This window comes from Levilactobacillus humaensis (genome assembly GCF_024345185.1).
Classification (GTDB): Bacteria; Bacillota; Bacilli; order Lactobacillales; family Lactobacillaceae; genus Levilactobacillus; species Levilactobacillus humaensis.
This window is the reverse complement of the sequence record NZ_BROB01000009.1, coordinates 1-57,671: the sequence shown is the minus strand read 5'-3', so window position 1 is coordinate 57,671 and position 57,671 is coordinate 1. Positions and strand designations below refer to the sequence as shown.

Here is a 57,671-nt window from a genome sequence, read left to right as displayed (position 1 = left end):
ACTTCACGACGGCTTCCCGTTTGCATTGGTTCGTGAAGAAGCCCCAGATGAAGCGCCCGACCTTTACCATTATTGGCACGGCGACTTCCGTCAATGGCAATCCACGCTATCAGGTTCGCGATACCAATCGTGGGTCCAGCACCTATGGCAAGACCGGTTATATCACCGCCAAACCGACATTTGTTACGCCTAAATTTATTCAGAAGGCACCCGATCACATTACCGTGATCTCTATCAATGGCTATAACAATGCCAAGCTTGCTAAGAAACAGATTCACTATACCCAAGGGACAGTTCTCACGGTTAAACAGGTTGTCACCACGGGGCACGTGACCCGCTTCCGTTTGGCAAATGGTCACTACATTACCGCTAACCGCCGGCTGGTCACGACTAGCAAAGTCAAGCTGCCAACGAAGGTTAGGAACAAGGCCACTATCAATCGCTACACCAATGCCAATCTAACCACGCGTAACCACCACTACTCGTGCAAAAATCCCCACGTATTCAAGATTCTTGGTTGGGACTACTCCCATGGTTCAAACACCAAGGTTGGCGGCACGTTACGTTACCGTGTTGCCGGCGGGTACATTACCAGCAATCCTAAACTCGTCACGACACTTAAATAGCAAAAATCAGTCTAGCCGCTAAGTTTCACCGGTTAGACTGATTTTTAATTTTCCTGGCCCCACTGTGTGAGCTGAGTCACCATATTCTTTAAAATTTTAATGCCGAGTTGGTAATCTGGCTCGGAACCGACCATTCGAAAAGCTAACGTCCAGGCGTTGTGATAGGCACTGACAGTTAGCTGGAAGTGCGGCATCGTCTTGTAGGCGCCAGCAAAGTAGATCTGCGTGACCGCAATGTCGCCAAAGCTGAGCCGCGTCTGATCCACGTGACCGAAATTAGCGAACGAGACCGCCCCGGGTTGACGGCGTTTAGCGGCCAGTCGCCGAATCATTTCCGGTGAGAAGGCGCGATTCAACCGTCTGATTTCCATCAAAGGCGATAGGTAGGCCCGCGACTGGCGCAGGTCGCTGATCGTCTGCTGGGTGCGTTGCGCTAACGTCGCCAGGGTGTCACCATCGCTCACCGTCAGTGGAATTGGCATTTCGCCGGTCAGATTGGCCACCTGAACCACGTTAGCGGCCGCTACCGGCCCCTGGAGGCGCAGATCCACCTGGTAGGGGATGACTAGCTCGCGTTCACCTGTGAGGGCAAACAGAGCCAAGGCATACGCCGATAACAAGACGGCGTTCATCGTGACGCCTTGTTGGCGGGCTCGTTGTCGCAGACGCTTACTAGTGGTCCGTGGAATCAGAGCCTCTCCTCGGTGATGATGCACATCCCCAGCGAGCTCCGGAATCGCCTTCTGACTTGCCAGGGCAAGATCAGCGAGACGCCCGCGATCTGGTCGCCGTAAGTGCGTCAAGATGCGACGACTACTGCGTTCATTCACAAAGTTGGATAAATCCGCCCCATCATAGGCGGCGGCTAGCAGATACAGGTAGTGTTTAAACCCCTCGCCATCCGTCAGCAAGCGACTCATGATCAATCGCAACTGATCGTAGTCCCCGTGATGGATGACCTGAATTTTCAGTTGGGGACCGTGCAACACATCCAGTCGGCCACGACCGGGGTCGTGACTCGCCGTAAATTCTTCGATCACCTGGTCACTAGCCAAGCCATCAACTTCAAACCGATTCTTTCGTAAATTATACCGTCCCAGGACTTGGGGAACGACCGTCTGGGTTGCCACAACCGCGGCCTTTAACCGATCCACATCAACTGGCTGCATCAGACTCAGCGTACATTCCAGCAAGGGATAAGTCTGGGCCACGTCAAAAGTGGGCAGTAAGTCCATTGGTTCACCACGATAATTCAAACGATCACCCCTCCATCCTTAATTACGCTAAGTATAGCAAACTGGCCCCCGCCACCCCTACAAGTTCGTCTAGATATTGCGAAAAATTAATAATCCTGTAACGTGACGGTCTGTTACACTGAAGGCATAACTTTAATTCAGATGAGGTGACTGCTTCTATGGCTGATTCAAAACCATCCGTATCCTGTAACGCAACACTTATTATGACAACCCACCGGGTCTTTCAACCCGATTTAAACGAGCACCAGTCCGTTTTTGGTGGCAAGATTTTATCATTGGTTGATGATAGTGCCTCAGTGGCTGCCGTTCGTCTAACGCATAAGACCGTTGTGACGGCCTCGTTTGACCATGTCAGCTTTCTCCAGCCCTTTCATCTCGACGACTCCATGATTCTGACCGCTTACGTCACCGGTACCGGGACCCGCTCTCTCGAGGTCTTCGTCAAAATTGTCGGAGAAAACCTGACCACCGGCGAGCGCTTCGTTGGCTTCACCTGCTTCATTACCTATGTCATTGACGACCGGAGTGTCACCACGCCATTGCCTGGGATAACGCCAGTTACCGCAGAGCAGCGCTACATCTGTTCCGGCTACGGCCATCGCCACGATCAACGCGCCATCCGCCGCCAGGAACAGCGTGACCTCAATAGCCATGTGACGACCGACTCCCCGTGGACCGAATAATGTTTCATGTGAAACAACTGGTATTAAAAAATCGGCTGGCTTAATTGCCAACCGATTTTTTAATTCAATATAACTATTTGTAGAATAACACCTGACCGATTAGCTACGGCAACTCTCCTTACTCATCTTCATGCCGATCATCAGTCTTAACCGCATGGCCATACTTCACCAGCTCATAGTTTTGTGACGTATCATCATCGCCGGCTGGCTGAATCGTTGCGGTATATTGGAAGTCCTGAACATGATCGTAGTCATAGTCGGTCAACCCAAAGGTATATTCAACCGTAAAGACCACTTCACTTGTCCCATTCGGCCCTGGTTTGACTGATGACACACTCGTATCCATGTCAATCGTATCGAGATCATCATTATCATAGTAACCCTGGGCCATCTTTTTCAAGTCCGTGTAGTGAGCATTATTCTCTCCATTCACAAAGAAGTCAGACATTGCATCCCCATCATCATCGGTAGCGTCGCTCATATCGCCACTTCGGGAAAGGTTTCCAGCCGCTTCAAATAAGTTGGAAATGAAATCATCCGCATCATCCTCGCTCATCATGTCCTTGTAATCCAAATCGACTGAACTCTGATCGTCGTCCTTGCGTAACTTGGTTGTCGCAGTGGTGGCCTTCCCAGCACTAGAGGTGTAGGCTGCATAGACACTCATATCAGACGTCCACGGTTCATCCTTAATCTGATAACTTCCCGAACTGTTCGCTGTCCCAATCTTCTTGCCATTCAGGTAAATCGAAGAGCCCGGAACCGTATCCAATTCCACCGTGATCGTCGTCAATTGCAAATCATACGTTTGATTGCTAGTGATGTGATAATCACTACTGTTGGTCAGATTATGACCACCGATCTTCCCCTTGGACTGCAAGTGGTATTCACCCGGAACCATCGCGGAAAGTTTCTTCGTAAATTCATCACTTGTGGCCGTAGCAATTTTCTTATTATCTAATGTGATGACGTTCCCCGTATGGTTCGTGGTAACGGTTGGATAAACGGGACTTACACTAATCTGATACTTCGGGAAGAACAAGAGGTGATGTCCCTTTTGTTCGTACACAAAGTTGCCGTCCGTGCTACGACCACTAGACGTTAAATCTGCCTTCAACTTACTTAAGGCGCGCGCATGATTACTATAATACCGGTTAATTGGCAATAATTTTGCTTTGCTCAAGGTTAGATCTGAACTGGCACTACTGAAGTCATCTGTCAGGTGTTTGCCACTCTTGATATCACTAATCGTTCGGTCCAAAGTTGCGGCACGTGAATAATGTTGGCTCCCCCAAGCGACGAAACCTACCAATGCAACGGCCACAACACCCGCACCCCACCAAATTCCTTTTTTCTTCTTAGACCAAGGCTGTCGTGGGACACGACTGGTCCGCTGTTGTTGTGGTGCTGCCTGCTTATATTGTGCTGGCTGTGGTTGTGTGCTCTGCTGGGTCTGACTTGATTGTGTTGGGTCGCCCTGAGCCAATTGAAGATTGTACCCACAGTTTTCACAGAACGTGTCAGTCGCCGAGACTGGTTGCCCACAGTTGGGGCAGAAATTTGTTGTCGCACCACCAGGCTGATTATCAGCTGGTGCGGCGTAATTAGTCAAATGCATCATGAAATCCTCCAATATTAATGCTGAGTATCAACAATTAAAGCTTCGCCGTATAGGCAAAGTTGACTAGGTTGCATTGGTTCTGGCTGAATGGAAACCCGCGTCACCCCCGCATACCCCTTCGCCAGCAGTAAGCCGTAAACGTGTTTCATGAGGTCCTCCCAAGCGGCTTTAGCCCCCGCGCGAGGCGTAACAGCACTTTCCGCGAAGATTAATCCTGCCGACCGATAGCCAGCCGGAATGTCACGATCCGCCGTAATTTTGAAGTTTTTAGTTTGCGCTACCTCATCAGGGGTTAACTCCAAATCAAACAACGGAACTGCCTGGTCAGCTGCATGGGGGATCAGGGCATATTCATCAGCCGAAGATAGGCTCGTGCCACACTTTAAACAGAAGTTCGCATCCGCTGCGTTGGGATTCCCGCATTTGGAACAGATACGATAATATGTTTGCTTCATCAGAAAACCTTCCTTCACTTAGTCGTCGAAGTCGACTTCTTCAAACTTTCCCTTAGATGAGTCATATTCGGCCAAAATGTCATGAATATCATCGTAACGATAAGTACTGTCATGATCCCCTGAATCGACGTCGTACAGCTTAATTTCAGTCACATGTGGCTGAGGTGTCGATTCTTTATAGGTATAATCATCCGTATCCAGATCATCGTTGTCACTCAGTTCATCTAGCGCCATTTGGGCTTCAGCGGATAAATCATCGTAACTGTCAGTGGCATTCGAATCGTCATCACTCGTCGTATTATCTTCAACTTTACCGCCAGTCGCATCAGTTACGGTTGACTCATCTTCATTCTCATTTACCACGTCATGACCACCCTTAGTTGCTTGAACAATTAAATCAATATGTTTATTGATCGTATTACCCGCTACTAAATTGACTGTTGTACTTTTGTGAACACGTCCGCCTGATAACTTAAAAATATATTGCCCAGGGAACAGTGGACCAGCTTTATAGGAATAATGATCATTCTTGGTGGTAACCAACGCCTTCCCATTAGCTAACAACGTTGCATTAGCCACGTTACTCGTCAAAACAGGATGCATGGTCGTCACTTTTAATTTATAAACCGGAAAAACTAAGAAGTTATGGCCAGCCGTTTCCAATTTAAAGGTGTGGTCTCGAGTCTCTCCTGACTTTTGCAAGTCCGCCTTCATCACCTTCACGTAGTTAGGATGCTTCCGCGCATAATCAAAGAACGGTTGCACCGTGTCGCCATCAATCTTTAAATTTGGATTATCACTAACCATCTTTTTGGCGAAATCGTTGCTCTGGTTATCCGTAATATCATCCGTAATTGTGGCAATCTGCTTTTGCTTACCGGCCTGCTTGCTATAGAAGGAACCAGCCAACACAATGACCACAATCACGGCAACCGCCAGGACACCCCAGATCCCACGACTGAGCCATTTTGCTTTCTTTTTCCCCGGCTTTGCCGACTTACCATTCCTATGCCGTCCTCCTCGACGCGTCTCGGTGGGCGGCGTTACCGGAGTCGTCCGCAAGTCAAAGCCACAATGCTCACAGAAAATACTATCGGACGCCACTGATTGCTGACAGTTCGGACAAGTCTTCAATAGAGTTCACTCCTCATGGCGGGGTATTAGGGATTAAAAAAAGTCGTAGCTCGCATACCGTAATCTTTCTGCATCGGCTCGACCGACAAGACTAATCGCCGTTAGATGATACCATGCTATTAAAAGACAGATATTTAAACATTTGCCACCCAACACCCTACTAATTTATTAAGTTTTTGCTACGTTTATTATTATACGCTAATACCCATTTAGTAAAAGGACTGTTTAGTAAATTAGATTATAAGTACATGATCACTTCTCAGCTACATTTATCCCCCGCCAAAGGAGCCCCTAATTAAAAGCCCTCGCAGACTTCGTTCTGCGAGGGCTTCCTTATTGTTGCCGTTGCCGCCACTCATCAACCAAAATGCCATACTGATAAAGATCCACCCACTGACCGTCTTGGAAAACGGCCTCACGATTGATGCCTTCCCGGACGAAGCCTACCGCGGCGTACGCGTGAATTGCGGGGAAGTTATTGGCATTCACGTTTAAGGTCACCTTGTGAAGACCCAACTCGTTGAAAGCAAATGACAGAATGGTATCGAGCGTATCCGTCCCGAAGCCTTGGCCGCGATCGCTGGCCACCGGCAGGGCAATCCCGAGATCGGCTCGCCGATTCTTGAATTGGACGTCGTCGAGAATGACCCAGCCTAACAATCCATCGTCGGCATTTGCCCGTACCATGAAGAAGAATTTATCATCACGGTCGGGTTCCGCCGCCAGCTCGGCGTATTCCGCAGCCGTCCATGGATGAAAGGCGTCTGCGGATAGATTTCGCAGTAAGCCGGGCTCCCATTGGGTATCTTGCAGCCACTCCGCATCCCCATCACGCATTTCCGTTAAATGGACCAATTGCCCTTGAACCACATCTTTCATCCGACAGACCTCCCATTTCTTTGCTCTAACTCTACCATAGACTATCATTGCGAACCATATTAATTGGCGAATCACTTGGAAACCGCTATACTAATCGCATCGTAACAAATAAGGGAGGAAACTATCTATGAAAATCACAATTATCGGTGCCACTGGAATGGCCGGCAGCGCCTTGGTCAACGAAGCTTTGCGCCGCGGCCATCAGGTCACAGCGTTAGCCCGTTCTGAGGAAAAATTAGCCAAGTTGCCAACTGACAACCCGGCCTTAACCACCCACGTTCAGGATGCCTTTACGCTAAGCACCGCTGATCTTCAGGCAACGGATGTCGTGATTGATGCCTTTGCCACCGCACCTAGTCTGGCCTTCCAACACGTCGATTTGGCTGCTCACCTGGTGGCCCAACTTCGGGAGACGACCAGTCCTCGCTTAGTCTTCATCCTAGGCGCTGGTAGCCTCCAAACTGGGGATGACCACCATTTGTTCGTTGACGATATCGCCAAGGACCCGAACGCTGCCAGCTTCATCAGCGTGCCCCAAAATCAATTGAAGGAACTTAATTTCTTACGCGATGTCGACAATGTTAATTGGGTCGGTGTTTCTCCCGCAGCTAACTTCCATCCTGGGGATGCCGTCCCTGCCTTACTGGGTACGGATGAGTTACTGGTCAATGCTAACCAAGAATCTGGAACTTCAGCAGGAACCATGGCTGTGGCGATCCTCGATGAAATCGAGCAACCACAACATCATCAGGTGCGCTTCACCGTCGCCGATAAATAATCAAACGATCTAGAGTTTCGGGCTTTTGTCCGGAACTCTTTTTTGGTATGCTTACCGGGTGCTAAAATCTGAATCTAACTTTAAGAAAGTTGCGATGCCATCTTGAAAACACAATTAAACCGACGAGAGCTGCTCTTCATTGGCATGATGCTCTTCGGCCTATTCTTTGGCGCCGGCAATCTGATCTTTCCCATCTTCTTGGGACAACAGGCTGGATCCAATGTCGGCTGGGCGGCCATTGGCTTGTTACTCGCTGGAATCGGGATTCCCCTTCTAGGGGTCACCGGGATTGGGATCACCCATAGTGAGGGCGTCTTTGACCTCGCAACCAAAGTCAATCGTCCCTTCGCCTACCTCTTTACCATTCTGCTATACCTAACCGTGGGCCCGTTCTTTGCCCTCCCCCGTCTGGCAACAACGTCCTTTCAAATCGGTCTCGTGCCCTTTATCGCCCCGCACCACCAGTCGCTCGCCCTGGGACTCTTCTCAGTCGCCTTCTTTGGCCTCGCTTGGTGGTTAGCCCGCCGACCAGGTAAACTCATGACTTACGTGGGAAAATGGCTCACACCGCTATTTCTCATTCTCTTAGGCGCACTGATGTTAGCGGCCTTTTTGAAACCCCTGGGTGGCTTGTCGAGCGTTCCAGTCCGTGGCAGCTACGTTCACGCACCTATTTTAAGTGGATTTATGGAGGGGTATAACACCATGGATGCCTTGGCCTCACTGGCCTTTGGGATCGTCGTCATCGATAGTATTCGCGACCTGGGGGTTACCGAACCCGGCCAGATCGCCAAAGACGTGATTAAGGCCGGAACCATCAGCATTGCCCTGATGGGAGTCATCTACACACTGTTAGCCCTCATGGGAACCATGAGTTTGGGTCACTTCTCACTTGCAGCCAACGGGGGCATTACCCTGGCTCAGATTGCCAATTACTATTTTGGTACCTGGGGAACTGGCCTATTGGCACTGATTGTAATTATCGCCTGCCTAAAGACCGCCATTGGCCTCATCTCAGCCTTTGGCGATGCAGGTCATGCCTTATTTCCGCGTATCCCTTATGCCGTTTTAATTGGCATTGCCAGTGTATTGCCTTGCCTATTTGCCAACATCGGCCTGACTAAGCTGATTGCGGCCTCCACACCGGTACTGCTCTTTCTATATCCCCTAGCCATCGTGCTAATCCTGTTGGCCGTCTTGTCCCCTCTGATGGGGACCTCTCGTTGGCTCTTCGGAACTGCGATGCTCTTTACCCTTATTCCAGCCATTTTCGCTGGGCTCACCGCGCTGCCAACAGCCATTCAAAATATGGCCTGGTGTCGCCCGTTATTAATACTTAACACATACTTACCCTTAGCCAGTCAGGGCTTCGGGTGGGTAGTTCCCGCGTTGACCGGGACGCTGATTGGCTGGATTGCTAGTCGATTGACCACAAATTAATGACGAGGTAGGGCCTGAGCCTTTTTGTCTCAGGCCTTTCTTGCGCTCCGAACATCTACAGTCGAAACGTGTGACAGAAGGCAGTCAATGAGCATCAACCGCCTTTTATCACACTCTCTACCTCATCTTGTTCGAAAAGTCATCTTGCAATTTGAGTGTTTCGACCTCCCCTTGGCACAAAATTTCTGGTATTATATATTTAAGCTGTAATCGAATTCTCATATTCTCATTTAATTTAAACGAGGTGAAAATGATGACGACTACCCGTTACCCTTTAAATATCGCTAAAATTTTCGTGCCGATTATCACCGTTGTGCTCTTGTTACTGATGTTGTCTGTCGGTGATCCCGTAATTGTTGCTTTTCTATGCTTTAGTTCCTTGATTACAACGATGCTTCACTTCAACGTCTTCGAGGATACCAGCGACACCCACCCGTTAAACCGGATTGACCTGGTTCTTCAAGTTGTTTTTCTACTCGCATCATTCTTCCGTGCCTTCATTTTAGGTGCGACTGATTATCACTAGCTGAATCTAAGCCCGGTTGTCCAAGCAGACAACCGGGCTTTTTAAAATCCATGACAATCCTTTACGGTTTCGTTTGATCATCTGTCAGGGCCAGCACCAACGTCACGACACCCAGGCTCAATGAAATACCACCCATAGCCAGATCGCGATTAGGGCGTAAGAATAGGATCATCCCCGCCACAAAGAATAAACCGGCATTTAACAAATAGATCTGCTTGCGGTTCATCCCCACACCTCCCCAAGAGTTGGCCACATTTTAGTCGTCAACTCGTCGGCAACCTCACATTCGTGGTAAACTTTATAGAAACCACGAGGGGGTCCCCTATCCATGAAAAAATATGTCATTCTCGATCTTGACGATACGCTCCTCGACTTCACCCGCGGCGAAATCGAAGGTGTCACGACACTGCTCGCCGAACATGGCGTCACCGATACCGCCCGCGGCCTGCAGGTCTACCAAACGATCAACACAGCGATCTGGCAACAGATCGAGCAGGGGGCGCCACGCGAGCCACTATTGAATACACGCTTTGCCAAAGCCTTTGGTGCCCTGGGAATTTCGGTCGACGGTGCGGCGCTCGAACGCCGTTACCATGCCATGCTAGATCACAATTTCTATGTACTCCCGGGCGCTCAGGACTTCCTGGACACCCTTCAAAAAGGGCAACTTACTCTGGTCGGCGGCACCAACGGAACCAAGACCATCCAGCTCAACCGACTAGAGGGCTCCGGCATCGCCGGCTATTTCGATCGGCTCTTCATCTCGCAAGACCTCGGGGTCGACAAACCCGATCCAGCCTTCTTTAACGCCATCTTTGCAGCCTATTCAGATATGACGGCCGCTAGTACCATCATGGTCGGCGACCATCTCGCCTCAGATATTCAGGGGGCACTGAATGGTCACCTCGACAGTATCTGGTACAATCCGCACCACGACATCAATTTCGAGGGCATTCAGCCAACCTATGAGGTCGATTCCTATGCGGCCGCCGAGCACGTCTTGCTCGACGACTAGCCTAATTCCACCTCACCTAAATAGGTTTCAGGATCATGAGCCTTGGCCGCTTGTAAAACGTCCCAATCCTGTTTGGTAATAAGGACAATTGAGTCTGTCTCATGACCATCCGTGGGTGTCACAACGACCGTTTCTTGTCCATCGCGGACCTCGGCTAATATCTCCATCAAAGCCTGTTGTGCCGCTGTTGGTGAATAACGCTTCATGTTTGTTCCCCCTCTATTTATCCGGCTAACCGTGCCAAAATCCCGGCTAAAACGGCCGCCAACAACACCTGGCTAAGTAACAGGTACTGGGTCTGACGGCGCCACCATAGTTGTTGGTCTTCTGAAACCCGACGACGTCGTTGAATCCGTAGCGCCACCACTCCGGAAGACAGATCGACCAACAGTAACAACCACACCACGCGCTGGTTTGTCCAAGCCGGTTGGATGACTGCAATCGTCGCATAAGCCAACCCCAAGTAGAGAAAACTATGACACATGATCTGATGCCGACTCAACCGCCAGCCATTGGCCGCTTGGATCCGCTTTAATAGTTGGCGATGCCACCACAGACTCACTAAGGCCAACCCAATACCCAGACCTAACAGAATCGTTTGCACGTTCAAGACTCCCTTATCCCGAGGTCGCCCTTTTAGCGACCATATTCGGCGTTCCGCTTGTCTTATCTCTTCTTCAAGATTAACAAGACCACGTATTGTTGCTGCAAAGAACGTGTAAAGATTGCGTGTTTTAATTATTAGGTATCGAATAACTACGCTACCATTACCATACAGCCAGTCTTACGGCCGTCACTAATTATTTATCTTTTGAAAATTAATTATTAATAATTAAAAAGAGGTGTCCTCCCGGTTATCACAACCGTAAGGACACCTCTTTAAGTTTTAACTACTTCACTTTCGCAATCTTACCCTGTTCAACGTAAACGCTCAGGATGGCGATATCGGCGGGATTAACCCCACTGATTCGGCTAGCCTGGGCCAGCGTCTCGGGTTGAATCTTCTTGAGTTTCTGATGTGCTTCAGTTGCCAAGCCATCGATCGCATCGTAATCGATGTTTGCAGGAATGGCCTTGGCTTCCATCCGCTTCAATTTCGCCACGTTATCCTCGGCCTTCTTGATATAGCCGGCATACTTCAACGAAATCTCAATTTCCTCGACAATGTGACGATCCAGAGGCTGTTCTGGTGCTGGAATGAACTCAAGTAACGTCTGGTAGTCCACGTAGGGCCGGCGCAAGAACGCTGCGGCCAACACACCATCTTGGAGTGGCTTGTCGCCGTGGGACTCAACAAAGGCGTTGATCGCATCGCTCGGCTTGATCCGGATGCTGTTTAACCGGTCCAATTCAACCTGAATAGCAGCCTTCTTGGCCAAGAATTCCTCATAACGGTCATCACTGATCAGGCCCAACTCGTGGCCCTTGGCGGTCAGCCGCAGGTCCGCGTTATCATGCCGCAAAATCAAGCGGTATTCGGCCCGGCTGGTCAACAACCGGTAAGGCTCCTTGGTTCCCTTGGTAACCAGATCGTCCACCATAACTCCAATGTAGGCATCCGAACGCTTCAACGTGAAACCTGGCTTGCCTAAGGCCCGTAAGCCGGCGTTGATTCCGGCCAGCAGACCTTGACCCGCTGCTTCTTCGTAGCCGGACGTTCCGTTGGTTTGGCCTGCCGTGAAGAGGTTCTTCAATGGCTTGGTCTCTAACGTTGGCCGTAATTGATAAGGGGAAACGACATCGTATTCGATGGCATAGCCGGGACGCATCATTTGGGCATCTTCGAGGCCTTGGATGGAGTGCAAAATCTTCTGTTGCACTTCTTCAGGCATCGACGTGGACAGCCCTTGGACGTACCATTCGTCGGTCTTGCGACCTTCTGGTTCCAAGAAAAGTTGGTGCCGTGACTTGTCGGCGAAACGAACGATCTTGTCTTCGATTGATGGGCAGTAACGTGGGCCCACCCCTTCAATGACCCCGGTAAACATCGGCGCGCGGTCGAGGTTTTCGCGGATGATCTTGTGGGTCGTTTCATTCGTGTAAGTTAACCAGCAAGACAGCTGGTTCTTTAAGGCCAAGTAGTCACTGTCGGGCGTGGTAAAGCTAAAGTGGTTGGGCTCGGCATCCCCAGGTTGTTCCTCAGTCTCGTCATAGTGAATGGTATTCCCATCCACTCGTGGTGGGGTCCCCGTCTTGAAGCGTTCGAGGTCGAACCCGTACTTTGGCAGGTTGGCCGTTAGCTTGTTGGCTGGTTGGGAGTTGTTAGGGCCTGATGAGTACATCAATTCCCCAATAATAATCTTCCCACGCGCGGCGGTTCCGGCAGCAATCACCACGGCCTTAGCGGCGTAACGCGCCCCAGTATTCGTGATGACCCCTTTGCAGACACCGTCTTCCACGATCAGGTCGTCGACGATCCCCTGACGTAACGTCAGATTGGGTTCGCGTTCGATGGTATGCTTCATTTCTGCGTGGTAGGCGTGCTTGTCGGCCTGCGCACGGAGCGCACGGACGGCCGGGCCCTTACCGGTATTTAACATCCGCATCTGCACGTAGGTCTTGTCGATGTTGCGGCCCATTTCGCCACCCAAGGCGTCGATTTCACGGACGACGATCCCCTTTGCGGGACCCCCAACCGATGGGTTACATGGCATAAATGCCACCATGTCCAGGTTGATGGTCATGAGGAGTGTCTTGTTCCCCATCCGGGCGGCGGCTAAAGCTGCTTCGCTACCGGCATGACCGGCGCCCACGACGATGACGTCGTAGTCCTGGCCGGGATATTCTTTTACTTCAGTCATGGTTTCTTTCCCTCCATGTCGGGTCACGGAACTGCCCGCGGCCAAACGGTTTATGCGTTATTTTCCTAAACAGAATTGACTAAATAATTGGTCGAGTAACTCGTCTTGGTAGCTATCGCCAGTAATTTCACCCAGCAGATCCCAAGCCCGCGTCATGTCGATTTGGACCAGGTCTACGGGCATCCCCGCAGCAATTCCACTCTGGACGTCATCCAAGGCGTCACTGGTCTGGTGCAACAGCCCAATGTGGCGGGCGTTGGTCACCATCACCGAGTGTGAACTTGACTCGATACCCTCATCGAAGAAGAGATGAGCAATCGTCGTTTCCAGCTTGTCTAAGCCGGCTCGCTGCAGAATGGACGTCTCAATGATGGGACTCCCATTGGCAGCCTGTTTGACGGCATCCAGATCGAGTTTCTGGGGTAAATCAGTCTTGTTTAAAATCAGGATTCGTTGCGTGTCGGCCGTAGCCTTCAGTAGCGATTCATCCTCGGTGGTCAGTGGCTCGCTGGCATTGAGCACCAACATGACCAAATCAGCGGTGTTGATGGCCTTGCGTGAGCGTTCCACCCCGATCTTTTCAACCTTATCGGTGGTATCGCGAATCCCCGCGGTGTCAATCAGCTTCAACGGCACGCCCTTAACGTTAACGTACTCTTCGATCACGTCACGCGTGGTTCCGGCAACATCAGTCACGATCGCCTTGTCTTCATGTAACAAGTGGTTCAACAGGCTACTCTTCCCAACGTTTGGCCGACCCACAATTGCGGTCGCCAAGCCTTCTCGGAGCACCTTCCCTTGTTTAGCGGTGGCCAAGAGGGTCTTGACCTGCTGCTGAACCTCTTTGGACTTCTCCAATAACATCTTGGTCGTTACGGCCTCAACATCATCGTATTCCGGATAGTCGATATTCACTTCGACTTGGGCCAGGGCATCCAAAATATCCTGCCGCAGGTTGCGAATCAAGTGGGAAAGATCCCCGTCCAATTGGTTTAAGGCCACCTTCATGGACTTGTCGGTCTTGGCTCTGATCAGATCCATCACGGATTCCGCTTGGGTCAAATCGATTCGGCCGTTTAAGAAGGCGCGTTTCGTGTACTCACCGGGTTCGGCCAGGCGCGCCCCATAACTCAGGCACAATTGAAGGATCCGGTTAGTCGCCACGATCCCTCCGTGACAATTAATTTCAATAATATCTTCCTTGGTGTAGGTCTTCGGGGCCCGCATCACGGTAGCCATGACCTCATCAACCTCTTCGCCATCCTCAGGGTCGACAATGTGGCCGTAATGAATCGTATGGCTGGCGACCTTGCGCAGGTTGGCTCCCTTGAAGAGCTTGCCAGCGACATCAAAGACCTCTTCACCGCTCAGCCGAATGATGGCAATCCCACCTTCACCAGGTGGGGTCGAAATTGCTGCAATCGTATCAAATTCTGTGGTTGTGACTGCCATGAGCCATCCTCCTTTTAAGTCTGTCAGTTGGTTCTTACCCTTGTTTACGCGGTCTAACGCCCCGGGCGTATCATTTTACGCCATAAAAAAAAGCACCCACTCCACGCCACCTAACTGTGCGTGGATAAAGTACTTTCACTACTTTATCGTAAACTTGATAAGAATGATTGTCTTCACTATAAGGGGTAAAGACGCTTTTGTCAAACGAAACTTAGGCCGGTTCGATCACCACGGCCCGGTGGGGTTCTCTCCCCGCCGAATAGGTTGTGACGTAGTGATTCTTCGCCAAAACCGCGTGGATCTGCTTGCGTTCAAACGCCGGCATTGGGTCCAAATAGATCGGCTTCCCGGTTGCCACGACCTCCCGCGCCGTACTCTCGGCCAATCGGTTCAAAGTGGCTGCTCGCCGTTCACGATAACCGGCAACGTCCAATTCAACCATGACGTGCGCAGCGCCATGATGATTCAAGAACAACTGTGCCAGGCTCTGCAAGGCGTTGATGGTCCGACCGTGCTTGCCGATCAGCAGGCCCTCCTTCTCTGTCGTAAAGACCAGCTTAACCTGCCGCCGTGCCGTTGATTCGACATCCAACGTGGCGTCAATTCCGAGCTGATCGACGATCGTGGCCAGATAGTCCTGAACGGCCTCAATGGCCGCCTCGCGACGTTTCCGCCGTTCCTCTGGCGTTGTCTCCGATTGCACCGGTTGAGCGGTCTCCGCCGCCTCAGGGGTGTCAGTTACGGCCGCTGCCGGCTTGTTTGCGGGCATCATCGGCTGCACTGGCACAACCGCTTGTTTCTTAGGTGTTGGTTTCGACGTCGCGACGGGTTCAACGGGCTTCAAAGCCACATCCACCATCGCGTCTCTCTGGCCAATTCCCAGCCAACCCTTACGTGGCGTGGTGACCACTCGGGTTGTCACTTGGTCCAACCGACAATTCAGGGCGGTCAATCCTGCCTGAATCGCCGCTTCTTCCGTTTTCCCCGTAAAGATTGTCATGTCGTCCATTCCTCCAATATGCTTTCAGTCATTTTTCAGTATACCATAGAACTTTCCGAGTCAGCTCATCTGCCATCACGCGTTCCGCGGATAGAAAAAGCCGTCCCACCATTGCGGAACGGCCTAAAATGCATTTATTTAGCTTGGTTTACTTGCGGCGACTCTGCTTAGCGCGACGCACGGCCTTCTTCATAACCCGTTCGCGAGCGGCCTTTTCTTTGGCCTTTTCATCGCGTTCGGCTTGAATCTTCCATGGGTTTTGCAGTAACAGCGTTTGACCGACTTGGAAAATGTAAGACACGGTCCAGTACAATGACAGTGACGAGGCCACGTTTAAGGCGGTAAAGAAGACCACCACGGGCATCCCGATAATCATCATCGTATTCATGGAACTCGTCTCCGGTGCCGACTTGGTGGTTAACCACGAACTCAAGAACGTGGCAAAGGCCGCCAGGAATGGCAAGATGAAGTACGGGTCCTTGTGGCCCAATTGCAACCACAAGAAGGTGCCGGACCGCAGAACGGCTGTCCGCCAGATAGCTTGGTACAAGGCCCAAATGATTGGGAGTTGTACCACGGCTGGTAGACATCCCATTAAGGGATTAATGCCGGCTTCCGAATACAGCTTTTGCTGTTCGGTCTGCAACTGCTGCATCGTGTCACGGTCCCGTGACGAGTATTTCTTCTGTAAAGCCTTTAATTGGGGCTGAATTTCCTGGGTCTTCCGCATGCTGCGCGTTTGGAAAACCATCAGTGGCAGTAAAATGATCCGGATGATAATGGTAAAGATGATAATACCAACACCATAATTCCCACCGAAGAAATGAGCCAACCAGATGATAGCACGCGAGAAGTTCAGAACGATTAAACCGTCCCAAATCCCGGTACTCTGGTTCGTGATTGGCTTATTGCTACAAGCGGAAAGGATCAAAGTCAAGCCCACAATACCAAGCATCAGTAGGGTACGTTTGTACTTTTTCACGTTTTTCACGTTTATTCCTCACTATAGTTGGAATCCAGCAGTTTTGCCAGCTTCAAGACATGGATCAGGCTGCTCTTCGCATCGGGCATCGAGATGCCATCGGCACGCGGACGTGCGATAACTAGGAAATCCACATCCTGCTTGAGGTGCGGCTTCAGCTCGAGTAAACTCTGCCGAATCCGTCGTTTCACCCAATTCCGGTGAACGGCGTTTCCAATCTTCTTCCCGACCGAAATCCCAACCCGAAAATGCGGTTGATCCGGCTTCTCCATTGAATACACCACAAATTGCCGGTTAGCGACTGAATTTCTGGTTTCAAAGACCTGCTGAAATTCCGCTTCTTTCTTAATGCGGTAAGATTTTCGCATGGTGCATCTCCAAAATTCTCATATATGAACAGGCCGCGAGGGATTGGGGTCCCAGTCTCCTCGCAGATAAAATAAAAAGACCACTGACAGTCAGCGGCCTATGCAGACAATACTTTACGTCCTTTTTGACGACGACGTGCTAATACTTGACGGCCATTGCTAGTGCTCATGCGCTTGCGGAAGCCGTGTACACGTGAACGGTGACGTTTCTTTGGTTGGTAAGTGCGCTTCATCGTGACACCTCCTTGAAATTTTTGAATTTTTTTCATCTGGATAATTCCAGACAAATACTAAATGCATTTCCTGAACATATTAGCATAAATTTCGACCGAATGAAACCGTTAGTTGAAAATATCCATAAAAAGTTGTCCCCGGATAAATTTGTTTCATGCACTTTGGCTGTGGATAACTTGTGGATTCAGAAAAAGTTATGCCGGGCTTTCCCACCTGGTTATCCACCAATCCACAGCCTGTTTATTTTTAAAAAAGCATTCCTGTTAATTCTGTGGATAACTTGTGAAACACTTGTCCTTGAGCTATTCCTACTCCACAGTTTCCTGTGGACAAGTTAAAATCACATTTATTATCCACAAGTTTCACCCTGCCTGTGGATAACTTTATTAACTCCCTGTGAAACAATTATGCACAGCGTCCATTACCCTGTGGAAAACTTTTTTTCTTCATGCTACACTGGACTTACGTTTTCGTTTGGGCGGCGTCCGTCCAAACTTACGATTACCATAATCTTAAATTTAGGGGGGCTACATCAGTGCCAGATATGTTAACTTTGTGGGCTGATATTACAAAATTACTCAAGCAAAACCTTGATCCGGCAACGTACGCAACCTGGATCGAAGCAGCTAAGCCAATTTCCCTCGTCGGTAACAAACTAACGTTGGAACTTCTCTCACCCCTACACCGTGACTACTGGACTCGGCGCCACCTCGATCAACAAGTCATCGAATACGCCTACCAGGTCACACATGAAGATATTCAACCTATTCTTGTCACGAAGAGTGAATTACAACCAGAGGTTTCCCGTAGTAAAACGGGAACCGGCGTGGTTACAGAGGAGCCTGGGGTTACCGATGCTCCCGATGCCACACCCACTTTTATGAAGGAAAATGCGTTGAACCCACGCTACACATTCGATACCTTCGTGATCGGGAAAGGGAACCAAATGGCCCATGCGGCGGCCTTGGTGGTTTCTGAAGAACCTGGTGTGATGTATAATCCACTCTTCTTCTATGGAGGTGTTGGGTTGGGTAAGACCCACTTGATGCACGCCATCGGCAATAAGATGTTGGAAGATCATCCTGACACCAAGGTGAAGTACGTGACCAGTGAAGCCTTCACCAATGACTTCATTAACTCGATTCGAACGCGGACTCAGGAACAATTTCGTCAAGAGTACCGCGACGTTGACCTCTTAATGGTTGATGATATCCAGTTCTTCGCCAATAAGGATTCGACCCAGGAAGAATTCTTCCATACTTTCAACTCCTTGTATGACGACGGCCATCAGATCGTCTTGACTTCTGATCGCTTACCAAATGAGATCCCAAAGCTCCAAGACCGGCTGGTATCCCGCTTCGCCTGGGGGTTGTCCGTGGACATCACACCACCAGATCTGGAAACGCGGATCGCCATTCTCCGCAATAAAGTCGACGCCGACCAGATCGATGCGCCGGACGACACGCTCAGCTATATCGCTGGCCAGATCGACTCCAACGTGCGGGAACTAGAAGGCGCTTTGTCTCGCGTTCAGGCCTACCACAACCTGACACATAAGCCAATCACCACTGATTTGGCGGCCGAGGCGTTGAAGAGTCTCAACCTGGCAAACGCCAACGATGCCATTACCATTCCAGTCATCCAAGACCGAGTGGCCAGTTACTTCCACATTTCAATGAAGGATTTAAAGGGGAAGAAACGTAAGAAGTCCATCGTAACGCCGCGCCAGATTGCCATGTACCTCTCGCGTGAGCTAACGGATGCCTCGCTGCCGCGCATTGGGAATGAGTTTGGCGGTAAGGACCATACCACGGTCATTCATGCCTACGACAAGATCGACGACGCGCTAAAAACGGATCCCGAACTTCAAAAGGATATTGATGACTTAAAGGAAGAATTACGGCGCTAGTCATTGGCCGTCTCCGAGGACCTCTGAGTGGGGGTGTTCGAGGCGTTTTTTTGGCCCCAACTGCGGTATCATAGAAATGAACGCCACAGCGTGTGTGGATAAGAAAAGATAAGTCTACGAGTTTTCCACAAGTTATCCACAGGTGGAAAAGCGTAGCCGCAACATAGTTTCTCAAAGTTATCCACATTACCCACCGCGCTACTACTTCTTCTATCTTTTTTCTTTTAATTAAGTAAATTACGCACCAAGTAAAGGAGTGTCATCACTAATGAAATTTACGATTAACCGGGCAGCCTTCATTAAGGAACTGAACAACGTCTCCCGAGCCATTTCTTCTAAAACCACGATTCCCATTTTGACCGGACTCAAAATCGTCGCCAGTGACGCTGGGTTACTTTTAACCGGGTCTAATGCCGATATTTCTATTGAAACGTTGATTAGAGCCGACGATCCTGATATTGGCTTAACGATTGACGAACCAGGGGCCATTGTTTTAACGGCGCGGTTCTTCAGTGAAATCGTCAAGCGATTACCAGAACAAACGCTGACGCTGACCGTTAAGGATGGTTTCCAAACTGAAATTACCTCTGGTTCTGCGGCGTTCAATATTAACGGACAAGATGCCAATAACTATCCACATTTGCCAGAAATTGATGCGGCCGACTCCGTGGTACTCTCAGGTGCCGTCTTTAAGGAGCTCATTGGCCAAACGGTTATCGCCGTTTCTAATCAAGAAAGTCGGCCAATCCTGACCGGGGTGCATTTCGTCCTGGCTAACAACCAATTCCTGGCCGTGGCCACGGATAGTCACCGCCTCTCACAACGGCAGATCGAATTACCAGATCCCACCGAAGCCGCCTTTGATGTCATCATCCCCGGAAAGAGTTTGACCGAATTATCCCGGATGATCGGTGACGATGACAGCACCGTTAAGATGCAGTTCTCCGAGAATCAAGTTCTCTTCTTATTAGGGGATACGTCGTTTTACTCCCGGTTACTGGAAGGCAATTACCCCGATACGTCGCGGTTGATCCCAAAGGAAGCCTCCACGACAGTCGAGTTCGAAGCACCAGAATTATTGGCCGCCGTCGAACGGGCCTCGCTGTTGTCCCATGAATCACGGAACAACGTGGTTAAACTGACTTTGACGCCAGCCGAAAATCATGTGACGATCTTCAGTAATTCACCCGATGTCGGGAATGTTGAAGAAGCGTTGGATCCTAAGGAATTGACGGGTGAAGACCTCGAAATTTCCTTTAACCCCGATTACATGAAGGATGCCTTGCGATCATTTGGTCAAACGACGATCAGAGTGGCCTTTACTTCCGCGTTGCGGCCATTCACCTTGGTCCCAACCGAAGATACCAGCAACTTCATTCAGTTGATCACGCCGGTACGGACGTTCTAAAGTTAATCACCACAAAGTGTTGTCCCTTGGGGCAACACTTTTTTTATAGGTGGTCGTCGATTTCGGCAGTGGGCCAGTTATGAAAACGGGGGAAAATAGGCGTCAATTTGAGCCATTTAACGGAAAATGCGTGCGCAAATAACGGTGTCCAGAACGGGGATCGCGATTTAGGGTCGTCAAAACCGCCAAAAAACAAATAATTCGCTAAAAGACCGCTATTTTCGAATCTGAGCAAATTTACCGCCTTTTTACCAAAAATATCAAAAACACCCCAAATAGCCTCAGAACGCAAAAATCAAGGGGATCGCCTGTACTTTTCCCTAAAAAGCGGTATAATATAAGAGAAGAATATTAAGGGGTGAAATTGTGAAAAAAGACGTTTTCATTGACACGCCCTACATTACTTTAGGCCAGTTACTCAAAGAAGAATCCGTCATCAGCACTGGTGGCCAAGCCAAGTGGTATTTACGTGAAAACACGGTAAATATCAACGACGAACCGGACAACCGGCGGGGCCGTAAGCTGTATCCTGGCGATACAGTGGCAGTACCTGAGGCAGGATTATTTTTTATACGCTCAAAGCAGGGTGAATAATGTATTTGCAAGAGTTGCAGCTGCAGCATTTTCGGAATTATCCCGAGGCCGATATTCGGCTGGGTCGGGGGATTAACGTCCTCCTCGGCGAAAATGCCCAGGGCAAGACCAATCTATTAGAGGCCATCTACGTGCTCGCGTTAACGCGCAGTCACCGGACAGCCAACGATCATGATTTGGTGAACTGGCAGGCCAAAACGGCCAAGGTCAGTGGCCGAGTCGTGAAGTCGGCAGGGACGGTGCCACTGGAGTTAACGTTCTCACGTCAGGGCAAACGTGCTAAAGTCAATCACCTTGAGCAGGCTCGGTTATCACAATATGTGGGCCAGCTCAATGTGATTTTGTTTGCCCCGGAAGATCTCGCGATTGTCAAAGGCGCCCCGAGTATTCGGCGGCGCTTTATGGACATGGAGTTTGGCCAGATGAATCCGCGTTATTTGTATAATTTAAGTCAATATCGGACGCTGTTGAAGCAGCGGAATCGCTATCTGAAGGATTTGCAACACAAACAGAAGCGCGATCTGCTGTTCCTATCGGTACTGTCTGATCAATTGGCATTATATGGTGCGGAAATTATCGCCCAGCGGCTGCGGATGTTACATAAGCTGGAGCACTGGGCGCAGGTCATTCACGCCGAGATCTCCCAGCAACGCGAGACACTGACGTTTCACTATGCCACCCAGGTGCCCGATGAGGCGTTAGCCGACGCCAAGAGCATCCAGGCGGCCTTGAGTGCGTTATATGAGAAACAACGGGACAAGGAGCTTTACCAGGGGACGACCCTGGTGGGCCCCCATCGTGATGACCTGCATTTTCAGGTCAACGATAAGAATGTCCAGACGTTCGGGTCTCAGGGGCAACAACGGACAACGGCACTGAGTGTGAAGTTGGCCGAGATTGACCTCATGAAGGAGGAGACCGGGGAGTATCCGGTCTTGCTTCTAGATGATGTCCTTTCAGAATTGGATGACGCGCGGCAGACTCATCTGCTGACAGCCATTCAGGATAAGGTACAGACGTTTATCACCACCACCAGCCTGAGCGGGATTACCCGCCAGCTGATTAAGAACCCGACCATTTTTCACGTGGCCGATGGGACCGTGGTGGCGGATGGATCGCCCACTAGTGACGATTCGGCAACAAAGGAGGATTAAGCAGTGGCTGAAAAAGAACACGAAACCAAGGCGGAACGGGCAAGAGAATATGATGCCAGCCAAATCCAAGTTCTTGAGGGCTTGGAAGCGGTACGTAAACGTCCCGGAATGTATATTGGATCAACGAGTGCCCAAGGTCTCCATCACCTCGTGTGGGAAATCGTGGACAACGGGATTGACGAAGCCTTAGCTGGCTTTGCCGACGAAATTCACGTCACGGTGAACAAGGACAACAGTGTGACCGTGACCGATAATGGTCGGGGAATTCCTGTCGACATCCAAAAGAAGACGGGAAAGCCCGCCTTAGAAACGGTCTTTACGATCCTGCATGCCGGGGGTAAATTCGGCGGTGGCGGGTACAAGGTTTCCGGTGGTCTCCACGGGGTGGGGGCTTCCGTTGTCAACGCGCTGTCCACCGAGTTGGATGCCCAGGTTATCCGTGACGGCAAACGCTACTCGATCACCTTTGATCGGGGTCACGTGGTGAAGCCAATGACCGTCGTTGAAGAAGGACTTCCTAAGGAAAAACACGGCACCATTGTGCACTTCCTGCCGGATCCAGATATCTTCAGAGAAACGACCACCTTTGACATCAAGACGTTGACCACGCGGATTCGCGAGCTGGCCTTCTTGAACAAGGGTCTCCGGATTACGATCCGTGACGACCGGCCAGAGAAACCAACCGAAGACGATTTCCACTATGAAGGTGGGATCCGTCACTACGTTGACTATTTAAACGAAAATAAAACGACGCTCTTTGAACCGCCAATCTATGTTGAAGGGGCCGAAAACGGGATTACAGTGGAAGTCGCCCTGCAATACACGGATGACTACCACAATAACCTGTTGACGTTTACCAACAACATCCACACCTACGAAGGTGGGACTCATGAAGAAGGATTCAAGCGGGCCTTAACACGCGTGGTGAACGACTACGCGCGGACCAACAAGCTGATGAAAGACAATGAACCGAACTTAACCGGGGATGATGTCCGTGAAGGCTTGACGGCCGTGGTTTCCGTGAAGCATCCGGACCCACAATTTGAAGGTCAAACGAAGACCAAATTGGGGAACTCCGATGCCCGGACGGCCGTGGATCACACGTTTGCCGATCACTTCATGCGGTTCTTAATGGAACATCCCGATATCGCCCGTAAAGTGGTGGATAAGGGGACGTTGGCTTCCAAGGCCCGGGTTGCCGCTAAGCGGGCCCGTGAAGTTACCCGGAAGAAGAGTGGGCTGGAAATCAGCAACCTTCCCGGGAAACTGGCCGACAACACGTCTAAGGATCCGTCGATTTCTGAATTGTTTATCGTCGAAGGGGATTCCGCCGGTGGGTCTGCTAAGCAGGGTCGTTCGCGGTTGACACAGGCGATCTTACCGATTCGTGGGAAGATCTTGAACGTGGAAAAGGCCTCGATGGACCGGATTCTGGCGAACGAAGAAATTCGTTCCCTGTTTACCGCCATGGGGACTGGATTTGGTGACGACTTTGACGTTGCCAAGGCCAACTACCACAAATTGATTTTGATGACCGATGCCGATGTCGATGGCGCCCACATTCGGACGCTGTTGCTGACATTGGTTTACCGCTACATGCGGCCGTTATTGGATGCCGGTTACGTCTACATCGCTTGCCCACCACTCTATCGAGTTCGGCAAGGCAAGATGCAACGCTACCTGGATTCCGATGACGAATTAAAGGAATTATTAGGCCAATTACCACCCGCACCAAAGCCACAGATTCAACGGTACAAAGGGCTGGGTGAAATGGATGCCGAACAACTCTGGGAAACGACCATGAACCCCGAAAACCGGCGGCTCTTGCGGGTCGATGCCCAAGATGCCATCAACGCTGACCAAGTGTTTAGCATGTTGATGGGTGACAAGGTGGCACCTCGACGCGAATTTATCGAGGACAATGCGACCTTCGCCGAGTTGGATGTTTAGTGAAGAACGGAGGGTAAAGATTTGGCTGATCAAGACTATATAGGTCGGGTTACCGACGTTGACCTCTCACAAACCATGCGGACATCCTTCTTGGATTACGCGATGAGTGTGATTGTCCAACGGGCCTTACCTGACGTACGGGACGGCTTAAAGCCTGTTCACCGTCGGATTCTGTACGATATGCATGAGTTGGGCATTACGCCCGACAAGCCATTCCGGAAATCTGCCCGGATGGTTGGGGATGTCTTGGGGAAGTACCATCCCCATGGTGACTCCGCCGTGTACGAATCCATGGTACGAATGGCACAAGACTTCTCATACCGCTACATGTTAGTAGACGGTCATGGGAACTTTGGGTCCGTCGATGGTGACGGGGCCGCCGCCATGCGGTATACCGAAGCGCGATTGAGTAAGATCGCGATGGAAATGTTGCGCGACATTAATAAAGATACGATTGATTTTCAAGATAACTACGATGGTTCTGAAAGAGAACCCGTGGTGCTCCCATCACGTTTCCCTAACCTGTTGGTTAACGGGGCGTCCGGGATCGCCGTAGGGATGGCCACGAACATTCCGCCACATAACCTGACGGAAGTGATCAGTGCCTTACACATCTTGATGAAGAACCCCGATGCCAGCCTGGCTGAGTTGATGGAGGCCTTACCAGGTCCCGACTTCCCAACCGGGGGGATCGTGATGGGGAAGGCTGCCATTCGCCGGGCTTACGAGACCGGGAAGGGCACCATTACCCTGCGTGCCAAGGTCGACATCGAAGAAGAAAAGAACGGCAAGCAACGCATTGTGGCCACGGAAATTCCATACATGGTCAACAAAGCCAAACTGATCGAACGGATCGCCGAATTGGCCCGTGACAAGCGGATCGAAGGCATTACTGATGTCAACGATGAAACCGACCGGACGGGGATGCGGATCGTTATCGACGTCCGGCGTGATGCCAGTGCCGAGGTTATCTTAAATAACCTCTACAAGATGACGTTGATGCAGACCTCATTTGGGATCAACATGTTGGCGATCGTTAAGGGTGCGCCTAAGGTCTTAGGCCTAAAGGCCATCCTGCAGTATTACCTGGACTTCCAGCTCGAAGTTATTCAACGGCGGACTGCCTTTGAGTTGCGGAAGGCCGAAGCCAGAGCCCACATCCTGGAAGGGTTGCGGATCGCTCTGGACCACATCGATGCTATTATTACTATTATTCGACAGTCTCAGACCGCCGAAGTGGCGAAGAATGAATTGATGACTCGTTACAGTCTCTCCAACAAACAATCGCAAGCCATCTTGGACATGCGGTTGGTTCGATTGACCGGACTGGAACGTGAAAAGGTTGAGAAGGAATACAACGACGTCATGGCCAACATCAAGGATTACAAGGAAATCTTGGCATCCCGTGAACGCCAACAGAGCATTATTTATGATGAATTGTTGGAGATTCAAAACAAGTTTGGGGACGACCGTCGGACCGAATTAATGGTCGGTGAAGTCCTGAGCTTGGAAGATGAAGATCTGATTGCCGAAGAAGATGTCATCATTTCACTCACACATAATGGGTATATCAAACGTTTACCAACGTCTGAATTCAAGGCCCAAAACCGTGGGGGTAAAGGGGTTCAAGGCATGGGTGTGCACGATGATGATTTCATCGAACACCTCGTGGCTACCTCGACGCATGACATGCTGTTGTTCTTCACCAACACCGGGAAAGTTTACCGGATGAAGGGTTACGAAATTCCTGAGTATGGTCGCACGGCCAAGGGAATTCCCGTCATTAACTTGTTGGGGATCAACAACAACGAACACGTTCAGGCGGTGATTAACGTTTCGAACGCCGGGAAGGCTGAAGAACGCGATCTGTTCTTCACCACGGTGCAGGGGACGGTTAAGCGCACGCCGGTCGACGAGTTTGCCAACATTCGGAGTAATGGTCTGAAGGCCATTAACCTGAAGGAAAATGACGAACTGATCGACGTGTCGATCATTGACGACACGGCCAACATTATTATCGGGACCCATCTGGGTTACGCCGTTAGTTTTGCGGCCAAGGACGTCCGGTCGATGGGCCGTTCGGCTACCGGGGTTCGGGGAATTCGTCTCCGTGACCAGGATTACGTCATCGGTGCCAGCGTGTTGAAGCCAGACAGTCACGTGTTTGTCATTTCCGAAAAGGGTTATGGGAAGCAAACGGCCGCCGAAGAATACCCAATTAAGGGTCGAGGCGGTAAGGGAATCAAGACCGTTAACGTCACCGCCAAGAACGGGCCGTTAGCGGGATTGACCACCGTTGATGGTGATGAGGATATTATGCTGATCACTGACAAAGGGGTCATGATTCGCTTTAGCGCCGCGGATGTCTCCGAGACCGGTCGGGCAACCTTAGGGGTTCACCTGATTCGTTTGGGTGATGATTCCGAAGTGGCGACGATGGCCAAGGTAGCTAAGGAAGACGATGAAGCTGAGGATGCGGACGCACCTGCCGGGGAACCCGACAAGCCAGCCGATGCCGCAACGACACCAGACTCCACCGCGCCAACGAACCATTCTGAAGACTAACTAAGACGAGAGGCTCACTGCCAAATTGACAGTGAGCCTCTTTTTTATGACTATTTTTTGAGTCGTTCCCGTAACTGACGCTGCTTGTCGGCGTCAATACCGGCAAAGTTGAACCGAAAGGATCGTTTGTCGGTCCCGTAGATGGGGCCTGGCTTGACCAGAATTTTCTGGGCCAGGAGCTGGTTAAAGATATCAGGATCGTCTTGCGTGACCCACAGATAGAAGCCCCCCTTGGGTGTGGTGAACCGCCAGTCGGGCCGGCACTCGCGGAAGATGGCGGTGACCTGATCACGGCGACTGGATAGCTGAGCGGTTAATTTGGAAATCTCGGGTTCAAATGACGCGTTGTTGAGAGCCAGATTGGCCATGACCTGGGCCAACATGCTGGGCACGATGTCGAGTTTCTTTTGGACCTGCAGGAGGCGTTGACCGATGGCTTGGGGCGCCACGATCCAGCCAATCCGCGTGCTTGACCCCAAGAGTTTGGAGAGTGAACTCAGGTAGATGACATTCTCCGGCGCCAGAGATTTGAAGGTCGGCACCTCGTCTTGCTTGGCGACGAGCCAACCAAAGACGTCATCCTCGACGATGGGGATCTGGTAGTTTTGGCATAGCTTCAGGATGCGTTGCCGTTGTTCCAGGGTCAGGATGCTGCCAGTTGGGTTCTGGAAGGTGGGATTCATAATGAGGAGTTTAATGCGGTGTTTCAGGATGGCGTCCTCGAGGGCCGCGAGATCCAGGCCGTCTGAGGTTAGGGGTACGGGATAGGTGTGAATCCCCGTGGCTTGAAAGATGGCACTCGAGTTGAAGTAAGAGGGCCGGGCGAAGGCCACGGCATCCCCAACCTGCAGGAGGCTTCGGAGGACCAGCAAGAGCGATTGTTGGGCCCCACCGGCGATGATCAGGGTCTGGTTGGCCAGGTGGAATTGCTTTTTATCGGTGTGAATTTGGCCAATCGTGTGAATCAAAGGCTGATAGCCGGCATCTTGTTCCTGCTTTTGCGCCAGAAGAAAGCCATGCCAGTCCAGCTGTAACGCCCCTAGTTCGGGGATGAGACCAATGGGGAGTTCATTGGCGGCCCCGTCGATCAGGGTCCCGTGGTCCAGTGCTCTGGCCTGCAAGAGGCGTTGTTGGTAGGCCTGATCACCGCGAGATTCCGTGTTTTCCAAGAAGAAGTTCCAGTTCACCTTGTCGGCCTGACTGGCGATTTGGGGGAGTGTGGAAACATAGGTCCCACTCCCGGTCTTTTTAATTAGGAGCCCGTTGGCTGTCAGTTCGAGGAAGGCTCGGGTGACCGTGGAGCGGTCGACCTTTAAGAGCTGCGCCAGCTCTCGTTCGGCCGGGAGCCGTTGTCCCGGCAAGAGCTTATCGTCTTCGATGAGGCGCTTGATGAGTTGCGTAATGGCGCGGTACTTGGGTTTGATGGGTGGTAGATCCGCATACCAGTTAATCATGGCAAATCCCTCCAATTGGTTTCCTTCAGTATAATAATTGGCTGGATTAAAAACAAGCCAATTGGCTGTTGTGATCCAACCGTGAAGGGGCAATACTAGAGAGTGTTGGAGGGAGCGCTCATGGAAAATGTTTTAACCATTGCTGGTTCGGATAGCCTTGCGGGTGGCGGTATCGAAGCCGACCTCAAGACATTCGAAGAGCTAAATGTGTTTGGGCTTAGCGCGCTGACGAGCGTGGCCAGCATCACCCCCGCGGGAGTGAATCTAAGCCAAATTCCACCGACCGTCATCGGGCAGCAGTTGGATTCCATTTTGAGTCAACTGCCGGTCCATTTTGCCAAAACGGGGCTCTTGGGTAGCCAAGCGGCATTAACGATGGTCTGCGACAAGTTACAAGCCACTAAGCTCAAGTTGGTGGTCGATCCCGTCCTGGTCTTCAAGGAGGGCGAGACACAGCTACACACGACTTACATAGACGCAATGACCCATAACTTATTGCCTCTTGGTTACGTCACAACGCCAAACCTGGATGAAGCGCGCCAGCTGAGCGGCCTCGCCGAAATCACCACTAAAGATCAGATGCGTGAAGCCGCACTGCGGATTCAGACCTTTGGTTGTCCCAATGTGGTGATCAAGGGCGGGAGCCGCCTGGCGGGGGATGTGGCTCTGGATTATCTGCGGGCTGGGGATCAGGATTACTGGTTCACGGGACCGAAGATTAACCGGCAGACCACGGACGGTGCCGGTTGTACCTTCTCAGCGGCCATTACCGCCGAGTTGGCAAACGGGCAGTCGTTACCCGCTGCGGTTGCTGCGGCCAAGACATTCGTTCGGTTAGGCATTACCCATGGCGTGGCAATTAGCGCGACGCTCGGGAGCGTGTGGCAAGGGGCAAGCCGACAGGAGGAAACAAAATGAAAAAGGCAAAGGATCCAATTAAACAGATGACGTTAACCGCGGTGCTGACGGCGATGACGGTGGCCATGTCGTTATTGGTCATCATCCCCGTTCCAGCCACCAAAGGCTTTGTGACGCTTTGTGAAGTAGGAATTTACGCCACGGCGATTCTCTTTGGGAACCCCATGGGAGCCGTCGTTGGGGGAACCAGTGGCTTTCTGATTGACTTATTGTCCGGTCATCCCGAGTGGTGCTTGTTCTCACTGGTAATCCATGGGGCCCAAGGAGCCGCCGTAGGTTTCCTGACCCCTGAGCACAAAACGATTAAAACAACTATTTTTCCTTTATTAGTTGGAAGCGTTATTATGATAGTTGGGTACTACTTTGCGACCGCCTTACTTTTCGGTTGGGCAGCCGGATTGGCCTCGATCTTTGGTAACATCGTTCAAGTCGGGTTTGGGATGGTCGTAACACTTTCCATCGTGGAGAGTCTTGTGAAATTCAAGCCTAATTTAGTTTAAGGAGTGACATTTGATGGCAGTAGATACAAGTAAAATTGAAGCTGACCTGAACGTCATTGTTTCTGACGTTTTGGATGCAGCTCACTTACGTAAAGGTGATTTGTTTGTTCTGGGATGCTCAACCAGCGAAGTTGTTGGCGGGCACATTGGTAAGGATTCCAACCCCGCAGTGGGGATGGCCATTATCAAGACCTTAGTTGCCAAGTTACGCCCACTGGGCATTCACTTGGCGGTACAAGGGTGTGAACACATCAACCGGAGCTTGGTGGTTGAACGCGAAGTTGCGGAAAAGAATCACTTTGAGATTGTCACGGTTGTGCCAGCCTTACACGCCGGCGGGGCCGCTTCAATCGCTGCCTTCAAGCAGTTCAAGGATCCCGTTGAAGTCGAACACGTTGTGGCGCAAGCCGGTCTCGATATTGGGGACACGGCCATTGGCCAACACGTCAAGTTCGTTCAGGTTCCGGTACGGCCTTCATTGAAGGAATTGGGTGGTGCTCACGTCACTGCCTTACGTTCTCGTCCTAAGTACGTTGGTGGTCCACGGGCAAACTACGATCCTATTAAATAATTAAGTGAGAAGAACGGCGCGAGTCGTTCTTTTTTTGTGGGTTGGGCTGGCAGACCCATTCAGAGAGCCATAATGGTTACTGACGAGAGGGTAATAGGAAATTCGATTACCGGGGAGTCAACCGACCAACGGCGCTGAGAAAGGTCGTGAGCCCAGATTTTGACGTGACGAGTTCTTCTTTAAAAAAAGTTTCGGGGATTTAAAATAACGGCCCTGAAAATCCGGAATTAACCTTGTAACGTAAACAACACCCATCGGTCGGCCCCGATTTGCTTAACATTTCTGTTTATGCTATACTACTAGCTTGTGAGTATCTGGCTTACGCTAGTGTCTCTCCTTGCTTCCGCATTGTAGCGGGGGCCTGAAGTCCATAAGGAGGTGTAATGATTCATGGAAACTACTAAATACGAAATTACCTACATCATTCGTCCAGATCTTGACGATGGCGCAAAGACCGCTTTGGTTGAACGCTTTGACAAGGTTATCACGGACAACGGTGCAGAAGTGATCGGTTCAAAAGACTGGTCCAAGCGTCGTTTTGCTTACGAAATCGGTGGCTTTAACGAAGGTATTTACCACATTATCACGGTAAACGCTTCTGATGACGAAGCTTTAAACGAATTCGACCGTTTAGCTAAGATCAATGGCAGTATCTTACGTCATATGATCGTTAAGCGCGAAGATTAATTTAACTACAGACTTTTAAATTTGAGAGGAGTTATTCAGCAATGATCAACCGAGTAGTACTTACTGGCCGACTGACACGGGATGTTGAGTTACGTTATACCCAAGGCGGTGCTGCTGTTGCCACATTTACTTTGGCCGTTGATCGGCGGTTCACCAACCAGCAAGGTGAGCGGGAAGCTGATTTCGTTAGTTGTGTCATTTGGCGCAAATCCGCGGAAAATTTTGCGAACTATATGCACAAGGGGTCTCTTTGTGGCATTGAAGGCCGCATCCAAACCCGGAACTACGAAAATCAGCAGGGTCAACGAGTTTACGTGACTGAAGTTGTCGTCGAGAACTTTTCGTTCTTGGAACCACGTTCGAGCAATCGTAACGCGAACGCCAACGGTGGAAATGAAAACTACGGTGCACCCGTGAATAATGCTCCTCAGAATCAGAATCAAAATGCCAATCCATTTACGAGCGGGAACCCAACTTCGAGTGCCCCAACTCAAAATCAGAATCCAAGACCGACAACGCCAAATCAGAACGCCGGCAGCAATGCTAGCGACCCATTTGCGAATACCGGGGATTCAATTGACATTTCCGATGATGATTTACCGTTCTAAACACTAAAAAACGAGGAGGGAATTTCTCATGGCAGGACAACGTCGTGGCGGCCGTCGCCGTCGTAAGGTTGACTTTATTGCAGCCAACCACATCGAATACATTGATTACAAAGATACTGACTTATTACGTCGGTTTATCTCCGAACGGGGTAAGATCTTACCTCGCCGGGTTACTGGCACTAGTGCCAAGAACCAACGGAAGTTAACTATCGCTATCAAGCGTTCACGGATCATGGGCTTAATGCCATTTATCGGTGAAGAATAGTTTTTAAAAGCCATCCCTGCGGGGGTGGCTTTTTTATGCCAAAAATTAGGCTATCGTATTCGTGAGAAGATTGCTACAATTGAGCCACAGTTGTGTCCGCAACAGGAAAGGATGAATGGTTATGCAGTCTCGTTTGATTCCTAGTCTTTCATTTACCAGTGCCAAGGAGGCTCTCGCGTATTACCAAGAGGTCTTCGGCGCACAGGATGTTTATCGCTTCAGTCCCAGTGCCGAGCAGGCTACCCAATTTGGGCTACCGGCCGATGCTGACTTGGAGGCGATGACAATTCATGCCGGGTTTAGTGTCCTGGGAACTAGCCTACAGTGTGCGGATGCCTTTCGCGGGGCACCCACACCGAGCAACCAAATTGATCTGATCTTGGATATCAATGCGGATGACGCTGCCAGTGCGGCGGCCGCTGAGGCTTTCTATCAACGCGTCGTGGCCTCACAGACAGTTACCGTGGATATGCCCTTTGAACCGCAGTTCTGGGGCGGTAAGATGGGGCAATTCACCGATCGCTATGGGATTTCCTGGATGCTTCACGTGATGCCTTGGAGTCAAATTAAAGACCCCACGGCCCAATAAGAGACAGCAAAAAGGTGTTGGAACCCAGCGGTTCAGCACCTTTTAAAGCCTTATTGCGCATAGTGTTGAATGATGGCGGCCAGGGTTGCCGTGGCATTGGGCAAGCCCACCCGATCGTTGTAGTAGCTAGCAAAGCGGTCGTCACTCAGGTAAAGTTCGGCCAGACCGCGATGGGCGGCTGGTGAGTAATTGTTCCACGTGAAACATAACCAGGTTTTGTGGTCGTTGAAGACTTGGCGAGCTAGGTCGCTAGCCACGTCACCAGATTGGGCCACGGCCTTGAGAGTGGTGAGCAACCGCTGTTCACAGGCTTGCATCGCCTGATAATCCGTCTCACTGAGTGCGGCAAACTGGCGCTGACTGGCAACTACCGACGCTGTGCCGTAACGCTCACGGGCTTCCTGACCGAACTCACGGTCATTCGTGGTGAGTTGTTCCTGTTTAAAGGCACTGAATTTTTCTGAATCCGTCATTTGCGGACCTCCGTTTCTGGCCGCTAGGGTGCGGTCCAGGGTAGTCAGCAACGTCGTGAGGTGTTCCCGTTCATCCAGTAAGCGTTGGCGTTGTTGGGCGAGAGCTGCCGTTTGTCGGGCGGGCGACTGGTCCAAGAGTTCCTGGATGGCGTTGAGACTGAAACCAAACAATTGAAAATAACGAATCATTTGTAACCGATCGACGGCACTAGTGTCGTATTCGCGGTAGCCGTTTTGGGGATTGCGTTTTGCTGGCAACAGACCAATCTGATCGTAATACCGCAGGGTGCGTGGACTTACCTTGGCTAGGCGCGCCAGTTCTTGAATGCTGGTGGTCACGGGACCCACCTCCTTTCGTGCTTACAACCTACTATAAGGGTTACCGTCGCGTCAAGGTCAAGCTAAAATGGAAATTAAAATAAATCGGATTCATCCCCGCCACGTTAAGGTTTCATCCGGTTAGTCGGGTCTTTGTGATTGCCACCGAATGTGATAAAATAAGGGTATTATTTGTAACTTTTAAGCCCGCTAATTTTCAGAAGCTGTTTTAGTGGGTGAACACAAATTTTTCCAGATGAATCAGATGAGGAGCAAAATGAATAAATTATTTTCGCGATCCAACATCCCCGAATTCTTACAGAATCGGCGCTTGCGCGGTATCGCTATTATGACCGCTGCTCTGGCCATCCTCGGCATCGTCCTGTCCTTCCTATTAAGCTGGGTCTTTGGGATTATCATCTTAGTTTTGGTGGGGATTGCCACGCTGGTTGTGTTCAATACCATGGCGGAGATTGGTGATGACACCACGCAATATATTTCCGACCTGGCATTTCGCATTCAGCAAGGGGAGCAAGAGGCCTTACTGCGCATGCCACCGGGTGTGATGATTCTGGGGGATAACGACCAAGTGGAATGGGTCAATCCCTACCTGCAGAATTACTTCGGGGACACCGACGTTTTGAGTCGGCCCATTAAAGAAGTCGACCCCGAGTTGGCGACCCTGATTAGCACGGCTGAGCCGCAGACGATGACCACGATTAAGTGGCAAGACCAGCGGTTTACGATGTACGTGCAACCAGATTTTCATGCCGTCTACCTGTATGACATCACGCATTACCAGTTGATTCAAGAGCAGTACGACAACGAAAAGATCGCTATCGGCCAAATCTTCTTGGATAACTACGATGAGATTACCCAGTCGATGACCGACCAGGATATTTCCAATCTACGAAACTACGTGACCAACGAGTTGTCGGCCTGGGTTCAGCAGTTTGATATGTACCTCAAACAGTTGGACGATGACCACTACTTCATCCTGGCCTACGCCAAGTCGCTGGCCGCGATTGAAGCCGACAAATTCAAGATTCTCGATACGATCCGGGAGACCACGTCTAAGCAAAACTTCCCATTAACCTTGAGTATGGGGATTGCTTACGGCGATCCCAACCTCAACAAGCTGGCCGATCAAGCCCAGAGTAATCTGGACCTGGCGCTGGGCCGGGGTGGGGACCAGGTCGTGGTGAAGGCCGCTGACCAAGCCGCCCGCTACTATGGTGGGAAGACCAATCCGATGGAGAAACGGACGCGGGTTCGGGCCCGGATGATTTCACAAGCCCTACAAGAGCTGATGAACGAGTCCGACCAGATCTTCGTTCAGGGGCATTCGCAACCTGATATGGATTCGCTAGGCGCCTGTCTAGGGATTCGGCGGATTGCCAAGATGAACAACAAGACCTGTTGGATTGTCTTGGATAAGGAAACGGTCCACTCCGACGTTCAGCGGTTGCTGGACAACCTGAAGGACTATCCATCGATCGATGCCGCGATTATCTCGCCGGAAGAGGCGTTGGAGAAGGCCACCGACCAGAGTATGTTGCTGATGGTGGACCATTCGAAGCCGTCGATTTCCATTTCCTCGGCGCTCTACGACCGGTTGGAAAACCGCGTGATGATTATTGACCATCACCGGCGTGGCGAAGAGTTCCCTGAAAATCCACTGCTGGTCTACATCGAACCATATGCCAGCTCGACCTGTGAACTGATTACCGAAATGTTTGAGTATCAGTCGCAAGAGGGTGAACCGATCAACAAGCTGGAAGCCACGGCAATGTTGGCGGGGATCTTCGTGGATACGAAACACTTCTCGTTACGGACCGGGACGCGAACCTTTGACGCCGCTAGTTACCTCCGTTCTGCGGGGGCCGATGCGCTCGAGATGCAGCGTTACATGAAGGAAAACGTCGATAGTTACCTGAAACGCAACCACCTGATCGAAATGGTGGAATTCGTCAATGAAGACATGGCCCTGATTGCCGGGGAAGAGGATCAGACCTATGATCCCGTCACCGCGGCGCAGGCCGCCGATGACCTCCTGAATATGTCCGGTGTGGATGCCTCATATGTCATCACGCGCAGAGACGATGGCCGTGTCGGAATTTCCGCGCGGTCGTTGGGTGAGATTAACGTCCAGCTCACCATGGAAGCCATGGGTGGTGGGGGTCACCTGTCTAACGCGGCGACCCAGATTAGCGACAAGTCCGTCACCGAGGTTAAGCAACAGCTGATTGAGCTGCTCAACCATAGCGGCGAACCGGAACCGGTCACCACATAGTTAATTGATTCTGGTGAGGTTTCGGCGTAGGATTAAAGTTAGCATATTAAATGAGGAGTGACCGACGTGAGAGTTATTTTTACCAAAGATGTCCGGGGTAAGGGTAAGCGCGGAGAAATTAAGAACGTTCCCGATGGCTACGCCCAAAACTTCCTGATTAAACGGGGGTTGGCCAAGGAGGCTAACCAAGCTGCCATGAGTCAACTCAAGGCAGAAAAGAATGCGGAAGACCGGCGTGAGGCTGAGAATTTAGCCGATGCCAAGGAACTCCAAAAGCACTTGGAAGACGACAAGACGGTGGTTGAAATCGTCGCCAAGGCTGGGGAAGATGGCCGGTTGTTCGGCTCAATTCCTAGCAAGCAGATTACGCAGGCACTTCAGAAGCAATTTGGTCTGAAGCTCGACAAGCGTAAGGTGGAACTCCCAGAACCCATTCGGGTCTTGGGCTACACAAATGTTCCCGTTAAGTTACACAGCCAAGTGACCGCGAAGATTCGCGTTCACGTGACGCAAAAGTAAGACAAATGTCTAGGGAAGGCCGCCGGTCATGGTGGCCTTTTTCATTACCATTCTGATGTCGGGAAAACTCGGGTCACTTTTCCCCTTGGCTCGTGATACTATGGTAGAATAGAAACCTGATGTTGAACTGGTGTCCAATAAAGAGGTAAATAATCAAGCATGGATAATAACGTATTAACAGACCATACACCACCACAGAACCTCGATGCCGAAAAGGCGGTCCTCGGGGCTATCTTTTTGAGTACGGATGCGTTGGTGGATGCGTTAGAATTTTTAGAGCCGGAAGACTTTTATCGTCGGGAACACCAGATTATCTTCCAGGCGATGATCGAACTTAACGACCGGGACGAAGCCATTGATGTGGTGACGATCACGGACCGACTGACGGCTAAGAATCAGTTGGATGACGTGGGTGGGATTACCTATATTGCTGAGTTAGCAGGGGCCGTTCCGACCGCCGCTAACGCCACGTACTATGCCAAGATCGTCCAAGAAAAATCGATGCTTCGAAAACTGATTCAAACGGCGACGAACATTGCGACGCAAGGGTATCAGCAAGATGGAGATGTTACTGACCTTCTCGACAACGCCGAACGGGATATTATGAACGTGGCAGGGACCCGGAATCAATCGGGATTTAAGCCGATCCGAGATGTCCTGAATACCTCCTTTGAAGAGATTAACAAGCTCTCTGAACAGGGGGATGTAATTACGGGGTTGTCGACGGGCTATGCCGAGCTGGATAAGATGACTACCGGTTTACACAATGATGAGTTGATGATTCTCGCCGCCCGGCCAGCCGTGGGGAAGACCGCCTTTGCCTTGAATATCGCGCAGAATGTGGGAACCAAGACTGACAAGACCGTGGCTATTTTCAGTTTGGAAATGAGTGCGGAGTCCCTGGTTAACCGGATGTTGTGTGCGGAAGGGTCGATCGATGCCAATCACCTGCGGACGGGGCAACTCTCCGAGGATGAGTGGCAGAACCTGATCGTGGCCATGGGCAGTTTGGCCAAGGCTAGCATTTATATCGATGACACCGCTGGGAATAAAATTACCGAAATTCGGGCTAAGTGCCGACGGTTGGCCAAGGAAAAGGGTAATTTAGGCCTCATCGTCATTGATTATTTACAATTGATCGAAGGAACTAATCATGAAAATCGGCAACAAGAAGTTTCCGATATTTCACGGCAATTAAAGAAACTGGCCAAGGAACTTCACGTGCCCGTTATTGCGTTGTCTCAACTTGCTCGTGGGGTAGAACAGCGGCAGGATAAGCGGCCGGTTTTATCCGACATTCGAGAATCTGGGGCCATCGAACAAGATGCCGACATCGTGTCGTTCCTGTACCGTGACGATTACTACGAACGTGACGGGGATGATAGTGATAGCAATGACAGTGACCCCCGTGATGAGGGCGACCAGGACGTGGGGGAAGTCGAAGTCATTATCGAAAAGAACCGTTCTGGTCCACGAGGAACGGTCAAATTACTCTTTGTAAAGTCGTATAATAAGTTCTCATCGGTGGCTTACGTCCCGGATGGGCACTAAATCAAATTGAATTGAACTCATTTAGCCCCGTAATCATGGTGATTACGGGGCTAATTAGCATTTAAATAGTGTTTATGCGCAAAATTCATGGTGGCGTGCCAAAAAGTTCACATTTTCATCATATTTTCCGATTAGTATGGTCAGTATAGAAGTTAACCGAGTGGTTGCTTCTACCAAAGATTAACAATCTTTTTTCATGTACTCCTCCTCCCCTGGAATAATGAAAAAATAGTTAACGTCATTCTTATAAATGACGTTACCCCTACTCCGATGATCATCGCTTTCCCCGAGCGATGATCTTTTTTTATGGTTATTTTGGTTCAGGGGGTCGTTCAATCGGGCTGACAAACAATGTTTCACATGAAACATTGTGGCCGTCGATGATGGCTGTGGCAGGTGAACTGGGAGTCACATCTTCGCTGAGAATGATTGATGGTGTGACATTTGTGGGAATAGTGACGGATCAAGGGTTCTTCTAGCCAGGATCTAGTGGCGCGATATCCCACTTTTTAGCGTATTAGCCACTCGGCAAGTGCCAATCGGTTATGAAAACGGGGCTGCCGATGAATCAGAACGGCCCCCTCAAGGGATTGGGGCGGTTTTAACAAAATTTGGTGGGGTGTCTTATTAGTTTAAAGGGGGGACTGGTGGAGGCCCCCCCTCTAGTGCTAGAATAAGGCTTAACATGTTTTAGGAAAGGAGGAGCTGTATAGTATATGCAAAAAGAAATTCGGTTGCGTTGGTTAGTCGTGGGCGCTTTGTTCAGCAGTATCGGCATGAGTTTTATTTGGCCGCTGACGACCATTTACCTGCATAACCGACTGGGCGCATCACTGACAAAAGTTGGGGTGATCCTGTTACTTTATTCCCTAGCAAACGTTGTCGGGAGTGTCCTCGGGGGCCAGTTATTTGACCGCCGAAACCCTTATTATTTAACAATTGGTGGGATTTTACTCTCACTAATCACTCTGGGGGGACTTATCATTAATCATGGTTGGCCGGCCTTCCCGATTGCGCTAGTCTTCTTGGGATTAGCGTCGGGCTGGACGTTGACCATGGTGAACTCCCTGGGGACAACGATTCATAGCCGCGATGGACGCTACATCTTCAACATGCTGTATTTCGCACAGAACTTAGGGGTGGTCTTGGGGACAGCCCTGGTGGGATACGTGTACAGCACCAGTGTCACGCTATTATTTGCAATTGCCTTTGCACTTTTCGTTCTATTTCTCATCGTGGTGGTTCAACACTACAAAGCGCCTGCCGTGACGCAACCCAAGGTGGTCTCAGCCAAAGAAAAGGTTAAGATCAAGATTCCACGGCCTAATCAGCGAATTATGTTGACGTTCTTTTTCTCGTTAATGGTCATTTGGATTATGTACACGCAGTGGGAGTCTAACCTGTCCGTCTATATGACGGGGATGGGAATCCCAATGAAGAGTTATAGTCTGTTATGGACCTTAAATGGGGGCCTGATCGTCGTTCTACAGGTCTTTATCAATTGGCTTGGGAACTACTTCAGTAACCTGTATCTACAGGTCTACGCCGGTATCTTCTTCCTGGCAATCTCCTTTGTCACGTTGATCTATGCCAAGGACTACGCCCATTTCACCATCGCCATGATTATCCTGACGATGGGTGAGGCGACGGCGTTTCCCGCAATTCCAGCGATCGTCAATAATCTGACTCCCGCTGCGGTTAAAGGGAAGTACCAAGGGATGTCCAATGCCTGGACGTCCGTTGGGAAGGCCATTGGGCCACTGATGGGTGGGATTATCATCGATCAGACTTCCTATATGTTGCTGTTCATTATTGCTGCGGTAACGATTATGGTTATTCTGGGATTGAATATTTTCGTGGTGACGGTCAACCGTCGGCGCGTGAAAACTTTTAAATGAGTTTTCACCTGAATGGTGTATAATGTCTGATAGTAGGAGATTAGTCGTACACTAGGGAAATCAGGGGAAGGCTCATGAACAGAAGAATACGGGGAATTAGCGGCCTGCTGATTGGTTTAATTGTGGGGCTCATCATTTTAGGGCACCCATCGGGAAACCGGTCAACCATTACGGATTCCGTCGTTCAGCCCACTTCGGGGCAAACGGTGGTGCAGGTTACCAATAAGACAAGAGGTCATGGTCACGTTGAGATTAAGACGCAGACCACGACTAGTCAGGCGGGGAAGACGGTTAGTCGTCAGACAACCACTTCACCGCAAGTACAGCAACAGACTCGGGGAAAGTAACGTCTGTATAAAAAAATAATTTAACGGCGACTTTATGCAAATAAGGCCGACGATGAGAAGAGCTAGCCATACTGCCGTATGGGCTAGCTCTTTTTTTAGATTCACGGCTCATAATATACATAAAAATGAATGTTTATAAAACGATTGACAACGAAAATGAATGATGATAAATTTAGTAACAACATTTGAGACCAGGCAAAGAAGAGTAACGTCGAGGGCGGGTCTAGCGAGTTCGGGAAGATGGAAGCCGAATCGACCCCTCGACGTGAAGCGCATCGGAGCGTCGTCGTCATGAATCAAGTAGTGATGACTGGGTCGTGCCCATTACCGCACGTCGCGTTGGCTAAAGGCCGCGCATTGAGAGATAAAACAAGGTGGTACCGCGAGTCGTTCGCCCTTGTTGGTTGTAATTAACCAGCAAGGACGGGCGGCTCTTTTGATCGGGCCGGATAAGTGAGGGACTTTAAAATGAAAAAATTATTGGGATTGAGTTTTGGATTGTTAGCAGTGGCCGCTTTGGCCGGGTGTGGGACAACACAGGCGGAGAGTAGTACCGACCGGACGTTAAAGGTCACCATGGTGGGGAACCCGGCAACGGCGAACCCAGCCATTTCTGGGGACAGTAACAGTTCAAGTCTGATTGCACAGACGGAAGAGGGGCTATACACCCTGGATAAGAACGGTAAGGTGGCCCCAGGGGTAGCGGAAAAGGTCGTCAAACCAACCCATAACGGGACGGTGTATACCTTCAAGCTTAAAAAGAATGCCAAGTGGCAGAACGGTGATCCCGTGACGGCACAGGATTTTGTCACCTCATTCCAATGGCAGGTGAATCCACAATCCAAGTCTCAGGTGGCCAACAAGCTGAAATTTTTGAAGAACTACGATGCCGTTCAATCTGGCAAGGCTAAGCCGACGACACTAGGTGTGAAGGCCCTCAACCAGAAGACCTTGCAACTGACCCTGTCAAAGCCACAACCTTGGCTGGGTGATATCCTAGCGACGGCAGAATATCCGATGAAGACGAGCCTTTTTAAGCAGTACGGCAGTCAGTACGGAACTTCCGCAGACAAGACCTTGTCCGATGGGGCCTATAAGCTGGTTAATTGGAGTGGGACCACGGACAGTTGGTCTTATGAAAAGAATGATCAGTATTGGAACGCCAAGAACGTCAAGATTAGCCAGGTGGATGTTCAGGTTGTCAAGGATCCCGGGACCTCATCAAGTCTCTTTAAATCCGGGGCGGTTCAGGAAACCACGCTGTCGGGTCAGTACATTAAGCAAAATGCCAATGATCCAGAAATGAAGACCACGTTGAATAGTTCGATGCGGTTCTTGGAATTTAATGACAAGAAAAAAATCACCCACAATACGAAGCTACGTCAGGCCTTCTCCTATGTTGTGAACAGACAGGCCCTCACGAAGAACGTGCTTCAGGACGGGTCTTCGGCCGCTAAGAACCTGATTCCTTATGGGGATGGAAATGACCCCAAAACGGGTAAGGATTTCTCAGAGGATGTTGGTAATTTGCTGAGCTACGACCCAGCCAAGGCGACAAGTTTATGGAAACAAGCCAAGCAGGAGTTGGGGATTAAGACGGCCAATCTGGAGCTCCTGACGGCCGATACGGACGAACAGAAGCACACGGCCCAGTATTTACAACAACAGGCCCAGAAATACATGCCAGGGCTTAAAATCACGATTAAATCGATGCCCCTGGCCCAACAAATTGCCAAGGGGTCGGCCGGAAACTTTGACATTGACCTCGATGGCTGGAATACCGATTGGCGAGACCCTTCTGACTTCCTCCAAATGGCGGATGGTAAGAGCTCGGTTAATTTCACCAAATGGGACAACGCCCACTACAGCCAGCTGATGGCAGACATTGATAACACGGCCAAGTACAGCACGCAACAGCGGTGGAACCTGATGAAGCAGGCTGACACGTACGTCACCCAGCAGGCAGGCTTAGTTCCCTTGTACCAACAAGCCAAGGCCCACTTGGTTTCTAGTAAGGTTGGCGGGTTGAAGTATACGATGATGAGTGATGCACAGTATAAGTACGCTTACTGGAAGTAGAGTGTGAAACAAGGCGCTTAGGTCCTGAGCATTAACGTCATAAAGTTCCGGTTCGACGGAGTCGGACTGGGGCTTTATGGGGTTAAGCGCAGGGACCTGACTTGTTTTGCACGTTTCGGAAGTTGCCAGTGCCAGGATATAAAGGCGAGAGCAAGATGAATTAGCGTAGATAAGTGCCAGTTCGGCGCAGCCGAGCCGGTGCTTATCTGGGCTAAGCGGAGGGGACAGCCCGAGCGAACACGTTTCGGAAGTTGGCCAGTATCGGGATATAAAGGCGAAATCTCAAACTAGGTGCCCCCATCCAATGGTAATAACCGTTAATCATCGTTTCTCCCGCAAAATAAGCCCCATACGGCTCGGATAACGGGCCACAGTGAATAATTAGTCCAGCGAGGCCAGATTCACGCTGAGCGGCCAATCTGGAACGCCAAAAGCCCCGAGAATTTTCCCGGGGCTTTGTTTGATCAAGATTAAATAAGGGGTAAAAGGTTAAACCAAAAACTAATTTTGAAAAACACCTGAATTTAGCCGGAATTTTTGTTACGATAAGACTAGACTAACCAGGGGAAACTAGAACGGCCTGCGATCATGGGGAGTGATTGGTGTTCTAATCACGCAAGTGGGTGGTTTTAGACAGGTTAGGTCGGAGGAGGAGATGGCGTGAGTTTTAGAAGGATCTTACGGGATCAGATTAAACAATCGCTGGATTTGGTCGAAATCTTCATTTTCTTATTAATCCCTGTGTTTTTTATTAAGGCATTGGTGGATTTTTTGATGCAAGGGCAAGTCTTTTGGCTCAATGATGCTTTGGTTTTCCTAAGAAGTGCTAGCGGCTTTGTCTTACTCCTCTTTGTGATTGAGGTGGGAGTTGCGCTTCGCCGTTATTGGTCACGATAAGCAAAAAAAGCTCACGACATTGTCGTGAGCTTTTGCATTTCTGGCGCCTATTTACCGGTCAGAATTGAGAAACGAGACTCGGCTTGAAAGCCGGCCACGAGCTGTTCCGCAATACTAGTGGCAGCATGAGTCGTTAGGCTTGGCCGAACGGTTCGAACCAGCGCGGCTACATCAGCAGTAGAAGTGGGTTGCTGTTTCACAGAACGTTGGATGAGGTCCGCTTCAATCTTCTTGATTTCGCCAGGTTTGAACTCATAGTCGAGAAAAACCAAGGCACTTGATTGAAGGTCAAGCTTTTCGCAGATGGCATCCAGCACCTCAAGTGTGAGGGCTTCCTTAGAAAAAACTGAGGACATGGGCGATCCTTCTTTCATATGTAAGAGTGGTTGCGAATCCAGGGTAACAGACGCTCGGCAAAAACACCAGTGGCAGTGCCCCCCCTTGCAACTGAAAAAAGGGTCGATGGGGATGCCCCAACGCAAGCCACACGAGAATGAATAAACATAAGGGAAACGGATAAATATTCTTTTAGGACACAAAAAAATCAGCAACCACGAAGCCATTCCTTCGTGAAAGCTGATTAGTAGTTATGGGCAGCCAGGGGATCGAACCCTGGACCCACGGATTAAGAGTCCGTTGCTCTGCCAGCTGAGCTAGCTGCCCATGTGCTAAGTTGTTGCTGTTGTATGTCTTCCATATCAACGAGAACTATCATATCATGAGGATTAGGGGTGCGCAACCCCTTTTTCAAAAAAAGTTGATTTTTATTCAAAAAATTGGTTATTTAAGAAAGCCAATCCCCGGTATTTCAAGGATTAGACGAATTTGAAAAAATAAAAGTTTTTTTACGAGCCTTTGATTAAAAGGGGTATTTGGCCTGGAAAAACGGGTGACGGTAGTCAAAAATAATTGAAAAAAGTTGAGTAATAGACATAATCCAACCAATTGTTTATGACCGCAATGTATTTCCCAGGAAATGGTAAGTTAAAAGCACCTTAAATCCTTTGCAGCCAAGGCCTGAAAGATAGGTCATGATGTGTTATAATTTAGGCAACGTTGCTTTACCGGTCCTGGATTTTTCTCAGGCCGCGCAACGCCCTTTAATTTTTTAACCGAGCCGACCCGCTAAGGGGGCTCACTTCTAACTTGACTTTAAACGAGAAAAAATTGCAACACTAACTGTAGTGGCCCCGTTGTCGATGGTTTTTTGACATCCAATGGCTGGCCTGCCGATAATCCTGTAATTATCGGATCGGACTGTATTTCCCTTAAGGAGGAAATTTTTAATTATGCCTAAAAAAATTCTAGTTGTCGATGATGAAAAGCCAATCACGGATATTATGAAGTTTAATTTGGAAAAGGAAGGGTACGAAGTCGAAGTTGCCTACGATGGTGAAGCCGCTATCCAGCAAGTTGAGGACGCTGCCCCTGATCTGATTATCCTTGATCTAATGTTACCCAAGGTTGATGGCTTAGACGTTGCCCGTGAGATTCGGAAAAAGCATGACATGCCCATCATCATGGTAACGGCCAAAGATTCGGAATTAGACAAGGTTCTCGGCCTGGAATTAGGGGCTGATGACTACGTGACGAAGCCCTTCTCTAACCGGGAATTGGTCGCACGGGTCAAGGCAAACTTACGGCGCCAGAATACGGCGGCCCATGCCCAACCAGAAGAACCAGAAAACCAAGATATTGAAATTGGGGATTTAACGATTCATCCCGAAGCCTACTCAGTTTCCAAGCGGGGCGCCAACATTGAGTTGACCCACCGTGAGTTTGAATTGCTTCACTACCTGGCCCAACACATTGGCCAAGTCATGACGCGGGAACACCTGCTCCAAACGGTTTGGGGCTACGATTACTTTGGGGACGTACGGACGGTCGACGTGACTGTGCGTCGTTTACGAGAAAAGATTGAAGATAGTCCAAGTCACCCAACCTGGCTGGTTACGCGGCGTGGTGTGGGTTACTATTTGCGCAACCCTGAAGATCAGGCCTAAGCGAGCGGTTTACCGCTAAATCTCGCATTGGAGGAGTATGTCACTTCGTGAATAGCAAAATTAAATTTTTCCAGTCGATTCATTTTAAAATCGCGCTGGTCTTCGCGCTCCTCCTGTTGTTAACGCTGGAGATCGTGGGGGCTGTGTTCGTCCGACAACTAGAACGACAGAACTTGAATACCTTTAAGTCCCAGCAAGTGGTGCAGACCTACATTGTGAACCGCTTGTCTGACGAGCTGTCGACGACGAATACCACATCCGCAGATAAGAAGATTAAATCGACCCTCTCAGAGATTAACAACACCAACAATGCTCAGATTAGAGTCATTGACAACAAGGGAACCATTCGCGGAACCAACGAAGTCGATAACCAAGGGGTTGTTGGCCAGAAAACCACTGACAATAACATTAAGAACGCTATCTACAATAACCGTGACGTGGTCCGGACAACCTATAATTCTCAGAATAATAGCCGGTACTACACCACCATTACGCGAATAATTCGGACGCAAGGTAACAACAGCGAATTAGTCGGGGTTATTTCGATGCGGTCGAGTTTGGACTCCGTTTATCAGAATATTAATCAAATCACTTTAATTTACGTGTCTGCAACCTTTGTGGCCATTATCTTAGGGCTAGTGATGGCCATTATTATTTCCCGGGCTATCACGAGACCCATTGATGAAATGAAGAAACAAACCTTGCGGATCGCGCGCGGAGACTACTCTGGCCACGTGCGGGTCTATGGGAGTGACGAGCTGGGGCAACTGGCCAGTGCCGTTAACAACCTCTCCGTGCGGGTTGAAGAGGCCCAAGAATCCACGGAATCCGAACGCCGCCGGCTAGACTCCGTCATGGCCCACATGACCGATGGGGTTATTGCCACCGACCGCCGTGGGAATGTCACGATTATTAACGAAACTGCCACGAGCTTCTTGGATACTGATTCCGATGGGGCCGTTGGCAAATCAATTCTGGATTTACTGGATATCCGTGACAACTATACGTTGCGCGAATTGCTAGAAAACCCGGATGATTTAGTCTTGGATTTTTCTACTAAGGAACATGATCTGATTCTGCAAGCCTACTTCTCCCTGATCCAGCGGGAATCCGGCTTCATCTCCGGGTTGGTCTGTGTGCTTCACGATGTCACGGAACAACAGAAGATTGATCAGGATCGTAAGGAATTTGTTTCGAACGTCTCCCATGAGTTGCGGACACCGTTAACCAGTGTGCGGGCTTATATCGAGTCGCTTTCCGAAGGGGCCTGGAAGGATCCTGAGGTAGCGCCACACTTCTTAAAGGTGACGCAGGAAGAAACAGACCGGATGATCCGCATGATTAACGACCTGTTAACCTTGTCACGGATGGATTCCGGGACCCAGAAGGTTGATCTGGAAATGGTCAACCTGAATGAACTTTTCAACTACGTGTTGGACCGTTTCGACATGATGTTGAAGCAAGATGACCGGCCAGAGAAGACCTATACCATCAAACGTGACTTCACCAAGCGCGACCTGTGGGTTGAAATCGATACCGACCGGTTCACACAAGTGTTGGACAATTTGATGAATAATGCCATTAAATACTCGCCAGACGGTGGGGTTATCACCTGCCGGCTGTTAGAGACCCATAACAACGTGATTTTGAGCGTCGCTGACCAAGGTTTGGGGATTCCGCGGGCGGATATTCCACGAATCTTTGATCGGTTCTACCGGGTTGATAAGGCCCGTTCACGGGCACAAGGTGGGACTGGGTTAGGCCTGGCCATCTCTCGTGAAGTTGTCCAGTTACTGGGCGGTCGAATCTGGGTTGATAGTCGTGAGGGCAGAGGGTCAACGTTCTACATTTCCCTGCCTTACAAGCCATACGAGGAGGATGATCTCTGGGATGAAGATAACTAAAGCTCTCCTACCATTGGGATTGACCGTCGCGGTGGCCGTCAGTGTGGTCCTGTCCGCGATGATTTGGACCAACCCGGCGCAGTATGAACACAGTCGGCAGCGGAGTTCCAATACGCCGGCGACGGACCTGAACACCCGACCACAGAAGGATGTTTACCTCCCCACGCAGGTCATTTATAGCGATGGTACCGGAAAACAAGAACTATTAAACAACCGAAAAGTTAATTTGACGACCGAGATTCGTGAATCTTTGGAAAAATGGGACTTCGGTCGGATGAGTCGGGTTCGCGTGGCGTCCAAGGCGGACTACATGGCTTACCTGACGCGCAAGAACAGCCTGTTGTTGTCGTATGCGAGCCCGATTAATGGTCGGCTCTTCAATACGGTCTTTAACAGTAAGTTAACGCGGACCACGACCCAATTTTCACGGATCATGGTGCCGCTAGGCAATAGCGACCATATCTACCTGCTAGACGACCGGAAACAGAACGTCTATCAGGTTAAGGTGAAGTCGTCACAGGTCACGGCCATCAAGAAGATTCTGAAGGAAAATCTCTTTCGGATTGACGTCAAGATGCAGTGGCTCGGGGATTCCGCCTCGGCCTACGTCACCAATAGTGTCACGGTGCCGTCTTATAGTTATCTGGTCAACCAGCAGTCCACGGACTACTTCACGACTCGCCTGTTAAATAAAGGGGAGTCGACCAACGTTTCGGCCAAGAAGAATAAGGAAAGCACCATCTACAGTGATGGTGCCTCACGGCAACTCACCGTATATAATAAGAGTGGAACCGCGTTGTTTGAGGATTACAGTGCTTTACAGGCGTCGCTGAGCTTTAACCAGGCGTTAAAGTCCGGCTATGATGCGGTGAAGACGATCGGGATTCCGATGGAAAACCTGCGTTACTATGGCTACAATGCCAGCAAGTCGACGGTGACCTACCGGAGCTTCGTGGAAGGTTTCCCAATCTTCAACCAAAGCAACTACGGCGCGGCGCGGATTCAGATGCTATCGCAAGGTGTGCGGCGGTATAACTTCGCGATCTATAGCCTGCAGGTGCCTGTGCCAACCGATAAGAAGTCGGTCACGTTGTCTGGGACTCAGAGCGTGATCGATCAGCTGGTCGCGGCCGGTTATCACAAGTCTAAAATTAGCAGCTTACAGATTGGGTATCAGTGGCTCGCGTCCGCCTCGTCGGATAAGGTCGTCAACCTGACACCAACCTGGTACGTGCACTACGACGGGAGTTGGAAGACTGCCACGCAGATGCTTAAACAATAAACAAGAGGTAAAGGGGGCCAGTCCGGTATGGATTTTCGACGCATTGAGTGGCTATTTCTAGTCGCGTTCATCGCCATTGATATTTTCCTATTTGCCGCGTTCCAGCGCGACACCACGGGCCAGACCGAGACGGCCTCCAGCCGTTCGGTGGATAGCGACACCACGATCGTGAAGGAAATGCGGGCCGATGACATCAAGTTCTCGACACCGTCTAAGAAGAGTGGCGAGGGCTACTACATCTCTACCAGTAATAACGATAGCGTCAAGAGTAGCCTGACCAGTCTGACCGACCAAACGGTGCGTTACCAGTCGGATGGGACCTTCATCTCAACGTTCAAGGCCGCCATTAACGGCGTGGATACCAAGCATCCGAACCAGGTGCTGGATGAGGTGGTCAATAACGCCTCGCTGATTCTAAATGGGGATCAGTATAAGTACAACGCCCAGTTATCCAGTCATAACACGGTGGTTTACACCCAGCGGGTCACGGACGGGCAGATTTACTCCAAGTTTGGGGAGATTCGCTTCAGCCTGACCAATACCGGGTCGGTCACCGGCTACTCGCAAGGGTATCTGCCGGGTGCCAAGACCCTGCGGGAAAAGACGGATACGATTTCCGAACGTAAGGCCCTCATCTGGCTGTATCAATACAACCAGATCGCCAATAACAGTAAGGTTGTGTGGACCAAGCTGGCTTACACGCGGTACTTCAACTTGAAGAACAGTAGCGTGTATATTCCAACTTGGATCATCGCGTACAAAGCCGATAGCGGCAATAACGCTGGGGTCCTCCAGCTGAAACGGGTGAACGCCTTTACCGGCGCCATCCTGAACTCGGACAGTAGTGTGAAGTCCGTCAGTGGAACCGGGACCGCCACAACCAGTGAATAAAGATTTCTGAGGGGCGACTGCGGTCGTCCTTTTTTATTGGCGACGTATTTGGGACGAGAGGGGCCGCTCAGGGCCGGCTGGTTGTCGAACTGGTAAATCCTCATAAATGGCAGAGGCAAGGCTGTCCGGCGTTGTGACGGCGTCGTGGCCTATCCTTAGCGGGTAAGTGCGGGATCAGTCGGGGATGAAGCTTGAATATAAGTTGTTTGATACGCGGTTAGTTACAACGGTACGGAAATGCGGTATTATTACGGTATTGAATTTAAGGAGAGGGCAGATGGAATTGCGGACAGATGCAGCAGATGATTTGCGGATCAGTGTCTTATCCAGTGGTAGCACGGGGAACGTGTGCTACGTGGAAAGCCCTAACCAGCGGATCTTAATCGACGCGGGCCTTAGTGGCAAGAAGATTGAAAAATTAATGGGCAACATTGGCCGGGACCTCAGTGACGTTAACTCGTTACTGGTCACCCACGAACACTCGGATCACCGCCAAGCGGTGGGGATCTTGGCACGACGGTACCAACAGCTCAATGTGTATGCTAACGAAGGCACCTGGGATGCGATGAGTTCCAAGATCGGTAAGGTCGACTTGGCTCAGAAACACCTCTTTGCCCCAGATACCGTTCAGACCTTTGGCGACATCGATGTGGAGAGCTTCTCAGTCTCCCATGACGCCGCGGAACCCCAGTTCTACGCCATTCATTACCATGGCAAGACCTTCGTCATCTTGACGGATACCGGCTACGTGTCCGAACACGTGGAAGGTGTCATCAAGGATGCCGACGCCTACCTGTTGGAATGTAACCATGACGTGGAAATGTTGCGGATGGGCGAGTATTCTTGGCCACTGAAGCAACGGATCCTTGGCGACAAGGGTCATTTGTCCAATGAAGAAGGGGCCGATGCCCTGATGGACGTGCTGGGCAACCGGACCAAGAAGATTTACCTGGGTCACCGAAGCCTGCATAACAACATGCAGTCGCTGTGCCACCTGACCGTGGCCTCCATGATGGAGAACCGTGATTTCGGTGTGGGCCATGACTTCCAGTTGATTGATACCAATCCGGAAGAAGCCACGCCGTTAGTCGCCCTGTAAGAAAACTTTAGGATTTCACCATCTATTTATCAAAAAAAATTCACAGGATCCGGGTAACATAGAAGTTACTAAACTAGCGGTCGGTGACACCCGATCGATGATTGAGGAGGGTTCGCGCTTTTTGCGCAATATGATGGATAATAATAATCAAAATAATAAATCTAATGATAATAACCAAGAAACACCAACACCTCAGACCCGTAAACGCGGCGGTTTAACCCTGACAAAGGTAGCTGTGACGGCACTGGTTGCCGGACTATTAGGTGGGGGTGCCGCCTATGGTGGAATTACTTACTTTAATAATAGCGGGATTAATGATACGGCAGTTCCTAGTGGTAGTAATTCGACCGGGAATACCAAGACCTCAAATGTGACGGTCAACGTCAGCAGTCAATCCACCAAAGCCTTTAACAAGGTGAAGGGGGCCATGGTCTCCGTGGTCAACCTGCAGAATCAAAGCAGTAGTAACAGCACGTTGGGCCAATTGTTCGGTCAGGATTCCTCATCGTCTTCGGATTCTAGTTCGTCTAAGGCAGCCTTAGAGGAAGCCTCCGAAGGGTCCGGGGTTGTTTATAAGAAGGACGGCAACACGGCCTACATCGTGACCAATAACCACGTGGTGTCTGGGTCATCCGCACTGCGCGTGGTGACGAGCTCTGGGAAGCAGCTTCAGGCGAAGTTGGTCGGAAAAGATTCCGTCACCGACTTGGCTGTGCTGAAGGTTAACGGCGCGTCCTTGAAGACCATCGCTTCATTCGGGAATTCCGATGACATTAAGGTCGGTGAGACCGCGTTAGCCATTGGGTCGCCACTGGGTAGCCAGTACGCGACGTCCTTAACCGAAGGGATCATTTCCGCTAAGAAACGGACGATTGAAACCACGAATTCCGCCGGGACTCAGACCGGGAATGCCACGGTTATCCAAACCGATGCCGCCATTAACCCCGGGAACTCCGGTGGGGCGCTGATTAACGTCGGTGGCCAGGTTGTCGGGATTACCTCTTCCAAGATTGCCAGTGATGCCGAAGGGACCAGTGTTGAGGGGATGGGCTTTGCCATTCCATCCAACGAAGTGGTCAACATCATCAATCAACTGGTTAAGAAGGGGAAGGTTGTGCGGCCAGCGTTAGGGATCACCTACGTGGACCTCGCCAACGTTTCCAGCTCGCAACAGAAGTCAGTCCTGAAGTTGCCATCTAGCGTGGATGCTGGGGTTGTTGTGATGAGCGCGTCCGCAGATTCACCCGCTAAGAAGGCTGGTTTGGCCAAGTACGACGTTATTACCGAGTTGGGTGGACATGAGATTTCTGACCAGTCAACGCTGCGAGACCTCCTGTACAAGTACAAGTTGAACGATACCGTTTCGCTGACGTACTACCATAACGGGAAGAAGAAGACCACGAAGGTCAAGCTGACCGAGACGTCCTCACAGTTGAGTAAGACGACGAGTGCCACGTCAGAAAGCTAAATTAAACCTGTGAAATTGAAAACGCCGCTGGAGATTTTCTCCGCCGGCGTTTTTTGCTGTGATAAACTATTAATTGAAAAGCCGAAGTTTCGGGGGTGGCGAACTCGAGTGAAAGCGGTCGTCATTGGATAAGGAGCCGAACGAAGAGGTTGCCAAGGCCTTGGGTAATTCAGGGCGGAAATTTTTTGAAATTTCGTTTGTGGATAACTTGGGGGATAAGCGGACCGAAGTTGCGGTGGATAACTTATAAACAGGATAGTACCGCGGTTGGAACCGGTGTAAAAGTTATCCACAGGTTCGGTGGATAACTGTGGACAGAAACATTTTTATTGAAAAATTGATAGTCAAAAGCGCGACGTGACGGGGATTGTAAGCGGTAGCCCCGAACGCCCGTTTCGGGGGACAACGGTGGATAACTGAAAAAGCATTGACTTTTTTTGAAAAAATAGATGTCGTAGGTCGGACATCGTTTACCCCCAATATCTAGGAACAGCGTTTGTCCACCTGTGGATAACTTTGTGGATAACCTGTGCATAGGAGGATAATTATGAACATCAAGTTTGTCGTCGTCGGGAAGTTAAAGGAAAAGTACTTTAAACAGGGGATCGCGGAGTATGCCAAACGGCTCTCTCGTTTCTGTAAATTCAGTATCGTCGAGGTGCCGGATGAAAAGGCCCCCGAAAGCATGTCACAGGCCGAAATGGACCAGGTCATGGCCGCGGAGGGCGAACGTATCCTGAGCAAGATTAAGGACCGCGAATACGTCTATGCCTTGGCCATCCTGGGCAAGGAACGGTCATCCGAGGAGTTTGCCAAGGAATTGAAGGACTTGACCACCTACGGCCACTCAGACATCACCTTCGTCATCGGCGGGTCCCTGGGACTGACGCCAGCTGTGTTGAAACGGGCGAATACTCAGATCTCCTTTGGCCGGTTCACGCTGCCTCATCAGTTGATGCGGCTGGTGTTGACGGAGCAGGTTTATCGGGCGTTTATGATTAATGAGGGGTCTCCATATCATAAGTGACGCGGTTTTTCTTGGGATTAATCGCTGAGTGAGTGGTTATGGGAGTCCGTATCATAAGTGATGGTGATGACCATAAATTGAGTGATTAACGTTATAGGATAGTAGTATGTTAGCCTATATTTATTAATCAATCGAAGTATGGACTAGTGAGGAAGGTTAAGTTATAACGTGCTACACGAGCACTTTGTTAAATAGCATCTATGCTATGTTTTAATTGATTGGAGGAAACATAATGGCTATAAAAAGGCTCAAATTAAAAGAAAGTATCAATAAAGCAGTTCAGGCAATCATGCCACAAGAAGAGGCTAAAAGAAGCTTTGAACAGGGACTAGTGGCATATATGACAACACTGCGTGAACACTATGCTGAAACAGAGGAAAATCAAAAGAATATATTACGAGATTTTTTAAAGGATTATGTTTTTAAAAGCGGGAACTACATCAATACTTATGGCAGAGATGATCTGGTCATCTTTAATGGAAAAACGGCAGAATCTACGATTGGAGTTTTAATTGAGACAAAAAGCACCACCAATGATGCAGAGATGATGACCTCAGAGAATCTTAATACTAAGGCATTTCAGGAAGTGATTTCATATTATCTGAAGGAGCGCTTGGATAATAACAATATAGAAATTAAAAGGTGCATTGTGACAAATGGATTGTCCTGGTTTGTGATTAGTTCAGAGCAAATTGAAAAATTTTTTATTAAGAAAAATAAACTCATAAAGCTTTATCGCAGTTGGCAAAAAGGACAATTAGCTAGTAGTAGTACTGATTTTCTGTATAAGAATGTTGTTTCACCAGCAATTGAAGAAGCAATGAATGCAGGTATTGCGATAACGCATTTTAATTTAATAGATGCACAAAAAGCTAAGCGACAAAATAACATACAGTTAAAGACCACAAACGTGACACAATTATATCGTTTTTTTACCCCGGAAAATTTACTGAATCAGGAAGTATTTACGGATTCTAACCGGCTTAATAAGCGCTTTTATGATGAATTGCTATATATAATGGGATTGCAAGATGTGATTTCTGAAAAAAAACATATAATTACTAGGTTTGATAAAAGTAATCGACAAGAGGGTTCTTTAATAGAAAGTACAATTCAAGCTTTAGATTTACGAGACGTTCCAGTAGAGAAACAATTTGATAATGCTATTTCATTATCGGTAGTTTGGATAAATCGTATACTCTTTCTAAAATTACTGGAAAGTCAGCTAATTAGTTTTAATGGTAATGATGACGGATATAGTTTCTTAAACACTGATAAAATAAAATCATTTGATGACTTGAATGCTTTGTTTTTTGGGATACTAGCTAAGCAAAGAACAGAGCGTAATGAAAAGCTCAGCAATAAGTATCCACATGTTCCTTATTTGAATAGCAGTTTGTTTGAATTGGATAGATTAGAGAAATCTAGTTTAGGGACTAGTATTTCTGGGCTAAATGAAATGGATATTGAATATTACAATAAAACGGTATTAAAAAATAGTAATCGAAAACGGAAAACAGGTAAAACGAAATTATTAAAGTATCTTTTTGATTTTTTAAATGCATATGATTTTACCACCTCGATTCAAAACAAGCAGCACGACCAGAGTACCTTAATTAATGCATCTGTTCTTGGATTGATTTTTGAAAAAATCAATGGATATAAAGATGGTTCATTCTTCACCCCGGGAACTACCACAATGTTTATGAGTCGAAGACTTGTACGACAAACTATCACTAAAAAAGTAAATGAGATAAAAGGTTGGAGTTGTCATAGTTTTGAAGATATTAGTACTAATATTAATGTGAGGGATGGTGTGGAGGCATTTAAAGAGTTAAGTGACATTATTGATAAGATAAAAATATGTGATCCAGCAGTGGGATCAGGACATTTTCTGGTATCGGTATTAAATGAAATTATTGCTGCAAAAGTAGAACTTGGATGTTTAATGAACCGTGACGGTAGCGTGCTTAATAAAGTTCAGTGCAGAGTTGTCAATGATGAGCTTATCTTTCAAGATATAAATGGTGACAATATTTTATATAAAAGAGGAGACGCGTTTAGTACAAAAATTCAGAAAGTTATTTTCCATGAGAAAAGAAAGTGTATTGAAAACTGCTTATTTGGTGTTGATATCAATCCTAATTCAGTGAATATCTGCCGATTACGACTCTGGATTGAGTTGTTAAAAAATTCTTATTATAAAGTAGAAGATGGAATCGAGGAGCTAACAACATTGCCAAATATTGATATCAACATAAAGATTGGTGATAGTCTGTTACATAATATTCCATTGGATACAAGTATCGATGGGGATAGCTTGATTGATAAAAGATTCGATGTTATACATTTAAATGATTATTATGAGAAAGTTTTTAAGTATAAAAACACGCATGATAAGCGAATTAAGGCTGATCTCACTAATGAAATAAGCAGAATAAAGAGTAGAATTTATACTAGTTTCGATATTCCAGAGAGAAAAGAATGGAAAAAATATCAGCGTCAATTGGCCAAGGCTGGTACTATCGACATTTTTGAAGATTCAAATCCTAAAACTTTAAAAAAGCAGCAGGAACGAATTGAGAATTTAAAGGTTAAGGAACGTCAAGCGTGGGAAAAATGGCAGAATCAGGTTAACAAACCAATATTTAATTCAGGATTGGAATGGCGGATGGAATTTCCGGAGGTTTTGGATGGAGATGGTGATTTTAAAGGATTTGATGCAATCATTATGAATCCTCCGTATATATATTCTCGTGTCGGGTCTCCGTTTACTGATTCTCAAAAAGAATATTTTAGCCGTGAGTATGATTTGAATGACTACCAAGCCAATACATTTGGTTTGTTTTTAAACTTGGCGTTTAAACTGTTAAATAACAATGGAATATTTAGTATGATAATACCTAACTCTTTTATGACTGTAAAACAGTATGGGGGATTAAGACGCTATCTTCTAAAAAATACTGGAGATTTGTTTATATTAAATTCAAAGGATCGAATATTTCCAGATGCTTCAGTCGATAACTGTATCATAAGCTCCGTGTTAAAGAAGCCGACAAAGGTAAAAATGGTGGAGTTGCATAAGGGAATTATGAGTACTCCAATTGTTATAGCCCCAAAAGATTTATTATCGAAAAGTGTGTTTTCCATCTCAGCCTTTAAAACTGATTCTAAGGTAATAGATACTATGAATGAAAATGGTAAGATGTTGGACACAGTAGCTCATATATATGACGGATTGAAAGTATTTGAAGGTGGTAAGGGTGATCCAGAGCAACCAATAAATGTTGAAAACGACAGAGCATTAGATAGATTTAAGACGAATAATGATTTCTTTTCAACATCTAAAAAGGATAAAAACTATTTTCCATTCTTAGATATGATTCACAGATATGGGGACAATTGGGATGGAAGATATTTAAGATATGGCAGTCATTTAGCAGCGAAAAGAAAAATTGAGAATTTTATGGGTCCACGATTGTTAATAAGACAGGTTTTGGCTACTGATAATTATCCTTTTGTAATTACTTATGTAAAAGATACAATACTTAACGAACAGAAATTTAAAATCATTAGCAGGATAAGAGTTGATCCGTTGTTTCTTTTGGCCGTATTAGAATCTAAAGTGGAATCTTACTATGGATTAACAAAGTTTGATTTTTTGCAAAGAAGTACTTTTCCTGCCATGCGTAATTATCAAATCAAACAGTTAATTGTTCCGAAAGTATCTGAAAAAGAGCAAAGAGAATTGGGAGAGATGGCTACTAGAATGCTACATGCAGTAAAAAGTAATCTTCGTGAAGATATCATTAATTTAAATGATGAAATAGACGAGAAAGTTATGGATTATTTTCTGCTGTCAGAAGATCAAAAACAAAAGGTTCGTGATTTTGATATTGATGATTAGTAGTTTTGAACAGATACTTTTATTACGGATGGAAGTTTTAGATTAATTACGTATAGTTTATTCGGTGAATACGGAAGCACTTGATATTGTCTGCTAAGTGGATTTTCTATTTTTATAAATTCAGTATCGTCGAGATTTCAGATAAAAAAGGAAGCATGATGTACCCCGAGATGGGCTAGATTATGGCTCCGAAAGGCGAACTCATCCTGAACAAGGTTAAGAGACTGCTTAATACGTTCATGTCTTGGCCATCCTGGGCAGGAAGGGGAATCGAAGGAGTTTTATCAGAATCTGGCTGCCTATGGATATTCAGATTATCTTTGGGTACATTGCCATATCAGTTGATGTGGTTGATGTTAATGGAACGAGTTTATCGAGCATTTGTAATTGATGAGGGGTACCCGCATTGTAAGTGATACAGATTGCAGAAATACAAAGGAGAAATTTGTATGACTGGAACATTAGTGCTAAAGCTTGTTGATACAAAGTATCTTGATAATTTTTTGAAATATGGAGAATTACATTTTGGTTCTACTGTGTCGTATAGGGAAATTGAAGAACTTAACGATAATATAGGCATAGGTGACAAGCACGAGGGGGTATTTAGTCCTACTGTGAGTTATAGTGGATATTATCCGCATAATGCTTTGAAGGGACTACCAGACTCTATAAGTTTTAAATACCCGGCAAATATTTTTTGCGTAACCCAACTTCATCCAGGAATAGAAACTGCAAATATCATTAGGTACGATGTGATTAAAGACCTGTATCAAATGCTTATGAATGATACAGATTACCCAAAAACAATTGTTGGTTTTAAAGACTTTAATATTGTTGCCAATAGAATTGAAAGAAGACTGAATAAATTCAATGGAGGAGGTCCGATTAGGAATTTAAAGGCGCCTGTACATTATGTAAAGAGAGAATATATGGCAGAAGAGGCTCAAAATATTGCCGAAAGTGAGTGGAAGGGCCGGATTCCGTTGAGGTTAGGATCAATATTGGCTGCAAATTTAGTAAAGGAGATTAAGTTTTCAGGTGAATATGAGTATAGGTTCGTATTATTTCCATCAAAGGGTGGTCTAGAGATTTTAAAGAGACATCACGACAATATAAGAATTGGTGATTTAAGAGATCAGGCGATTGTCATCGGTTCATTAGATGACTTGGTTAAAAAGATTGAGTTTTCTTTTGGTACACACGTTGAATAACCATGTGCTCCTATCCTAGTATTTGGTACATAAATTTCTGAACAGTTGTGCCATAATTAATAAAACAAGCATAGGAGCATTC

53 protein-coding genes and 1 tRNA gene (1 of these 54 running past the window's edge) are annotated in these 57,671 nt (G+C 48.8%); 36 read left to right on the top strand and 18 right to left on the bottom strand.

From position 1 onward, the window contains the following. Positions 1-626, top strand: partial view of a DUF5776 domain-containing protein gene (locus OCU14_RS04220; protein WP_261809935.1) — the end only. It extends 1,201 nt beyond the left edge of the window; only the last 626 of its 1,827 coding nucleotides appear in the window; its start codon lies beyond the left edge, outside the window; its stop codon occupies positions 624-626. Between the two features lie 44 nt (positions 627-670). Here the strand turns inward: OCU14_RS04220 and OCU14_RS04215 are convergent, their stop codons facing one another. Then, entirely contained in the window at positions 671-1,882 is a 1,212-nt protein-coding gene (locus OCU14_RS04215) for a phthiocerol/phthiodiolone dimycocerosyl transferase family protein (protein WP_261809934.1), read from the bottom strand. Between the two features lie 158 nt (positions 1,883-2,040). Here OCU14_RS04215 and OCU14_RS04210 point away from each other — a divergent pair, with 158 nt between their 5' ends. Further along, complete coding sequence (locus OCU14_RS04210; protein ID WP_261809933.1) at positions 2,041-2,565, top strand: acyl-CoA thioesterase; 525 nt, start codon at positions 2,041-2,043, stop codon at positions 2,563-2,565. Between the two features lie 118 nt (positions 2,566-2,683). On the opposite strand, the gene OCU14_RS04205 is transcribed toward OCU14_RS04210, so the two are convergent. The 4 genes from OCU14_RS04205 to OCU14_RS04190 all read right to left on the bottom strand — a co-directional run bounded on the left by OCU14_RS04205 (position 2,684) and on the right by OCU14_RS04190 (position 6,654). Next, positions 2,684-4,183 (bottom strand): zinc ribbon domain-containing protein, encoded by a 1,500-nt coding sequence (locus tag OCU14_RS04205; RefSeq protein WP_261809932.1) that lies wholly within the window; start codon positions 4,181-4,183, stop codon positions 2,684-2,686. Positions 4,184-4,200: 17 nt separating this feature from the next. Beyond that, positions 4,201-4,641: a zinc ribbon domain-containing protein gene (locus OCU14_RS04200; RefSeq protein ID WP_261809931.1), complete on the bottom strand. Its 441-nt coding sequence runs from the start codon at positions 4,639-4,641 to the stop codon at positions 4,201-4,203. A gap of 18 nt (positions 4,642-4,659) precedes the next feature. Next, entirely contained in the window at positions 4,660-5,775 is a 1,116-nt protein-coding gene (locus OCU14_RS04195; protein ID WP_261809930.1) for a TcaA second domain-containing protein, read from the bottom strand. Positions 5,776-6,108: 333 nt separating this feature from the next. Further along, positions 6,109-6,654: a GNAT family N-acetyltransferase gene (locus OCU14_RS04190; protein ID WP_261809929.1), complete on the bottom strand. Its 546-nt coding sequence runs from the start codon at positions 6,652-6,654 to the stop codon at positions 6,109-6,111. 127 nt (positions 6,655-6,781) lie between these two features. Between OCU14_RS04190 and OCU14_RS04185 the strand changes: the two genes are divergently transcribed. The 3 genes from OCU14_RS04185 (at position 6,782) to OCU14_RS04175 (ending at position 9,398) form a co-directional block, all read left to right on the top strand. Continuing rightward, positions 6,782-7,432 (top strand): NAD(P)-dependent oxidoreductase, encoded by a 651-nt coding sequence (locus OCU14_RS04185; RefSeq protein WP_261809928.1) that lies wholly within the window; start codon positions 6,782-6,784, stop codon positions 7,430-7,432. Positions 7,433-7,534: 102 nt separating this feature from the next. Then, positions 7,535-8,872, top strand: a complete 1,338-nt coding sequence (gene brnQ, locus OCU14_RS04180; RefSeq protein WP_261809927.1) for a branched-chain amino acid transport system II carrier protein — start codon at positions 7,535-7,537, stop codon at positions 8,870-8,872. A 253-nt stretch (positions 8,873-9,125) separates the two neighbouring features. Continuing rightward, positions 9,126-9,398, top strand: coding sequence for a hypothetical protein (locus tag OCU14_RS04175; protein WP_261809926.1), 273 nt, complete (start codon positions 9,126-9,128; stop codon positions 9,396-9,398). Positions 9,399-9,459: 61 nt separating this feature from the next. On the opposite strand, the gene OCU14_RS04170 is transcribed toward OCU14_RS04175, so the two are convergent. After that, the gene (locus OCU14_RS04170; RefSeq protein WP_261809925.1) at positions 9,460-9,624 is read right to left on the bottom strand and encodes a hypothetical protein; all 165 of its coding nucleotides are present in this window, start codon (positions 9,622-9,624) and stop codon (positions 9,460-9,462) included. 102 nt (positions 9,625-9,726) lie between these two features. Here OCU14_RS04170 and OCU14_RS04165 point away from each other — a divergent pair, with 102 nt between their 5' ends. Further along, positions 9,727-10,413, top strand: coding sequence for a YjjG family noncanonical pyrimidine nucleotidase (locus tag OCU14_RS04165; protein WP_261809924.1), 687 nt, complete (start codon positions 9,727-9,729; stop codon positions 10,411-10,413). Here OCU14_RS04165 and OCU14_RS04160 read toward each other — a convergent pair. From OCU14_RS04160 to rpmH, 8 genes are all read right to left on the bottom strand, one after another. Next, the gene (locus tag OCU14_RS04160) at positions 10,410-10,619 is read right to left on the bottom strand and encodes a hypothetical protein (RefSeq protein WP_261809923.1); all 210 of its coding nucleotides are present in this window, start codon (positions 10,617-10,619) and stop codon (positions 10,410-10,412) included. The two genes, OCU14_RS04165 and OCU14_RS04160, sit on opposite strands and share 4 nt — an antisense overlap. A gap of 17 nt (positions 10,620-10,636) precedes the next feature. Next, positions 10,637-11,017, bottom strand: coding sequence for a hypothetical protein (locus OCU14_RS04155; protein ID WP_261809922.1), 381 nt, complete (start codon positions 11,015-11,017; stop codon positions 10,637-10,639). A gap of 286 nt (positions 11,018-11,303) precedes the next feature. Then, positions 11,304-13,214, bottom strand: coding sequence for a tRNA uridine-5-carboxymethylaminomethyl(34) synthesis enzyme MnmG (gene mnmG, locus OCU14_RS04150; protein ID WP_261809921.1), 1,911 nt, complete (start codon positions 13,212-13,214; stop codon positions 11,304-11,306). Positions 13,215-13,271: 57 nt separating this feature from the next. Beyond that, positions 13,272-14,666 carry a tRNA uridine-5-carboxymethylaminomethyl(34) synthesis GTPase MnmE gene (gene mnmE / locus OCU14_RS04145; RefSeq protein WP_261809920.1) on the bottom strand — a complete coding sequence of 465 codons (1,395 nt, stop codon included), beginning with the start codon at positions 14,664-14,666 and terminating at the stop codon, positions 13,272-13,274. Between the two features lie 211 nt (positions 14,667-14,877). Then, on the bottom strand, positions 14,878-15,666 hold the full coding sequence (gene jag / locus OCU14_RS04140; protein ID WP_261809919.1) for an RNA-binding cell elongation regulator Jag/EloR: 789 nt from the start codon (positions 15,664-15,666) through the stop codon (positions 14,878-14,880). Positions 15,667-15,814: 148 nt separating this feature from the next. Then, a complete protein-coding gene (gene yidC, locus OCU14_RS04135; RefSeq protein WP_261809965.1) occupies positions 15,815-16,648 on the bottom strand; it encodes a membrane protein insertase YidC in 834 nt (277 codons plus the stop codon). Between the two features lie 11 nt (positions 16,649-16,659). Beyond that, positions 16,660-17,016, bottom strand: a complete 357-nt coding sequence (rnpA, locus tag OCU14_RS04130) for a ribonuclease P protein component (protein ID WP_057878224.1) — start codon at positions 17,014-17,016, stop codon at positions 16,660-16,662. Between the two features lie 98 nt (positions 17,017-17,114). After that, on the bottom strand, positions 17,115-17,249 hold the full coding sequence (rpmH, locus tag OCU14_RS04125) for a 50S ribosomal protein L34 (protein ID WP_011668979.1): 135 nt from the start codon (positions 17,247-17,249) through the stop codon (positions 17,115-17,117). Positions 17,250-17,785: 536 nt separating this feature from the next. On the opposite strand from rpmH, the gene dnaA reads away from it, so the two are divergent. The 6 genes from dnaA (at position 17,786) to gyrA (ending at position 26,830) form a co-directional block, all read left to right on the top strand. Beyond that, positions 17,786-19,159 carry a chromosomal replication initiator protein DnaA gene (gene dnaA, locus OCU14_RS04120; RefSeq protein ID WP_261809918.1) on the top strand — a complete coding sequence of 458 codons (1,374 nt, stop codon included), beginning with the start codon at positions 17,786-17,788 and terminating at the stop codon, positions 19,157-19,159. Positions 19,160-19,427: 268 nt separating this feature from the next. Further along, a complete protein-coding gene (dnaN, locus tag OCU14_RS04115) occupies positions 19,428-20,567 on the top strand; it encodes a DNA polymerase III subunit beta (protein ID WP_261809917.1) in 1,140 nt (379 codons plus the stop codon). A gap of 366 nt (positions 20,568-20,933) precedes the next feature. Then, positions 20,934-21,161: a S4 domain-containing protein YaaA gene (gene yaaA / locus OCU14_RS04110; protein WP_057878221.1), complete on the top strand. Its 228-nt coding sequence runs from the start codon at positions 20,934-20,936 to the stop codon at positions 21,159-21,161. Further along, a complete protein-coding gene (gene recF / locus OCU14_RS04105; protein ID WP_261809916.1) occupies positions 21,161-22,315 on the top strand; it encodes a DNA replication/repair protein RecF in 1,155 nt (384 codons plus the stop codon). The genes yaaA and recF overlap by 1 nt, the downstream gene beginning before the upstream one ends. A 3-nt stretch (positions 22,316-22,318) precedes the next feature. Further along, on the top strand, positions 22,319-24,265 hold the full coding sequence (gene gyrB, locus OCU14_RS04100; RefSeq protein ID WP_261809915.1) for a DNA topoisomerase (ATP-hydrolyzing) subunit B: 1,947 nt from the start codon (positions 22,319-22,321) through the stop codon (positions 24,263-24,265). A 75-nt stretch (positions 24,266-24,340) separates the two neighbouring features. Beyond that, positions 24,341-26,830 carry a DNA gyrase subunit A gene (gene gyrA / locus OCU14_RS04095; RefSeq protein WP_373875070.1) on the top strand — a complete coding sequence of 830 codons (2,490 nt, stop codon included), beginning with the start codon at positions 24,341-24,343 and terminating at the stop codon, positions 26,828-26,830. Positions 26,831-26,880: 50 nt separating this feature from the next. Here gyrA and OCU14_RS04090 read toward each other — a convergent pair whose 3' ends face one another. Continuing rightward, positions 26,881-28,284: an aminotransferase-like domain-containing protein gene (locus OCU14_RS04090; protein WP_261809913.1), complete on the bottom strand. Its 1,404-nt coding sequence runs from the start codon at positions 28,282-28,284 to the stop codon at positions 26,881-26,883. 120 nt (positions 28,285-28,404) lie between these two features. Between OCU14_RS04090 and thiD the strand changes: the two genes are divergently transcribed. The 7 genes from thiD (at position 28,405) to OCU14_RS04055 (ending at position 32,422) form a co-directional block, all read left to right on the top strand. Further along, positions 28,405-29,202: a bifunctional hydroxymethylpyrimidine kinase/phosphomethylpyrimidine kinase gene (thiD, locus tag OCU14_RS04085; RefSeq protein ID WP_261809912.1), complete on the top strand. Its 798-nt coding sequence runs from the start codon at positions 28,405-28,407 to the stop codon at positions 29,200-29,202. Beyond that, complete coding sequence (locus OCU14_RS04080) at positions 29,199-29,702, top strand: ECF transporter S component (protein ID WP_125546454.1); 504 nt, start codon at positions 29,199-29,201, stop codon at positions 29,700-29,702. The genes thiD and OCU14_RS04080 overlap by 4 nt, the downstream gene beginning before the upstream one ends. A gap of 13 nt (positions 29,703-29,715) precedes the next feature. After that, a complete protein-coding gene (locus OCU14_RS04075) occupies positions 29,716-30,273 on the top strand; it encodes a TIGR01440 family protein (protein WP_125546452.1) in 558 nt (185 codons plus the stop codon). 390 nt (positions 30,274-30,663) lie between these two features. Continuing rightward, a complete protein-coding gene (rpsF, locus tag OCU14_RS04070) occupies positions 30,664-30,960 on the top strand; it encodes a 30S ribosomal protein S6 (protein ID WP_261809911.1) in 297 nt (98 codons plus the stop codon). 41 nt (positions 30,961-31,001) lie between these two features. Beyond that, the gene (ssb, locus tag OCU14_RS04065) at positions 31,002-31,568 is read left to right on the top strand and encodes a single-stranded DNA-binding protein (protein ID WP_057878212.1); all 567 of its coding nucleotides are present in this window, start codon (positions 31,002-31,004) and stop codon (positions 31,566-31,568) included. 28 nt (positions 31,569-31,596) lie between these two features. Further along, a complete protein-coding gene (rpsR, locus tag OCU14_RS04060; protein WP_057878211.1) occupies positions 31,597-31,833 on the top strand; it encodes a 30S ribosomal protein S18 in 237 nt (78 codons plus the stop codon). A 121-nt stretch (positions 31,834-31,954) separates the two neighbouring features. Beyond that, positions 31,955-32,422: a VOC family protein gene (locus OCU14_RS04055; protein WP_261809910.1), complete on the top strand. Its 468-nt coding sequence runs from the start codon at positions 31,955-31,957 to the stop codon at positions 32,420-32,422. A 50-nt stretch (positions 32,423-32,472) separates the two neighbouring features. Here the strand turns inward: OCU14_RS04055 and OCU14_RS04050 are convergent, their stop codons facing one another. Beyond that, positions 32,473-33,234, bottom strand: coding sequence for a MerR family transcriptional regulator (locus OCU14_RS04050; protein ID WP_261809909.1), 762 nt, complete (start codon positions 33,232-33,234; stop codon positions 32,473-32,475). A 256-nt stretch (positions 33,235-33,490) separates the two neighbouring features. Between OCU14_RS04050 and OCU14_RS04045 the strand changes: the two genes are divergently transcribed. The 7 genes from OCU14_RS04045 (at position 33,491) to OCU14_RS04015 (ending at position 42,797) form a co-directional block, all read left to right on the top strand. Further along, positions 33,491-35,506, top strand: coding sequence for a DHH family phosphoesterase (locus OCU14_RS04045; RefSeq protein ID WP_261809908.1), 2,016 nt, complete (start codon positions 33,491-33,493; stop codon positions 35,504-35,506). A 66-nt stretch (positions 35,507-35,572) separates the two neighbouring features. Then, a complete protein-coding gene (gene rplI, locus OCU14_RS04040) occupies positions 35,573-36,025 on the top strand; it encodes a 50S ribosomal protein L9 (protein ID WP_261809907.1) in 453 nt (150 codons plus the stop codon). Positions 36,026-36,184: 159 nt separating this feature from the next. Further along, on the top strand, positions 36,185-37,576 hold the full coding sequence (gene dnaB, locus OCU14_RS04035) for a replicative DNA helicase (protein WP_261809906.1): 1,392 nt from the start codon (positions 36,185-36,187) through the stop codon (positions 37,574-37,576). 716 nt (positions 37,577-38,292) lie between these two features. Then, positions 38,293-39,474 (top strand): MDR family MFS transporter, encoded by a 1,182-nt coding sequence (locus OCU14_RS04030; protein ID WP_261809905.1) that lies wholly within the window; start codon positions 38,293-38,295, stop codon positions 39,472-39,474. A gap of 74 nt (positions 39,475-39,548) precedes the next feature. Next, positions 39,549-39,821, top strand: a complete 273-nt coding sequence (locus tag OCU14_RS04025) for a hypothetical protein (protein ID WP_261809904.1) — start codon at positions 39,549-39,551, stop codon at positions 39,819-39,821. Positions 39,822-40,289: 468 nt separating this feature from the next. Continuing rightward, positions 40,290-41,900 (top strand): peptide ABC transporter substrate-binding protein, encoded by a 1,611-nt coding sequence (locus tag OCU14_RS04020; protein WP_261809903.1) that lies wholly within the window; start codon positions 40,290-40,292, stop codon positions 41,898-41,900. 660 nt (positions 41,901-42,560) lie between these two features. Beyond that, a complete protein-coding gene (locus OCU14_RS04015; RefSeq protein WP_261809902.1) occupies positions 42,561-42,797 on the top strand; it encodes a hypothetical protein in 237 nt (78 codons plus the stop codon). A gap of 47 nt (positions 42,798-42,844) precedes the next feature. Here the strand turns inward: OCU14_RS04015 and OCU14_RS04010 are convergent, their stop codons facing one another. Both OCU14_RS04010 and OCU14_RS04005 read right to left on the bottom strand, forming a co-directional pair. After that, a complete protein-coding gene (locus OCU14_RS04010; RefSeq protein WP_261809901.1) occupies positions 42,845-43,153 on the bottom strand; it encodes a hypothetical protein in 309 nt (102 codons plus the stop codon). A gap of 234 nt (positions 43,154-43,387) precedes the next feature. Beyond that, positions 43,388-43,460: transfer RNA gene (locus OCU14_RS04005), tRNA-Lys, on the bottom strand. 626 nt (positions 43,461-44,086) lie between these two features. Between OCU14_RS04005 and yycF the strand changes: the two genes are divergently transcribed. The 10 genes from yycF to OCU14_RS03955 all read left to right on the top strand — a co-directional run bounded on the left by yycF (position 44,087) and on the right by OCU14_RS03955 (position 57,589). Then, the gene (gene yycF, locus OCU14_RS04000) at positions 44,087-44,800 is read left to right on the top strand and encodes a response regulator YycF (RefSeq protein WP_057878201.1); all 714 of its coding nucleotides are present in this window, start codon (positions 44,087-44,089) and stop codon (positions 44,798-44,800) included. Positions 44,801-44,847: 47 nt separating this feature from the next. Beyond that, complete coding sequence (gene walK, locus OCU14_RS03995) at positions 44,848-46,704, top strand: cell wall metabolism sensor histidine kinase WalK (RefSeq protein WP_261809900.1); 1,857 nt, start codon at positions 44,848-44,850, stop codon at positions 46,702-46,704. Next, positions 46,691-47,986, top strand: a complete 1,296-nt coding sequence (locus tag OCU14_RS03990) for a YycH family regulatory protein (protein ID WP_261809899.1) — start codon at positions 46,691-46,693, stop codon at positions 47,984-47,986. Before walK ends, OCU14_RS03990 begins: the two co-directional genes overlap by 14 nt. A 27-nt stretch (positions 47,987-48,013) precedes the next feature. Then, on the top strand, positions 48,014-48,877 hold the full coding sequence (locus tag OCU14_RS03985; protein WP_261809898.1) for a two-component system regulatory protein YycI: 864 nt from the start codon (positions 48,014-48,016) through the stop codon (positions 48,875-48,877). Between the two features lie 277 nt (positions 48,878-49,154). Then, complete coding sequence (locus OCU14_RS03980) at positions 49,155-49,976, top strand: MBL fold metallo-hydrolase (RefSeq protein WP_261809897.1); 822 nt, start codon at positions 49,155-49,157, stop codon at positions 49,974-49,976. Positions 49,977-50,106: 130 nt separating this feature from the next. Further along, complete coding sequence (locus OCU14_RS03975; RefSeq protein ID WP_261809964.1) at positions 50,107-51,444, top strand: S1C family serine protease; 1,338 nt, start codon at positions 50,107-50,109, stop codon at positions 51,442-51,444. 547 nt (positions 51,445-51,991) lie between these two features. Then, positions 51,992-52,471, top strand: coding sequence for a 23S rRNA (pseudouridine(1915)-N(3))-methyltransferase RlmH (rlmH, locus tag OCU14_RS03970; protein ID WP_057878196.1), 480 nt, complete (start codon positions 51,992-51,994; stop codon positions 52,469-52,471). A gap of 232 nt (positions 52,472-52,703) precedes the next feature. Then, on the top strand, positions 52,704-56,378 hold the full coding sequence (locus tag OCU14_RS03965) for a DUF7149 domain-containing protein (protein ID WP_261809896.1): 3,675 nt from the start codon (positions 52,704-52,706) through the stop codon (positions 56,376-56,378). A 182-nt stretch (positions 56,379-56,560) separates the two neighbouring features. Beyond that, the gene (locus OCU14_RS11270; RefSeq protein WP_373875069.1) at positions 56,561-56,794 is read left to right on the top strand and encodes a 23S rRNA (pseudouridine(1915)-N(3))-methyltransferase RlmH; all 234 of its coding nucleotides are present in this window, start codon (positions 56,561-56,563) and stop codon (positions 56,792-56,794) included. 33 nt (positions 56,795-56,827) lie between these two features. Next, positions 56,828-57,589, top strand: coding sequence for a hypothetical protein (locus tag OCU14_RS03955; protein ID WP_261809895.1), 762 nt, complete (start codon positions 56,828-56,830; stop codon positions 57,587-57,589). Positions 57,590-57,671 lie beyond the last annotated feature (82 nt).

Coding starts and splice junctions, on each gene's coding strand:
- OCU14_RS03955 (WP_261809895.1), top strand. CDS start 56,828: ATGACTGGAACATTAGTGCTAAAGCTTGTTGATACAAAGTATCTTGAT.
- OCU14_RS04185 (WP_261809928.1), top strand. CDS start 6,782: ATGAAAATCACAATTATCGGTGCCACTGGAATGGCCGGCAGCGCCTTG.
- OCU14_RS04030 (WP_261809905.1), top strand. CDS start 38,293: ATGCAAAAAGAAATTCGGTTGCGTTGGTTAGTCGTGGGCGCTTTGTTC.
- dnaN (WP_261809917.1), top strand. CDS start 19,428: ATGAAATTTACGATTAACCGGGCAGCCTTCATTAAGGAACTGAACAAC.
- OCU14_RS04020 (WP_261809903.1), top strand. CDS start 40,290: ATGAAAAAATTATTGGGATTGAGTTTTGGATTGTTAGCAGTGGCCGCT.
- OCU14_RS03990 (WP_261809899.1), top strand. CDS start 46,691: ATGAAGATAACTAAAGCTCTCCTACCATTGGGATTGACCGTCGCGGTG.
- OCU14_RS04170 (WP_261809925.1), bottom strand. CDS start 9,624: ATGAACCGCAAGCAGATCTATTTGTTAAATGCCGGTTTATTCTTTGTG.
- OCU14_RS04165 (WP_261809924.1), top strand. CDS start 9,727: ATGAAAAAATATGTCATTCTCGATCTTGACGATACGCTCCTCGACTTC.
- rlmH (WP_057878196.1), top strand. CDS start 51,992: ATGAACATCAAGTTTGTCGTCGTCGGGAAGTTAAAGGAAAAGTACTTT.
- yycF (WP_057878201.1), top strand. CDS start 44,087: ATGCCTAAAAAAATTCTAGTTGTCGATGATGAAAAGCCAATCACGGAT.
- OCU14_RS04080 (WP_125546454.1), top strand. CDS start 29,199: ATGAAAAAGGCAAAGGATCCAATTAAACAGATGACGTTAACCGCGGTG.
- rpsF (WP_261809911.1), top strand. CDS start 30,664: ATGGAAACTACTAAATACGAAATTACCTACATCATTCGTCCAGATCTT.
- OCU14_RS03980 (WP_261809897.1), top strand. CDS start 49,155: ATGGAATTGCGGACAGATGCAGCAGATGATTTGCGGATCAGTGTCTTA.
- jag (WP_261809919.1), bottom strand. CDS start 15,666: ATGACAATCTTTACGGGGAAAACGGAAGAAGCGGCGATTCAGGCAGGA.
- OCU14_RS04025 (WP_261809904.1), top strand. CDS start 39,549: ATGAACAGAAGAATACGGGGAATTAGCGGCCTGCTGATTGGTTTAATT.
- gyrA (WP_373875070.1), top strand. CDS start 24,341: ATGCGGACATCCTTCTTGGATTACGCGATGAGTGTGATTGTCCAACGG.
- recF (WP_261809916.1), top strand. CDS start 21,161: ATGTATTTGCAAGAGTTGCAGCTGCAGCATTTTCGGAATTATCCCGAG.
- rnpA (WP_057878224.1), bottom strand. CDS start 17,016: ATGCGAAAATCTTACCGCATTAAGAAAGAAGCGGAATTTCAGCAGGTC.
- OCU14_RS03975 (WP_261809964.1), top strand. CDS start 50,107: ATGATGGATAATAATAATCAAAATAATAAATCTAATGATAATAACCAA.
- mnmG (WP_261809921.1), bottom strand. CDS start 13,214: ATGACTGAAGTAAAAGAATATCCCGGCCAGGACTACGACGTCATCGTC.
- OCU14_RS04175 (WP_261809926.1), top strand. CDS start 9,126: ATGACGACTACCCGTTACCCTTTAAATATCGCTAAAATTTTCGTGCCG.
- dnaB (WP_261809906.1), top strand. CDS start 36,185: ATGGATAATAACGTATTAACAGACCATACACCACCACAGAACCTCGAT.
- rpsR (WP_057878211.1), top strand. CDS start 31,597: ATGGCAGGACAACGTCGTGGCGGCCGTCGCCGTCGTAAGGTTGACTTT.
- OCU14_RS03985 (WP_261809898.1), top strand. CDS start 48,014: ATGGATTTTCGACGCATTGAGTGGCTATTTCTAGTCGCGTTCATCGCC.
- mnmE (WP_261809920.1), bottom strand. CDS start 14,666: ATGGCAGTCACAACCACAGAATTTGATACGATTGCAGCAATTTCGACC.
- OCU14_RS04190 (WP_261809929.1), bottom strand. CDS start 6,654: ATGAAAGATGTGGTTCAAGGGCAATTGGTCCATTTAACGGAAATGCGT.
- OCU14_RS11270 (WP_373875069.1), top strand. CDS start 56,561: ATGGCTCCGAAAGGCGAACTCATCCTGAACAAGGTTAAGAGACTGCTT.
- OCU14_RS03965 (WP_261809896.1), top strand. CDS start 52,704: ATGGCTATAAAAAGGCTCAAATTAAAAGAAAGTATCAATAAAGCAGTT.
- rpmH (WP_011668979.1), bottom strand. CDS start 17,249: ATGAAGCGCACTTACCAACCAAAGAAACGTCACCGTTCACGTGTACAC.
- OCU14_RS04090 (WP_261809913.1), bottom strand. CDS start 28,284: ATGATTAACTGGTATGCGGATCTACCACCCATCAAACCCAAGTACCGC.
- OCU14_RS04010 (WP_261809901.1), bottom strand. CDS start 43,153: ATGTCCTCAGTTTTTTCTAAGGAAGCCCTCACACTTGAGGTGCTGGAT.
- OCU14_RS04205 (WP_261809932.1), bottom strand. CDS start 4,183: ATGCATTTGACTAATTACGCCGCACCAGCTGATAATCAGCCTGGTGGT.
- OCU14_RS04200 (WP_261809931.1), bottom strand. CDS start 4,641: ATGAAGCAAACATATTATCGTATCTGTTCCAAATGCGGGAATCCCAAC.
- OCU14_RS04045 (WP_261809908.1), top strand. CDS start 33,491: ATGAATAAATTATTTTCGCGATCCAACATCCCCGAATTCTTACAGAAT.
- ssb (WP_057878212.1), top strand. CDS start 31,002: ATGATCAACCGAGTAGTACTTACTGGCCGACTGACACGGGATGTTGAG.
- OCU14_RS04160 (WP_261809923.1), bottom strand. CDS start 10,619: ATGAAGCGTTATTCACCAACAGCGGCACAACAGGCTTTGATGGAGATA.
- thiD (WP_261809912.1), top strand. CDS start 28,405: ATGGAAAATGTTTTAACCATTGCTGGTTCGGATAGCCTTGCGGGTGGC.
- OCU14_RS04075 (WP_125546452.1), top strand. CDS start 29,716: ATGGCAGTAGATACAAGTAAAATTGAAGCTGACCTGAACGTCATTGTT.
- OCU14_RS04055 (WP_261809910.1), top strand. CDS start 31,955: ATGCAGTCTCGTTTGATTCCTAGTCTTTCATTTACCAGTGCCAAGGAG.
- OCU14_RS04210 (WP_261809933.1), top strand. CDS start 2,041: ATGGCTGATTCAAAACCATCCGTATCCTGTAACGCAACACTTATTATG.